Genomic DNA, 55727 nt, shown 5'->3' with positions numbered 1-55727 from the left:
TGGCCATCCAGTTCACCCAGTCGCCAACCCTGGTCGCCGGGCTGAGCGTCGCGGCAACGCTTCCCTGGCTGCTCTTCGCCCTCACTGCCGGGGCGCTGGCGGACCGCCTGGACCGGCGCAAGCTGATGTTCTGGGCCAACCTCGGCCGCGGCGTGCTCCCGGCGCTGCTGGTCGCCGCCGTCGTGCTGGACCTGGGCTCCATCTGGGTCCTGTACGTCGTCGCACTGGCCGTGGGCGTGGCCGAAACGCTCTACGACACCTCCGCGCAGTCGATCCTGCCGCAGGTGGTGCACCGGGACCAGCTGTCGCGCGCCAACGGCAGGCTCTACGCCGTCGAGCTCACCGCAAACCAGTTTGTCGGTCCGCCGCTGGGCGGGTTGCTGGTGGCCGCCGGGGTGATCGCGGGCTTCACCGTTCCGGCAGCGCTGTGGCTGGCGGCCGCCGGCGGCCTGCTGCTGGTGCGGGGGACGTTCCGCATAGAGCGGGAGCAAAAGACGACACTGCGGTTCGACGTCGCCGAGGGCCTGCGGTTCCTCTGGCTCCAGAAGATCCTGCGCACGCTGGCCGTGATGACCGGGGTGTTCAACTTCGCCTCCAGTGCGGCGTTCGCGGTCATGGTGCTGTTTGCCGTGGGCCCGACGTCGGCCATGCACCTTTCCGAGGTGGGATTCGGTCTGCTCCTGACCGCGTCGGCCCTCGGCGCCTTTGTCGGGTCGTTTATCGCAGAACGGGTCGAGGCCAAGCTGGGCCGGTCGAAGTCCCTTGCCCTCACGATCCTCGGCGGTGCGCTCCTGGTCGGCGCGCCGGCTCTGACCGACAACCCCTACGTGCTGGGGCCCATCCTCTTTGTGGGCGGCATGCTGATCGTGCTCTGGAATGTCATCACCGTGTCCCTGCGCCAGCGCATCACCCCGAACCGCCTGCTGGGCCGGGTCAACAGTGCCTACCGCCTGCTGGCGTGGGGCACCATGCCCCTGGGGGCTGCGGCCGGAGGGCTGTTGGCCCAGTGGCTGGGCCTGCAGGCCATGTTCGGCATCATGGGAGCGCTGACTTTGGCGCTGCTGGGCATGATGCCGATCCTCACGGATAAGGCCATCGCCGCGGCCGAGGCTGGTCCGTAGGCGGCTCCCCATGCGCGCCCTGGCCGCCAAGCGGTCCACACTTTCGTAGACTCGTGGGAGATTCGGCGCGCCTCCACCGGGGCGTGCCCGCCACAGGAAGAGCCATCAATGAAGATTGTCGTCCTAGTCAAGGAAGTCCCGGACACCTACGGGGACCGGAAACTCAACCTCGAAACCGGCCTCGCCGACCGCGAAGCCAGCGAGAAGGTCATCGATGAGATCGGTGAACGGGCCCTTGAGCTGGCCCTGAGCTACGCGGACGCGCACGAGGGGACCGACGTCGCCGTCCTTTCGCTGGCGCCCGAGGGTGCGACGGCGACCATCCGCAAGGCCCTGGCGATGGGGGCGGGGAGCGCCACGCACATCTGCGATGAGGCGCTCCGGGGCGCGGACCTGGGACTGACCGCGGAAACCCTCGCGGCCGCGATCCGCCGCGGCGGCTTCGATTTGGTCATTACCGGCAACCTCTCCACCGACGGCTCCGGCGGCATGATCCCGGCGATGCTCGCGGAACTGCTGGAGGTGCCGCACGCCACCGGCCTGACCACCGTCGAGATCAGCGACGGCGCGGTCTCCGGCACCCGCCCGGTCGACGCCGGTGTGCAGCAGGTCTCTGCGCCGCTGCCCGCGGTCATCTCCATCACCGAAGCCCTGCCCGGACCCCGTTTCCCGAACTTCAAGGGCATCATGGCGGCGAAGAAGAAGCCCCTGGAGGTCCTCACGCTCGCGGACCTTGGCGTCGCCGCCGAGGACCCCGACGCGGCCCGGTCCATCATGCTGTCCGTGGCGGAAAAGCCGCCGCGCGCGGCGGGCGTGAAGCTCGTCGACGACGGCGACGCCGGCGAGAAGCTCGCCGCTTTCCTCATCGAAAACCGACTGGCCTAGGGAATACCGCCGTGACTGACTATCCTCGTGACGCCATCCTGGTGGTTGTCGAAGCCGACGCATCCGGGCTGGAGAAGGCCGCCCCCGGGCTGTTTGGCGCAGCCGCTGCCGTCGGCACCCCGGTAGCCCTGCTGCTCGCCGCCCCGGGCGCAGGTGACGCCGCGGCCGCTGCGGCCGCGGAACTGGGGGCCGTGCGGGTGCTGATCGCCGAAACGCCGGACCCGTCCGCGCTCGGCGTGCCGGGCGTTGACGCGCTCGCCACCGCCGCCGGGCAGGTGCAGCCGGACGCGATCCTCGTCTCCCACTCGCTCAACGGCCGCGACCTCGCCGGCCGCTTCGCCGCCCGGACGCGGGCCGCGGTCTGCGTCGACGCGGTCGGAGTGTCCCGGGACGAGGAGGGCGTCGTGGCGCACCATTCCGTCTACGGCGGCGCCTACAACGTCACCGCCACGGCCACGTTCGGGCCGCCGATCATCACCATCCGGCAGGGTTCCATCGAGGCGCGGGCCGAGGCCCAGCCGCCGGCGTCGGAATCCCTGGCCGTCACGCCGTCCGGGAAGCCGGCGGCGCGGATCGATTCCTTCGAGGAATCGGTTACCGCCAGCTCGCGGCCCGAGCTGCGCGGAGCCGCGAAGGTCGTCGCCGGCGGCCGCGGCCTCGGTTCGAAGGAACAGTTCGCCCTGGTCGAGCAGCTGGCCGACACCCTCGGCGCCGCCATCGGCGCCTCGCGTGCCGCGGTGGATGCCGGCTACATCCCGTCGGCGCACCAGGTGGGCCAGACCGGGGTGTCCGTGTCCTCCCAGCTGTACGTCGCGCTCGGGATCTCCGGCGCGATCCAGCACCGGGCCGGCATGCAGACCGCCAAGACCATCGTCGCGATCAACAAGGACGCGGACGCGCCGATCTTCGAGATCGCCGACTTCGGCGTGGTGGGCGACGTCTTCAAGGTGGTCCCCCAGCTGATCAGCGCCCTCGAGGCCCGGAAGAAGTAGCCATGGCAACCCAGTCCCGGTCCCTCCGGCGGGGCCTGCCGCGCGTGCCAGGCGGCGAGCCTTGGCCGCCCTCCGGCGACGCGCCCGCCCGTCTGGATTCCGCTGCCGCCGTTGCCGCTGGCGATGCGACGACGACGGCGGCGGCGGAGCCCGCCGCGACGCCCGCGCCGGATGCGGTCACGTCGATTAAGCCCACGCCGGATGCGGCCAGTTCGACGATGGCGGCGCCGGCTACGACGCCCGATGTGCCGGTTCTGGCGGAAAACGTTCCGGCGGACACACCATCGGCCGGAACTCCGGCTCCGGTGGCGGGCGTGCGGCAGCTTCGCCGCGGCCTGCCGCGGGTGCCCGGCGGCGAGCCGTGGCCACCGGCCGGCGCGGTGCCGGCAACGGCTCCGGTAGAACCTCCGGCTCCGGGTGCCGCGCCTTCGCAGGCTGAGCAGTCCACTGAGGCTCCGGCGGCCGTTGCCGCGGAAACGGAAGTTGCGGCGTCGGCGCCTGTCGAACCGGCCGTTGCACCGGCTGCCCAAACCCCGCCACCGTCGACGGCTGCGGGCAGCACCCCGCTTCGCCGCGGCCTCCCCCGCGTGCCCGGCGGCGAACCGTGGCCGCCGGCGGGGCTCGCTCCCCTGCACGCGGCCGCGAGCGCCGCTGAACCCGCGCCTGCCGCGCCGGCGCCCTCGAAGCCCGCGGGTGTCGGACCCGCGCCCGAACCTGCCGCCGTCGTGCCCGCGCCGGTACTGGCCGCCGTCGAACCCGCCCCGGCAGCCAAAGTCATGGAGCCCACGGTCCCCGCGGCGCCGGCACCTGCGGCCGCAACCAAAAAGCCCGCGGCGAAGCTTTACGGATCGCGGACCCTCGGCCAATGGGTCGGGCGCGTCGCGCTCCTCGCCGTCGGCGCCGTCGTCGTTGCCGGAATCCTGGTGCTCGCGGCGCGCGGGGTGACCACGCTGCCGGGCGTGCCCGCGTTCCTCGAGCGCTACCCAGGCGAATACCACCTGCCCGAGGTCGCCGAACCGGGTTTCCCGTGGTGGGCGCAGTGGTCGCACTTCCTGAACTTCTTCCTGATGGCGCTGATCATCCGCTCCGGCTACCAGGTGCGCACGCAGCAGAAACCGCCGGCGTACTGGACCCCGAAGCGCGGCGGCAAGAAGATCAGCATCACCCTGTGGCTGCACCAGAGCCTCGACGTCATCTGGCTGGCCAATGGCCTGCTGTTCGCGGTGCTGCTGTTCGCCTCCGGGCACTGGATGCGGATCGTCCCGACCAGCTGGGAGGTGTTCCCGAACGCGGCGTCCGCGCTCCTGCAGTACATGACGCTCGACTGGTCGGTGGAAAACGGGTGGGTGAACTACAACAGCCTGCAGCAGCTTATGTACTTCATCGTGGTGTTCATCGCGGCGCCGGTGGCGGCGCTCACCGGGGCGCGGATGAGCGAGTTCTGGCCCAAGAACGCGACGGCGCTGAACCGCATCTACCCGGTGGAGGCGGCGCGCGCGCTGCACTTCCCGACGATGCTCTTCTTCGTGGTCTTCATCCTCATCCACGTCTTCCTGGTCTTCGCCACCGGTGCGCTGCGGAACCTGAACCACATGTTCGCTGGCTCCGACCAGGTCAACTGGGTGGGGTTCTGGCTGTTCGCCGCCGCCATCGCCGTCACCGCGGCCGCCTGGTTTGCCGCCCGGCCCATCGTGCTCGCGCCGCTGGCCAGGCTGTTCGGCAAGGTGAGCAGCCGCTAGGCCCGGGCCTCCGCCGCCGACGTCGAGGCGGCCTCCCGGAGGCCGGGACGCGGCGGGGCCGCCGGTTCTACACTGGCGGGATGGAAGCGACGGTCCGCGGGGTGCCGGTGCATTACGTCGAGTCCGGCGGCGGGACGCCGGTCCTCGCCCTGCACGGCGTCGGGGTGGACCACCGGGAGATCGAGGGCGCCCTGGAACCGGTCTTCGCCGCCGCACCCGGCTTCAGGCGCCTGTACCCGGACCTTCCCGGGATGGGCCTCACCCCGGCACATGGCAGCTTGGCCGGCAACGACGACGTGCTGGACCTCCTGCTCGACTTCATCGACACCGTGATCGGCCCCGGCCCGCTGCTGGTCATCGGCCACTCCTACGGCGGATACCTGGCCCGGGCCATTGCCGAGCACCGGCCGGAGCAGGTGGTCGGCCTGGCGCTGGTCTGCCCGGTGGGCGCCAGCACCGGGGACGTGCCCGAGCACGAGGTACTGGTGTCCTCGCCCGGCCTGTCCGTGGACCTCGGCCCGGAGCTTGAGGCGTCCTACCGGGGCTACTTCGTGGTCCAGACGGCGGACACCCTGGACCGGTTCCGGGAAACCGTGGCCCCGGCCGCCCCGCTCGTGGACGAGTCCGGACTGGCGCGGATCTTTTCGCGCTGGGCGCTGCGCCGCCGGCCGGGACCGGGAGCGCCCTACGCGCAGCCGGTCCTCGTGCTGGCCGGACGGCAGGATTCCACCTCGGGCTTCGCGGGTCCGGCGGAGCTGGCCGGGCAGTACCCGCACTGCACCCTTGCGGTCCTGGACCGCGCCGGCCACGCCCTGCTGCATGAGCAGCCCGCCCTCGTGCAGGCCTTGATCGTCGAATGGCTGGCGCGGGCCCGTGAGGACGCCGGCAGTCCAGAGAGCCGGGGAGCGGGCAGCGGCTAGTCCGCGGGCCCCGCTCCGCCGGGCACACCGACGTCGATGGCAAAGGTCATAAAGGCGGGCGTCTCATAAGGGTGCGCGGCAAGGGCGGCGTTGACGACGGCGCTCCGCCGGGACCGCGGGTAAATGGCCTCGATCCGGGTTTCCGGGACCTCCTCGGGGGAACCGACGGCGCCGATGGCCGGGGTCGCGCCCGGCAGCGGCGTGAAGCGCCCGGTCCCCTCGGCGCTGAACGAGCAGTGCGAATAGTTGCCCAGCCGCCCCGCCCCGGCATCGCCGATGGCCTGGCGGACAGCCTGCGCCGCCACGGTGGGGACATAAATGACCAGACAGTCCATCGGTTCCATGGCTGAAAGTCTGGCACGGCCGGCCCCGGGCTGGGGACCCGTGGGAGGCCACTTCAGCGCCCGGCGCGCCTACGATGGAGCTCCGATGACCCGCCAGTTGCCGGAACCGCCAACCCGAGGAGCACTAATGTCGCTGAGCAAGGGAACGTCCGTGGAGTGGAACACGCCGCAGGGGCCCACCCACGGCAAGATCGTGGAGGAGAAGGTCAGCGACTTCGAGTTGGACGGCAGTACCCACCGGGCCAGCCAGGACGAACCGCAGTACATCGTCGAATCGGACAAGACCGGCGCCAGGGCGGCGCACAAGGCCTCGGCCCTGACCGAGAAGAAGTAGTTCCCGCGGGCCCGGTCTACGGCGCGAGGCCGGTGCGCCCGGCCGGGGCCTCGACCCCGGATCCGGCGTGAGCGGGTCCCAGCAGCGACAGCTGCCGCTTGACCTGGTCAAGCTCCACCTGAAGCTGGTCCACCGTGGCCCGGTACTTGGCGAAGGCCGCCGCCCGGCGCTTCGCCGCGACGTAGTTGATGACGGCGGCGAGGACCGCCAGCGGGAAGGCCAGCAGCAGCGCCCAGCCGGAGGCTCCCAGGAAGTCCAGCGCGACGGGAAGTGCCTCCTTGAAGGCCAGGAAGTCGTTCACCCCGCCGACCACGCCGTTAAGGGCCGCGTCCAGGGGTTGCAGAAACTGCCCGACGACGGGCGTGCCCTCCAGGGACGGGGCGGTCAGGCGCTGCGTTCCCCCGGCGGACCAGCGCGGATCGCCGAAATGGTTCAGGACGTAGATCCCGGCGGCCGCGTTGAGGGCGGCGAAGAGCAGGACGGCACCCACCGCGGTGCTGTGCAGCTTGCGCGGACGCCAGAGCCCGGCCGCGAGCGCAAACACAGCGGCCACAACCCACGGAAAGAGTCGGAGGTTGTCGAGGCTCATGCCGCCCAGTAAATCCAAGAAAAATCCTGCCTAGCCGTTAAAGGGAGACCCGTCCCGGGCCAGAAGCGAGCCTACCCCGCCGCCCCGGGTTCCGCGCGTCGTCCTGCCAAGGACGCCCCAAAGAAAACCGTGTCCGCGCGGGCCGGTTCTCACTACACTGGAACGCATGACCGAGCAGGAACCGGTCCCGCCGCGGACGGCCGTGGCCGACGGCGGCGCCGGTCCCGGGGACACTGCCCCCGCCCCGTTCCAACGCAGCCCGGAGCAGCGGTCCCGCACCTTCACCGGAATCCTGGTGAACACGGGCCTGGCCAACATCACCACCAGCTACCTCTGGTTTGCCCTGACCTTCTGGGTGTACCTGGAGACGCGGAACGTAATCGCCACCGGCGTCGTCGGCGGGGCGTACATGCTGCTCATTGCGCTCTCCAGCATCAGTTTCGGCACCTACGTGGACCGATACCGCAAGCTGGCGGTGATGCGCTTCGCGGCCGCCTTCACCCTGGTGATGTTCGTTCTCGCCGGTGTCCTGTTCCTGCTGGTCCCGGGCGAACGGCTGCTGGACCTGACGCAGCCGTGGTTCTGGGTCTTTACCCTGATCATCCTGATCGGTGCCGTAGTGGAGAACATGCGCAACATCGCGCTCTCGACGACGGTCACCATCCTGATCGAGCCGGAACGCCGGGCCAACGCCAACGGGCTGGTGGGCATGGTGCAGGGGCTGATGTTCATCGTCACCTCAGTGCTCTCCGGGCTGTCCGTGGGGCTGATCGGCATGGGCGGGTCGATCGCCGTCGCCCTCATCCTCACCGCGCTGGCGTTCGCGCACCTGCTCACCCTGCGCATGCCCGAAGAGGCGCAGGCGGCCGGCACCGACGCGCAGGGCGGCTTCGACCTCCGCGGCTCGCTCGCGGCGGTCCGGGCCATCTCCGGGCTGTTCGCGCTGATCGTGTTCTCCACGTTCAACAACTTCATCGGCGGCGTCTACATGGCGCTGATGGACCCCTACGGGCTGGAGATGTTCCCGGTGGAGCTGTGGGGCGCGTACTTCGCGGTCGGCGCCACCGGCTTCATCATCGGCGGCGCGCTGATCAACAGGTTCGGGCTCGGCGCCAACCCGCTGCGGACCATGCTGTACGCCGTGATCCTGATGGGGATCCTTGGCGCCGTGTTCACGCTGCGGGAGTGGGCATGGTTGTACATCGCCGGGATCTGGCTCTACCTGGTGCTGGTGCCGTTCGTGGAAGCCGCCGAACAGACGGTGATCCAACGCGTGGTCCCGCTGGAGCGGCAGGGCCGGGTGTTCGGCTTCGCGATGGCGTTCGAGTCCGCGGCCGCCCCGGTCACCTCGTTCCTCATCGCCCCGATCGCCCAGGTGTGGATCATCCCGTTTGCGCGGTCCGCCGACGGCGCCGCCCTCCTGGCGCCGCTGCTCGGCGAGGGCACCTCCCGCGGCATCGCCCTGGTGTTCCTGGTCGCCGGGCTGATCATGGTCGCCGCCGCGGCGCTGGCGTTCCTAACCCCGGTCTACCGGCGGGTTTCGGCGTCGTACGCCCACCCGGACGCGCAGGCGGGCGCCGCACCGGCGTGACGGCGCCGGTGCCGGAACCGTACTGGGCCGGTACCCAAAAAAGCTCATCATGCTTACTATTGAGGCTCCGGCCGCCAGTCAGCCGTGCGCTGGAGAACCGCACTAGCCAAGGAGTGCCGATGTCGCTGAGCAAGGGAACACCCGCCGAGGGCAACTTCACGGGGAGGCGCCACCACGACGTCGTCATTATCGGCGGCGGCAACGCCGGCGTCTCGCTGGCGGGCCGCCTCCAGCGCTACGGGGTGGAGGATGTGGCCGTGGTCGAACCCGCGGCGGAGCACCGCTACCAGCCGCTGTTCTCCCACATCGCCGGCGGGCGGGCCAACGCCTCCTCCGCCGTCCGCGCCCAGGCCGCCGTCATGCCGAGGGGCGTGGACTGGATCCAGGACGGCGCAGTGGGAGTAGACCCCGCCGCCAAGACGGTGAACCTGGCCTCCGGCGGCCAGCTGGGATACGGCCAGCTGGTGGTCTGCCCGGGGATGCAGCTGGATTGGGACAAGATCCCGGGCCTCGCCGAGGCCGTTCGTTCGCCGTCCGGCGCCTCCCACTACGAGCTGGACCTGGCGACCAAGGCCTGGACGCTGCTGAAGGGCCTCAAGGCGGGGACCGCCGTTTTCACCATGCCCTCCGGCCCCATCAAATGCGGCGGCGCGGCGCAGAAGCCGATGTACCTAGCCTGCGATTACTGGCGCAAGCAGGGGGTCCTGCAGGACATCCGGGTGGTGATGGTGCAGCCCACCGCGACGGTGTTCGGCGTGCCGGGAGTGGATGAGGAGCTGAACCGCACGATCGCCGAGTACGGCATCGAGCTACGGCTGAACAGCGAAGTGGTCACCGTGGCGCCCGGGGCCCAAACCGTCCTGATCAAAAACAACGGCACCGGCCTCGCCGAGGAACTGCACTACGACGTGCTCAACGCCGTCCCGCCGCAGTCGGCGCCGGACTGGCTGAAGGCCACCGACCTGCCCGCCCCGGGCGACGCCGGCGGGTTTGTGGAGGTGGACCCGCAGTCGCTCCGGCACGTGCGTTTCCCGGACATCTGGTCGCTGGGCGATGCCGCAGCCACCACCAACTCCAAGTCCGGTGGCGCGTTGCGGAAGCAGGCCAAGGTCCTTGCCAAGAACCTGGTCGCGGCCCGGGAGGGACAGCCGCTCCCGGAAAAATACGACGGCTACTCTGTCTGCCCCTTCACGGTGTCCCGTTCAACGGTGGTCTTCGCTGAGTTCGGCGACCAGTACCAGCCCATGCCGTCGATTCCCAAGGTGCCGACGTGGAAAGAGAGCCGCGCCTCCTGGGTCGTGGACCGCAACATCTTCCCGCAGGTCTACTGGAACCTGATCCTGAAGGGCCGCGCGTAGCGGCGAAAATGGCCCCGGGCCAACCGCGACCCGAGCAACCCAGTTTTACTTAGGCAAGCCTTAGCTAATAAAGTCTTCCGGGTGACAACCCAAGCTGACCTCGCGCGAGTACCCTTCGCCTCCGAGCTGGCGGCCCATGGGGACCGGCCCGCCGTCCTTACCGCCGAGGGGACCCTGAGCTACCGGGAGCTCGCTGCCCGCGTCGATGACCTTGCCGACCGGCTGGGGACCGAACGGCGCCTCGTGGCGCTCGTCGCCTCGAACGACGTCGAATCGCTCGTCGCGTACCTGGCCGCGCTGGCGGCGGGCCACCCGCTCATCATCCTTCCCGACGACAAACCCGCAGCCCTGCAGTCCCTCGTCTCCGCGTACGACCCCGACGTCGTGGTGCACACCGGCGGCTCCGTCATTGAAGAACGCCGCCCGGGAACCGTGCACACCCTGCACCCGGATCTCGCCCTGATGCTCAGCACCTCGGGTTCCACCGGCTCGCCCAAGCTGGTCCGGCTCTCGCACGAGAACCTGCAGTCCAACGCCGAGTCGATCGCCGAGTACCTCGGCATCGGCGCCGAGGACCGGGCCATCACCACCCTCCCCATGTCCTACTGCTACGGGCTCTCCGTCATCAACAGCCACCTGCTGCAGGGCGCCGGGCTGGTTCTGACCGACCTCTCCGTGGTGGATCCGTGCTTCTGGGAGCTTTTCCGCCGCCACGAGGCAACCTCCTTCGCCGCCGTGCCGTACACCTTTGAACTGCTGGAACGGGTGGGGTTTGCCGACATGGACCTGCCCACCCTCCGGTACGTCACACAGGCCGGCGGCCGGCTCGCGCCGGAACACGTCCTCAACTACTGCGAGCTCGGCCGGCGGCGCGGCTGGGACCTGTTCGTCATGTACGGGCAAACCGAAGCCACGGCCCGGATGGCGTACCTGCCCCCGGAACTCACGGACACCGTCCCGGGCGCCATCGGCGTCCCGGTGCCCGGCGGCTCGTTCCGGATCGACCCGGTTGCCGGCCTGGACCACGGCGAACTGGTCTACACCGGCCCCAACGTCATGCTCGGCTATGCCGAAACACCGGCGGACCTTGCGGCCGGCCGGACCATCGATGAGCTCCGCACCGGGGACCTTGCCCGGCAGCACCCCGCCGGAGTGTACGAAATCGTGGGTCGGCGCAGCCGGTTCATCAAGGTTGTCGGTTTGCGGATTGACCTCGGGCAGGTGGAGCGGATGCTGGCCGACCTCGGTGTGGCCGCGGCCAGCGCGGGGACGGACCAAGGCCTCACCGTCGCCGTCGAGGGCGACCAGGACACCGGGTTGCTGCGGAAGGTCCTGGCGGAGAGCCTTGGGGTGCCCCGCGCCGCGGTAGCCGTGCACGCCGTCGAGCAGCTCCCGCGGCTGGCCAGCGGCAAGCTCGATTACCAGGCTGTTCTGGCCTTGTCCGCGCCCGCCACACCCCCGCCGCCGTCGACGTCGGCCGCTCGACAGGGCAGTGACAAGGTCAAAAGCATCTTCGAGGACACCCTTGAGGTCGCCGACGTCGGCGACGCTGACACGTTCGTGTCGCTCGGCGGCGACTCCCTGTCCTACGTCGCGGCATCGGTCCGGCTTGAGCAGATGCTCGGTCATTTGCCGGCCGATTGGCATGTGACCCCTGTCGGGGCCTTGGAACGGCGTGAGCGCAATGTCCCCGCCCCGTCGGCCCGCGCCCCGCGGCGGTGGTTCGCCCGACTGGAAACCAGCATTGCGCTCCGGGCCTTTGCGATCGTCTGCATCGTCAGCACACACGTCGGTCTCTTCCATTGGCAGGGCACGGCGCATGTGCTGATGGCGGTTGCCGGATTCAATTTCGCCCGCTTTCAGCTCTCCGGAGCGCGGGTCCCCCGGCTGCGGCGGCAGCTGACCAGCCTCGCCAGGGTAGTCGTGCCGAGCGTGCTGTTCATCGCCGCCGCGTACCTGCTGACCGATAACTACACTCCGGCGAACATTTTGCTCCTGAATGCAGTCATTGGGCCAGAGGAGGTGACCACCCAGTGGCACTTCTGGTTCATTGAGGTGCTGGTCTACATCCTTGTGGCCATGACGGCATTGCTCGCCATCCCCTGGGCGGACCGCGCCGAACGGACATTCCCGCTCCTGTTTCCGCTGGTGGTCACCGGCGCGGGCCTGCTCACCCGCTATGAGCTCGTCGACCCCGGTGTCCCCAATACGGCGCCGGCGCTGTGGCTCTTTGGCCTGGGCTGGGCCGTGGCCAAGTGCAGGAACCCGGCCCACCGGCTGGCCGTTTCCGCCATCGCGGCCCTCACCATCCCCGGGTTTTTCGAGGATCCGAACCGGGAGTGGACCCTGCTGGCGGGCATTCTGCTGCTGACCTGGCTGCCCAGCGTTCCGGCCCCGCGGGGGCTGCGGCGCCTGACGGTGCTGCTGGCCAGCGCGTCGCTGTATGCCTACCTGGTCCACTGGCTGGTTTACCCGCCCCTGCTGCAGCTCCACCCCGCCGCGGCGGTGGCCGGTTCACTGGCCGCAGGGGCGGCGTATTGGGCCCTCTCGATGCGGGTGATGACCGGACTGGGCCGGCTGCGGCCCAGGTGGTCGGGGCGAGCCGGGCAACGGCAGGCCGCACCCGACGTCGTCCGCTAGCCGGCGCTGAACGGCCTACGTGGCCCAGTCGCCGTCGCCGAAGGCCCGGCCGCGGAAGTGCGCGCGGAGGTACTCTCCGACGACGGCGGCGCCCAGGTCCCCGGTGTCCGGCGCCACCACCCGGCCGTCGACCCGCCGGGCCAGCTTCTGGATGAAGCGTTCCAGCCCGGGGTCGTGGCCCAGCCGGAAGAACGTCGCCTGCACCCCGGCGCGGCCCAGCCGGTCCAGCTCGGCGACCGTGACGCGGATGGTCTCGGGGTCCGGCGGATAGTTGAACCACGAGTCGCCGTCGGCCAGCAGGTGCGCGGTGGGCTCGCCGTCGGTCACCACCAGCAGCACCGGCTGCATGGACGGATGCTTGCGGAAGAACCTGCCCGCCAGCAGCAGCCCGTGGTGCAGGTTGGTGCCCTGTTCGCGCAGCGCCGGCAGGGCCGTGAGCTCACCGATGTCCATGGACTGCGCGTACCGGCCGAACGTGATCAGCTGCAGCCGGTCGCCGCGGAACTTAGTGGACACGAGGTGGTGCAGGGCCAGCGCGGTGCGTTTCATCGGCACCCAGCGCCCCTCCGCGGCCATCGAGAAGGAGACATCGACCAGCAGCGCGACGGCGGCCTGGGTGCGGGCCTCGGTCTCGGTCACCTCGATGTCGTCCACGGCCAGGCGTAGGCCGCGGCGCGGGTCGCCGCCGTCGGCGATGGTGCGGCGGATCGCGTTGGTGATGGTCCGGGTGACGTCCCAGGGCTCGGCGTCGCCGAACTCCCACGGCCTGCTGGAACCGGTCGGCTCCCCCGCGGCGCCGGCCATCCGGGTGTCCCGGCGGCCCTGCCGGCCGGAGAGCTGCTTGGCGGTGTCCCGCAGCAGCGACCGGCCCAGCCGGCGCATGGCCTGCGGCGAGAGCTTCAGGTCCCCGTCGGCGCCGCGCTGCAGGAACCCGCCGTCGTGCATGGCCTTCTCAATCTCCGCGAGCGTCCGCGCCGAGACGGCCGCGTCCTGCCCCAGTTGGCGGGCCAGGGCCTCCAGGTCCAGGTCATCCAGGCGGGAGCCGTTGTAGGACTGGGAGAGCTGCTCGGCGAGTTCGTCCAGTTCGGCGAGGTCCTGCAGTACGCCGGTGCCGTCGCCAAGGCCGAGCCCCTCCTCGCCGTTGAACTGCTCGGAGCCGGACCAGTCTTCGCCGGGGCGCAGGGCCTGCAGGTTCGCATCGATTTGGCCCAGCTGTGCCATAAGCTCCGGCGAGCCGAACGCCTGGGCGGAGAGCTGCGTCAGTTCCTCGCGCTGCTCGGCGGACATGGAGCGCAGCATCCGCTGGGCGGCGGCCGCGCGCTCGGCGAGCGCGTCGATCAGCTCCTCGACCGACTGCGGGTTCTCCGGGAAGAACTCGCCGTGCTTGGCCATGAAGGCCTGGAAGTCCGCGTCCGTGTACTCGCCGCGGCGGTGCTTGTCGAGCAGCTCGTTGAGGTCGCCCAGCATCTCGGCGACGGCGGCGCGGTCCTCCTCGGTGGCGCCCTCGAGCGCCTGCTTCATGCCGGCGAAGCGCTGGTCCAGGATCTCCCGGCCAAGCAGGTCCTTGATCTGTTCGTAGGCTTCCCGGGCGGTGCTGGACTGCCAGTCGTAGGAGGCGAGTTCGTTGACCGCCGCGGCCGTGGACGTTGGCAGGTTCTGCAGCTGCATCTCGCGGAAGGCGCGGTCCGTGTCGTCCATCCGGACGTCGCGGGCCAGCTGCTTGCGCTCCTCCAGCACCGCGGTCTCCAGCAGCTTCTGGACCTCGTTGAGCGTCCCGTCCAGCTTGTGCCGGCCCAGCAGGTCCTTGCGCCGCTGCTGCACCCGGCCGGCCAGCTCGTCGAGGCCTTCCCGGTTCCGGCCGCCGCGGCGCAGGTACTCCTGCAGGGCGTGCCGCGGCGAGTACCCGGCCATCACGTCCTCGGCGACGGCGTCGAGCGCCTCCGTCAGGTCCACCGGCGGCGCGAGCGGATCGGGCCCGCCCGCGTACCGGCTGTACCGGGACCGGTGGTGAACACTCATGGCGGCCTCCTTAGCCTTAGCGGCGCCTAGCCGTAGACGGTGGCTTCGTCGTCGGAGTCCTTGGAGATCCGACGGGCGAGGTAGAGGCCTTCGAGGGCCAGCTCGACGGCGGCGGCGCGCTGTCCGTCGTTGGTGGCGCCCAGGCGCTCACCGATCTCGTCGTAGAGGCTCGATCCGTTGAGCGACGGGAGACCCTCCAGGAACTCCCGCGCGGTGACCAGTTCCCCGGTGGTGACCGTGGTGTGGCCGTCCAGGGCGGCGACGAGGTCGCCCATGTCGAGGCCGTGGAAGTGCGCCCGCACGGCCTCCGCGGTGGCCATCCGCAGCAGGTGGTCCAGAATGTCCTGCTCCCGCCCTTCCTCACCGGATTCGAACTCGATCTTCCCGGCGAGGACCTCCACCGCGGCGTCGAGGTCGATGATCCGGGCCACGGCCTCGTCCTCGCCGCGCACGCTGGCCCGGCGCAGGGCAGCGGCGGCGACGGTCTCGGCGCCGGCAATGGCGAACCGGGCGGATACCCCGGACGTCTGGTTGATCGCCGGGGACTCCCGCAGCGCCCGTGTGTAGCGGGCCAGGATCTCCAGGATGACGGGCGGGACGCCGGCCACCAGGTGGCCCTCCTGCCGGATGACGGCCACCTCGTCGTCGAGCTCGATCGGGTAGTGGGTGCGGATTTCGGCGCCGAAGCGGTCCCGCAGCGGCGTGATGATCCGGCCCCGGTTGGTGTAGTCCTCCGGGTTGGCTGAGGCGACCACCAGGACGTCCAGCGGCAGCCGCAGCACGTAGCCGCGGATCTGGATGTCGCGCTCCTCCATCACGTTGAGCATGGAGACCTGGATCCGCTCGGCGAGGTCGGGGAGTTCGTTGATGGCGATGATGCCGCGGTTGGAGCGCGGGACCAGGCCGTAATGGATGGTTTCCGGGTCGCCCAGGCGGCGGCCCTCAGCTACCCGCATCGGGTCGACGTCGCCGATCAGGTCCGCGACGGAGGTGTCCGGCGTCGCGAGCTTCTCGACGTACCGTTCCGAACGGTGCCGCCACGCCACCCGGAGCCGGTCCCCCTCGGTGAGGGCCAGGGCGCGGGAGTGCTCGGTGATGGGTTCGTAGGGGTGTTCGTTCAGTTCCGAGTCCTCGATCACCGGCGACCACTCGTCCAGCAGCCCGGCCAGGGTGCGCAGGAGCCGGGTCTTGCCCTGGCCGCGTTCGCCGAGCAGGACGACGTCGTGCCCGGCGAGCAGGGCGCGTTCCAGCTGGGGCAGGACGGTCCGGCTGAAGCCATACATCCCGGGCCAGGGGTCTCGGCCGACGGCGAGCGCGGCCAGCAGGTTGTCGCGGATTTCGCGGCGCAGGTCCTTGTGGACGTGGCCGGCGGCACGCAGTTCACCAACAGTGAAGATTTCGGGGCGATCACTCACTCCTCCACCGTAGACCTGCACCCGGCGGGGAATCGAGGGATTTTCGGAAGATTCCTCCGCACTGGGCCTTGGTGCGGACGTAGGGTTGATAGCGATGGCTACAGCAACCGAATCAACTCCTCCCCCGGCCCCCGCGAGTCCGGCCACCCTCCTGCTCCTGGTGCGCCACGGCCAGACGCCGACGACGGGCTCGGTCCTGCCGGGCCGGGCGCCGGGGCTGCACCTGTCCGACCGCGGCCGGGAGCAGGCCGAACGCGTCGCGGACCGGCTCGCCGGGCTGCCGGTGGATGCCCTCTACTCCTCGCCGCTGGAGCGCGCCTGCGAGACGGCGGAGCCGACGGCGGCCCGCACCGGGTTGGCGGTAAAGCACGACGACGGGTTGCTGGAGTGCGATTTCGGAGGCTGGACCGGCTCCGCGATCGCGGAGCTGGCGGCGCTGCCGGAGTGGCAGACCGTGCAGCACAGTCCGTCCGAGTTCCGCTTCCCGGATGGCGAGAGCTTCCCGGAGATGCAGTCCCGGATTGTCGGCGCGATGGAGGCGCTGCGGGATGCCCACGCCGGCGGCGTGGTGGTGTGCTTCTCGCACGCCGACCCCATCAAGGCCGCGGTGGCGAACGCCCTCGGCACGCCGCTGAACCTGTTCCAGCGCATCTTCATCAGCCCGGGGTCCGTGTCCGCCATCTCCTATACGGACGGCCAGGACCCTGCGGTGCTGATGGTGAATTCGACGGCGGAACCGCTCAGTGCGCTGAGGCCGTCATGACCGTGTTTCTGGAGCGACCGTGCCCGGCCGCGAACTGACCCTCCTGACCGAGGGCAGCGTCGAACTGCTCGGTCTGATTCCGCGCAGCAGCAACCAGACGTTCCTGGTCCAGGTCACCTGTGGCGAGGAGGAGGGGTACGCGGTCTACAAGCCGGAGGCCGGCGAACGCCCGCTCTCCGACTTCGAGCCGGGGCTCTACAAGCGCGAACGCGCCGCCTACCTGCTGAGCGAGTCGCTGGGCTGGGGTTTCGTGCCGCCCACGGTGGTCCGCGAGGACGCTCCCCTGGGCGGCGGCTCGCTGCAGTGGTTCATCGAGAGCGACTTCCAGCAGCACTACTTCACCCTGTTCGAGGACTCCCCCGAGACCCACGCCGAGCTGGCCCGGATCGCCCTCTTCGACTTCGTCGCCAACAACACCGACCGCAAGAGCGGCCACGTGCTGCGCGGCGACGACGGCCGGATCTGGGGCATCGACCACGGGCTGTTCTTCTCCGCAGCGTTCAAGCTCCGCACCGTGATCTGGGACTTCGCCGGCGAGCCCATCCCCGAGGCCCTGCTGGCGGACATCGCCCCGCTTGCCGAGGCCGTGCCCGCCGAGCTGGCCGAGCTGCTCGACGCCGACGAGGTCACCGCCCTGCAGCGACGGGTGCAGCGGATGCTGGTGGCCGGGTCGCTGCCGGTGGACCGGACGGGCATGCGGTACCCCTGGCCGCTTGTGTAAGCGCCCGGTCGTGCGCGTCTCCAAGACGGCCGCACGCAGTGAGTTTAATTATCCTACTTATCTCGCGGTAGTCTCTGTAGGTCATAATCGCTAGGCAGGGGGGAACGTGGATCCACAGGCGTCCTTTGCCGATGCACAAGCGTTGTCAACATGCTTGGCGATAGAAGGTTTCCTGCTGGCCACCGTGAGCCTTGCCGGCACCTTGGGCTCCGCGGGACGGCGAAGAGTAGCCAAACTGCCGATTCCTGCCTCAGCCATAGCGCTGAGCGCTTCGGCGCTCTGCTGCCTTCTAGGGACCGCCGCCCTCGCTTCCTGGATCGGCCTGTACGGGACTGGGGACTTGCTGCCCTTCAGGCAGTTGTGGATAGCTCTCATGTTGCTGTTGGCAGTGGTCTTACAGCCAGTTATCGCGGTCCTACTGGCCCTGGGCACGAGATCCGAGGACTGACGTGGCCAGGTTCAAAATCCCCGCGGATCTGCGCGATACGGCCAAGGAAATTGCCGCAAAGAAGTGGTTCAAGACGAAGCAAAGTCAACGAAAAGCTTGGTTCTCTGCCATCGATGACTACATCGCCCACTTGGAAGGCTTCTCAGGTGGAGAGAAGGCTGAGAACAAGAGCGTGGCCGCTATGCTTGCCGTGGCGGTCCATACTGAATACTCGCTGGCGGATCACGTAGTAGACAAAATTGGCGCTTCAGTGTCAGACCCAGATGCTTGGATGAAGATGTGCACCGCAGCCGCTTGGGTGATCATGCAAGAGTACCGAAACGATGTGGAAAGGGGGGACTGGCCCGCATGAATTCTCAACCGCACGCGCTTCGAGCACTTTCGGACGACGATCTACAGGCCCGATCCGCCCAGCTCTATAAACTTGCCGCTGACTTAGGCGCCAGTTTGCGAGAAGAAGTGCCCGTGTCTAGTGGTTCCATACAGCCCCCGGACATTAGTGACAAGCTCGAAGAGGCAATACGCCGCAGCCTCGAAGATGAGATTGTCCCCATCTCCCAGATTCGGCATGGTGGAATCGACGACAGCGAAGTCGACCGCGAAGTTATTAAAAAGGCTCTAGTTAGTCTTAAGCTCGCGACTCTTCGGAAGATTGCTCGAGCTGAAGGTGCCGCGGCAAGCGGCAGCCAAGAGGATGTGGCTACGAGAATCGCCCAGCGCTATAGCTGGGACCGGGTGGCGGTAGCGCGCCTGATTCTGGCGAATGAGGACGAGCCGTCCATAGAACGCGGGCACGTGAGCCGAGTCTTTCCCTTGGAAGAGGATATCGATGTCCCCGCGGCACGCCAGCGACTTTCCTCCGTGATTGGGCGTTACATTCGGATCGGCGTGGCCCGATGGTTCCTTTTTGACAAGTGCCTAAATCTGGATGAAAGCCTAGAGATCCAAGGAACTTATAAGACGTACCAGGCGGCTGTCGAGGAACGCTTCGCAGCTGCAAGTCTGGCCGCTACGCCGCACGAATCGAGCGTTCGGATCCTGCTTGGCCGAAACGCTTCTTTGCGAATTGAAGGAGCCTCTGCCGTTCCGGCAAAGGCTGCTGTAAACGCGTTTGAAGTTATTACCGGGAATGAATCAAAGGGATATCTTCCTCTTGCAGACAAGAAGTCCACAGGAACTCCCGGAAAGCTTCACCCGACCTCAGAGTTCTTGCTGGATCTGCTCGAAAATCGACTTATCGGTTCGGAGCTCAATGACATTAATTTGACCGTTGCACGGTTCAACGTGCGCCCTGGGGGTGAAACTCGTAGCCTTCGGACCGTTGGCGAAAGGCGCCCTGAGCTCAAGGCAGTACGCTTTGAAGGACAGCATCTTCTGGACTCGGTTGCTGCCTGTCGCTTACTGACGCTGGAGAGCCGCCCCCTCGTGGAGGTAGCATTCCACGCTTCGATTCGGGGCGAGGGAAGCGGCATAGTCGGACGTTTTCCGGTCCGGATTACTATGGAAACAGACCACGTCGCAGTTCAAACTGGTCTCGGCGAAAGTGAACATGAGCTTTCGCTACGAGTGCATAAATTGGTTGTAGAGGCATGCTCAGACGCCCTCACTACGGGAAATCTGGATTCGGATCGCCTTGATTTGCTGATTAGTCGCATGCGAGCACGTGCTGAATCAAAAGAGGCACCAGAAGTCGCTGACATATTTTCTGTGGAGACAGAAAATCCCTTGGAGCACGACACAGCGGATTAGCGTCTGGACTTAACTTCGCAGAGGGAAATCGGCGGTTCAGGACGCTGTAGTCCCTGACTGTTTTGTTCACAGTCGCTGCAACCGATTTGTGATGCTGATGGCCGTGGACATGGCCCTTTGGTCGGCCTACAGCCGGCGATGTCTTTGCCGTTTTCTCAGCGCTTGGTGGCAGTGAGGGCATTCCTAGGTACCATCGGTAATGCCCAGCAAAATCACGGTTGATGAGCCGTCTTAACTCCTTACGCTGTATAGCAAAGTCAGGGTTGTGAGCGGAATTAGCGAACGGTAGACGTGCGACGTGAAGGTTAAATTTGAGCTTGGTTACGCCAAGATCTCGTGCGAGCGGTGTGGAGAGCCGTCTCGCATCTGCGGAGTCGCGTGCGGCACTTGCGGAGCGGCTCCAGGACCATCCGAGGTAAATCCTCAAGTTGCGGCACGTGCAAGACTTACAGCTGAATGCCTGCAGCTGTTGGATAAGCCGATCGATCAGCCACAGCTACGCGGCTTCCACGATATGTGCGAAATCGAGTTATCCAAGGTCAATTCAGCCTTTTTCGGCACGTTGGAAGCTCTTGGAATCGCTGCCAAACCTGGTCGCACGAAGGACGCCCTACCCACCCTGAAGTTGCAGTTAAGGAATCTATTAGCTACTCGTGATCGTCTCGCTAGCTACGATGCGCGGCGCCCCCACGTCGCGCAACTGTCCATGTTGCGTCGGACCATTCATCATGTGGAGCAGATGGCACGGTGCTATCTTCATGCCTTGGCTGCGCCCACGCCCTGGGAAGCCAAGAAGTATGGACAAGAAGCCCAGACGCACATTGACGCCGCCGGGGCAGTCTTAGAGGAAACAGCCCTCAGCAACCGAGCCGCTGCGCTTATCTCATCGACGCCAAAGCTCGGTCACACTTTTGCTTCTGTTCTTTCCGCCCTAGCAGAACTGCATCCTAAACAATCTCTCACCGAGCTGGAACTCAAAGGCCAAGAACAATATCGGCAGATCTCAGGCCGCGAAGGTGGGACGGGAACCGGAGTTTCTTACCTCGCCCTTCAGCTTGTCGCGGATGTGCACCTGTCGCCTCAACGCTTCAAGCAGGTCATTAGAGGAACCGCAGAGGTCCTGGCTAGCGGCCAACGGGAGCTAGTCGCCCAATTGACAAATGGCAAGGTGGTACGAGACTTACTCGCCGCCAAACAACGCGGCTTGGAAGGCCACGCACAACTGACCCTCATGCTGTCAGCAGACCTCGATGGCGAGGCAATGTTCCGACAAATGCTTCGACTTTACTGGGTTCTATATGAAGAAGTCGGCATCCCAATCATGGCCATCATGCTCAAGGTATGCGGCGTTGAGCGGGACTACGATAACCTCACAGCCGACGATGCTGGCACCCTTGCCAAGCGGGTTGGGGCGAACGCAGCTCTCAAACCGCTTTTTTACGGTCTGGACAAGAACTACCGCAATGCCGCTAGCCATGGCCACACCTTCCGCCTCGAGGAAGACATGGCTGTCTTCGAGCTCAGGTCTTATGCCGAGAGTGTTCTTGTAGAAGTAGTCATCGACGCCTGCTACTCCCTAATGGAGAGCATCTACGGCATTCAACTTGTTCTTGACGCGGAGATCAGCAATTTGGGTTTGGAGGGCCACCAACTCCAGCACTTGGGACCCTTTCAGCCAAGCGACCTCGACACTGCCAATGCGCTCATCCGAGCCATGGGTTACGACGCCCAACTGTCTAGATTCACAGGAACAGTCTGGACCTTGGACGTCGGCAGTGAAGTTGAATCCCTCACTGGTTTGGCAAAGTCAGTCTCTACACTGGCCCCCGGATATGTAGACACACTTGAAATCCGGCAAATAGCGAGGACCGATTACCGTCAGTTTCGCATGCCTCTCGCAGCGATCCGTGCCTTCGGCGCTATCGACGGAGCTGACCCAATCAAAGAATTCGTTGATCTTGTTTTCGACTGGCACCAAAACGACGAACCCTTCCTGGACCGACGCCGTCTGCGCTGCGCTATAGCATCCGTTGCCATCCGAGCCCTCGTTAACGATGACCTGAGTTCCATTCCGCTACTTCGACGACTCCATGACAGAGCCGGAGCAGCTAAGGACGCTGAGGCTACCGTCGCCACCAGCAAAACGATCCGTGCGTTACGCACCAAGACAATCCTAGGGAAGGAGCTGGTGGACTGTATGCAGCAATGGATCGACAGGGAGCTTTTCGCCCTTCCCTGAGGGGAACAGTGAAACCCCGGGAATGGCTTAGTCCACCTCCCTCCAAACTAGCGAACATGCCTACTTATGCCTATTCGTAGCCACATTCACAAAAGGAGGGGATAGCACAGAAAATGCCAGCGTTTCCGTTTTAATCAATTCTTCCGGCGGCCTCACAAATGGATCTGAGTACTGCGAACAATCAGGGTGGAAGTCGAACGCTGCCGGAGTCCGCAAGTCCGGCAACGCGGCCGAATAAGCAGAATTGGTACACTGATTCGCTTGAAGACTACATACCCGGCTCGGTCTCGAGACAGACAGAACAAGTGCCGGTGTTCCACCTAAACCTCCGCCTCAGGCGCAGCGAACTGGGCCTCATACAACCGCGCATGCGCCCCTCCGGCCTCCAGCAACGAAGCATGTTTTCCTGCTCCACGATCTGCCCTGCCTCCATCACCAGGATGAGGTCGGCGTCGCGGATGGTGGAGAACCGGTGGGCGATGACGAACGACGTCCTATCGGACCGCAGCGCGCTCACGGCCTTCTGCACCAGCACCTCAGTCCGGATGTCCACCGAGGAGGTCGCCTCGTCCAGGATCAGCACCGACGGCCGGACTAGGAACGCCCGGGCGATGGTCAGCAGCTGCTTCTCTCCCGCCGAGACGTTGCCGCCCTCGTCGTCGAGCACCGTGTCGTAGCCCCGCGGCAGGGACTTCACGAACCGGTCCACGTAAGTAGCCTTCGCCGCCTCCAGGATCTCCGCCTCCGAAGCAGTGGGCCGGCCGTAGGCGATGTTGTCCCGGATGGTCCCGCCGAACAGCCAGGTGTCCTGCAGCACCATACCCATCCGCGAGCGCAGCTCGTGCCGCGACATCAAGGCGCCGTCCACGCCGTCAGGGGTCCGCCCACGCAGGCGGAATAGGAAGGGACAACGGCGGATTCCGCCCCCGATGTCCCTAAGTCGTCGGTCGGTGGCTGACTAGAGGTACGGGTCCCAACCCTGCAGCTTGCTGTTGAGCAACAGGACCGCGGTGTCGAACATTCGAGAGTCGTCCATTTCTGATGTGGACGCGACTGTCTTCAAACGCTCGGTGGTTTGCTGTGTGAGGGACTCAATCTCGCTCGGCCATGGCTTCAGTGATTCCAGCGTGATGTTGAGTGCTTTGGCATAGGAGCCAAGGGCAATTTGGTTGCCTACGCACGTGGCAGCGTCTATCCCTGTCTGACCGCTGCTGAGCACGCCAGAGCATCGATTCGTCCTGAATTCGTCAAAGTTCTCCGTGATCTTCGGACGGAGTTCGGCCACGGCATTGGCCACTTCTGCGACAGTGCTGGAGGTCTCCGTCGCGGTAGGTGCTTCAGAGGAGCTAGGCGTTGTCGGCGCCGCTGCCTGCGTGCTTGAGCTGCAGCTGGTTAGGGCTAGTGCCAGCATGAGGATAGGTCCAAGCGATCTTTTCAACGGAGTCTTTTCTTGCAGGAAAGCGGAGGAGGGGCCGCTTCGAATATTGGGTTGCCCTTTGATTCAACGCCCGAGGTCCAAGCGTTGCAGGCTGCAAATGGGAGATTATCCGGGCCCGACGGCCGAAGGAGAACCGACACGCTGGCATCCGGAGTGTCGAGCATCACCTATGACGCATAGAAGAGGCTCGCAGTAGACGCTGTCATTGCACGGTGGAAACGTCGGAGTAGCTACCGCTCCTTGCAACATTGTGGATTGCCGGCTCGTGAGCTCCACCGAGCGGCCAAGGGGACCTCTAGACCTCCGCCACCGGAGCCGCGAACTGCGCTTCGTACAGCCGCGCGTACGCCCCGCCGGCCTCCAGCAGTGAAGTGTGCGTCCCTTGCTCCACGATCTGGCCGGCCTCCATCACCAGGATGAGGTCGGCGTCGCGGATGGTGGAGAGGCGGTGGGCGATGACAAACGACGTCCTATCGGACCGCAAAGCGCTCATCGCCTTCTGCACCAGCACCTCGGTGCGGGTGTCCACGGACGATGTTGCCTCGTCCAGGATCAGCACCGACGGCCGGGCCAGGAACGCCCGGGCAATGGTCAGCAGCTGCTTCTCCCCCGCTGACACATTAGAACCCTCGTCGTCGAGCACCGTGTCGTAGCCCTGCGGCAGCGACTTCACGAACCGGTCCACGTAGGTCGCCTTTGCGGCCTCCAGGATCTCCGCTTCCGAAGCGCCCGGCCGGCCGTAGGCGATGTTATCCCGGATGGTCCCGCCAAAGAGCCAGGTGTCCTGCAGCACCATGCCCATCCGCGAGCGCAGCTCGTGCCGCGACATCAGCGCCACGTCCACGCCGTCGAGCGTGATCTTCCCGGCGTCGAGCTCGTAGAAGCGCATCATCAGGTTCACCAGCGTGGTCTTGCCCGCCCCGGTGGGCCCCACGATCGCCACGGTCTGCCCCGGCTCCGCCACCAAAGAAAGTGAAGAGATCAGCGGCTTGTCCGGCGAGTACGCGAAGGACACGTCCTCGAATACCAGCCGCCCGCGCGTGGTCTCCGGCTTCAGCGGCACGTCCGGGTCGGAGAGCTGCTCCTCGGTGTCAAGCAGCTCGAACACCCGCTCGGCCGACGCCACCCCGGACTGCAGCAGGTTCGCCATCGAGCCCAGCTGGGCCAGCGGCTGGGTGAACTGCCGCGAGTACTGAATGAACGCCTGCACATCGCCCAGCTGCATCGCCCCGGACGCCACCTGCAGGCCGCCCACCACCGCAATCCCCACATAGACCAGGTTCCCGATGAACGTCATGGCCGGCATGATCAGCCCGGAAATGAACTGCGCGCCGAAGCTGGCCTGGTACAGCTCCGCGTTCTTCTGCCGGAACGTCTCCTCCACCTCGCGCTGCCGGCCGAACACCTTCACCAGCGCGTGCCCGGTGTACGTCTCCTCGATCTGGCCGTTCAGCTCGCCGGTGTTCTTCCACTGCGCCACGAACAGCTTCTGCGAGCGCTTGGCGATCAGCGCCGTCGTCACCAGGGTCAGCGGAATCGTCACCAGCGCGATGACCGCCAGCGTCGGCGAGAGGATCACCATCATCACCAGCACCCCGGCCACGGTCAGCAGCGAGGTCACCGCCTGGCTGATGGACTGCTGCAGGCTCTGGGAAATGTTGTCGACGTCGTTGGTCACGCGGCTGAGCAGCTCGCCGCGCTGCACGGTGTCGAAGTAGCGCAGCGGCAGGCGGTTGATCTTCGCCTCGATCCGCTCGCGCAGCCGGTACACGGTGCGCTGCACCACGCCGTTGAGAATATATGCCTGCATCCACATAAACGACGACGCCAGCACGTAGAGCACCAGCGCCCACAGCAGCACGGCGGACAACGCGACAAAGTCGATCCCGGTGCCCGGCGTCAGCGCCATGGCACTGAGCATGTCCGCCTTCTGGTTCTCCCCCGCGGCACGCAGCTGCGCGATCAGCTGCTCCTTGCTCACCCCGGCCGGAAGCTGCTTGGACACGACGCCGGCGAAGATCAGGTTGGTGCCCTCCCCCAGCAGCCGCGGCCCGATCACCGACAGGGTCACGCTGACGACGGCGAGCGCCAGGACCAGCGCCAGCCAGAGCCGCTCGGGCCGAAGTTCTCCCAGCAGCCGCCGGGCGGACGGACCGAAATTCATCGCCTTCTCCGCGGGGACGTTCATCCCGGCGAACGGGCCGCCGTGCCCGGGGCCGCCGCGCGGCCGCGGAATCCGCAGCGGGGCTTCCCGGCCGGCACCGGGGGAGGCGGCAGCGCCGGGCTTCCCGCCCATCCCGGAGCCCGCGGAACCGGAGGCACCGGCCCCGCCCGCTCCGCCGCCCGCCGTCGGGCGCTGGGATTCAACCTTGCTCATACCGCTTCCTCCGCCGCCAGCTGGGAGTTCACAATCTCGTTGTACGTCTCCGAGGTCTCCAGCAGCTCCTCGTGCGTGCCGTGCGCGACGATCCGGCCGTCGTCCAGCACCAGGATCTGGTCCGCGTCCGCGATGCTGGAGACCCGCTGGGCGATGATCACCATCGTCGCGCCGGCGGTGTGCTGCTTGAGCGCCTGCCGCAGCCGGGCGTCCGTGGCGGTGTCCAGCGAGGAGAACGAGTCGTCAAAGATGTAGAGCTCGGGCCGTTTCACCAGCGCCCGGGCGATTGCGATCCGCTGCCGCTGCCCGCCGGAGACGTTGGTGCCGCCCTGCGAGATCGGCGCGTCCAGCCCGCCCTCCATCGCGCGGACAAAGTCCTCGGCCTGCGCGATGGCCAGCGCCCGCCAGAGTTCGTCCTCGGTGGCGTCGGGTTTGCCGTAGAGCAGGTTGCTGCGGACCGTGCCCGAGAAGAGGTAGGGCTTCTGCGGGACCAGGCCGATGTGCCCCCAGAGCTGGTCCGGGTGCAACTCGCGGACGTCCACGCCGTCGATCCGCACCGAGCCGGAGGTGGCGTCGAAGAGCCGCGGCATCAGGTTGACCAGGGTGGTCTTGCCCGACCCCGTGGAACCGATGATCGCCGTCGTCTGCCCTGCACGGGCGGTGAAGTCCACGTCGGAGAGCACCGGCGCCTCGGCACCCGGGTAGGCGAATCCGACGTCGCGCATCTGAAGCTCGCCGCGAGCGGCGCCGGCGAGGCTGACCGGCTGCGCGGGCGGCCGAACGCTGGATTCGGTGCCCAGCACCTGCCCGATCCGGTCCGCGGAGACGGCGGCACGCGGGATCATGATCGCCATGAACGTGGCCATCATGACGGACATCAGGATCTGCATGAGGTAGCTCAGGAACGCGATCATGGTGCCCACCTGCATGGAGCCGTCCTCGATCCGGTACGCACCGAACCAGATCACGGCCACGGAGGAGACGTTCAGGACCAGCATCACGGTGGGGAACGCGAGCGCCATCAGCCGGCCGGCACGCAGCGCGGTGTCTGTGACGTCCTCGTTGGCGCGGCCGAAGCGGGCGGTCTCGATGTCCTCGCGGACGAAGGCGCGGACCACGCGGATGCCGGTGAGCTGTTCGCGCAGCACCCGGTTGACCGTGTCGATCCTGGTCTGCATCAGCCGGAACAGCGGCACCATCCGGGTCACGATCAAGCCCACCGCGATGAGCAGCACCGGGACGCTGACCGCGATCAGCCAGGACAGCTGCACGTCCAGGCGGATGGCCATGATGACGCCGCCGATGCTGAGCATGGGCGCGGTGACCATCAGCGTCGCGGACATCAGCACCAGCTGCTGGACCTGTTGGACGTCGTTGGTGGAGCGGGTGATCAGGCTGGGCGCGCCGAAGCGGGTCACCTCCTGCTCGGAGAATTCCGCCACCCGGCTGAAGATCGCCCCGCGCACGTCCCGGCCCAGCGCCATCGCGGCCTTCGCGCCGAAGTAGACGGCGGCGATGGTGCAGGCGATCTGCAGCAGGGTGACCATGAGCATGACGCCGCCGGTGCGCAGGATGTAGTCGGTGTCCCCGCGCGCCACGCCCTGGTCGATGATGTCCGCGTTCAGGGTGGGCAGGTACAGCGAGGCAATCGAGGCGGCCAGCTGGAAGACGACGACGGCGAGCAGCAGCCCGCGCTGCGGCCGCAGGTATTGAACGAGCAGTTTCCAGAGCATCCGGTCTCCAGTTCTTGCACGGTCCCCGGTTGGTGGTCCGGAGGTCAGTTTACGTCCGGAGGCTGGGTGCGGGCGGGGTTATTCTCTGGGCTGATCCAGTGCGGGTTGTGAGCCGCCGGTGGCGGCCACCGGCCGGTAATTGGCGTGGCGGGATCGGCTGCCGGCCTCCGAGCTGCCTGCCTAGGCCTGGCCGCCCGGTTTGCCCGTGGCGTCCAGTACGTCCTGGAGGGTCTGGAGCGCTGCCTCGAAGCGATCCCTGCCCGCATACGAGCCCCACAATTGTTCCAGCTCCCGGACTTTAGCCGATGCCTCGCGCAGCAACTGCAGCCCCCGGGGGGACGGGAAAATGAGTTTCGCCCGGGCGTCGGACGGGTCAGGCCTGCGCTCCAGGTATCCCAGGCCCTGGAGCTCGTTTACGAGTTCGGATGTGGCAGCGAGGCTGAGCTGGGCCCTCGCTGCCAAGGCTGTCAGCCGGATTCCCTTGGTGCCGAGGTTGCCCGTGATCTGCAGATGAGCCAGGCGGATGTCGGCGTACCCGTGGGACTCCGCTTCGGCCATAAGCTCGCGCCGGAACTCGGCCAGCAGGCGGGCCAGCAACTGGCCGACGGGGAGCCTGGGGGGCGTGGAATCTCTTGACGGTGGCACGGACACGGAGGAAACTTTATCCCATAAGCTTCGGAAACCGAAGTAACTCCATGGAGGCCGGAAATGCGCGCAGAAGCTTCGTCGACCATGATTGATACAACTCTGGGCCCCCTGATGGTCCACCGCACCGGCGCCGGTGCGCCGGCACTCCTGTGGCACAGCCTGTTCGTTGACTCCGGGACCTTCGACGGCGTGGTGGAGGATCTTGGCGAACACCGGGAACTTGTCCTGGTGGATGGACCCGGCCATGGCGGCAGTCCCGGACCTCACAGACGCTATTCCTTTGAGGATTGCGCCGCGGCCGCCGCCCAGGTCCTGGATGCGCTGGGCATTTCTGCCCCGGTGGACTGGGTCGGCAACGCCTGGGGCGGGCACGTAGGCATCGTTTTTGCGCAGTCATTCCCCTCGCGTTGCCGGACGCTGGTCACCATCGGCACGCCGCCTTATCCGTTGACGCATCCTGAACGCCTGCAGATTGCCCTGCTGGTCTACCTTTACCGCGTCCTGGGCCCGGCGCCCTTCAGCGGGATGCTGGTGGACGCGCTGGCCGGGAGGGGTGCGGCGAAATCAGCACCGAGGGCCGCTGCGGCGGTGAGCGATGCATTCCGCCGGGGCAATAAACGCGGAAAATACTGGGCAATGCAGTCAGTGATGCTCCACCGTCCTGACCTCCGCCCGCTCCTGCCCGCCCTGCAGGTCCCCACCCTGATGCTGGTGGGCAGGGACGATCCCATGAACGATCCCGAGGAGGCGGAACGCGCCGCACGCAGCATTCCGGGCGGACGTTGTGAACGTGTGGCGGGCGCGGGCCATGTGGCGCCTCTGTTGGTAGCGCCGGGCGACATCGCCCGGGACCTCCTTGCCTTCTGGTCCGAAGACCGGAACCGGCAGGGAGTCGGATGAGCGTCCCCGGCGACGTCGCCGTCCCGCGAGGGCTGGCCGGCGAGCCAATTACCTCGGAGGGTACGGGCTAGGAGGCGGGGTCGGCGTCGTGCTTTGCCGGCTGCTGGCCGTCGACGGCAGCCGGGGTGCCGTGTTCTTCGTGCCCGTCCTTCTTCTTCCCGAACGGCAGCACCTTGAGCAGCGGGGTCAGGACGGCCATGACGACCAGGCCCCAGGCCAGTCCCAGGACGGCCGAGCACAGGGTGTTCACGAGCCAGGCCAGGGCGCTGCCCACCACGGCGATCCTGGCGACGGGGTGCTCGAGGGCGTGGACCAGGTCGTAGGGGCCGTGCCAGCCAAGGTCGTGGGCGCCCTGCAGCATGATGTGCCCGCCCACCCAGAGCATGGCGATCGTCCCGATGACGGTGATGGTGGTCAGCACCTTCGGCATGCCCCGGACCAGCAGCTCGCCGAAGTGCTTGGAGCCGGCGGAGTCCTTGGTGGTTAGGTGCAGGCCGATGTCGTCCATCTTGACGATGAGCGCGACGGCGCCGTACACGCCTACCGTGATAGCGATCGCCACGGCGACCAGGATGGCGGCGCGCACCCAGAGGGAGTCGGCCGCGACCTCATTCATCGCGATAACCATGATCTCGCAGGAGAGGATGAAGTCCGTGGTGATGGCGCCCTTGGTGACCTTGGCTTCGGCCTCCGGGCCCCGGTCCACCGCCGGGGTGTCCTCGTCGGGCTCGTGCTGGCCGCGGAGCTTGTGCCAGATCTTCTCGGCGCCCTCGTAGCAGAGGTAGGTGCCGCCGGCCATGAGGATGAACGGGATGATGCCGGGGATGAAGGCGCTGATGAGCAGCAGGGCCGGCAGGATGATCAGGAGCTTGTTCCGCAGCGAGCCCCAGAAGATCTTCTTGATCATCGGCAGTTCGCGGGACGGGTCAGCACCGGACACGTACTGCGGGGTGACGGCGGCGTCGTCAATCACGACGCCGGCGGCTTTGGCCCCCGCCTTGGCCGCGCCGGCCGCGACGTCGTCCACCGAGGCGGCGGCGATCTTGGCCAGGGCGGCGATGTCGTCCAGCAGGGCGACGAGACCGCCGCTCACAGCGCGCTTCCCTGCTGCTTGGGGGCGGACGGCTGGACGGAGTGGCCTCGGTCAAGGCGCGTGTTCGGCATCTTCGAATTATATGGGGGCCGGGACCGTCGACCCGAGCGGGCCGGCTCGGTAGCCTGTGGCGCATGGGTATCAAACTGGAGAACGTCGGGATCGCCGTGCGTGACCTGGAGGCCGCCGTCGCCTTCTTCACCGACCTAGGCCTCACGGTGATCGGCCGGGACACCGTCAGCGGCGAATGGACCGACACCGCCGTCGGGCTGGACGGCAACCACGCCAAAATCGCGATGCTGCAGACCCCGGACGGCCACGGCCGGCTGGAACTCTTCGAATACCTCCACCCCGCGGCGATCGAGAGAGAGCCCATCCAGCCGAACGAGATCGGCATGCACCGGGTCGCGTTCTCCGTCGAAGACATTGACCAGGCGCTGGAAATTGCCGCGCGGCACGGCTGCCATCCCCTGCGAGGCGTTGCGACCTACAAGGACCTCTACCGGCTCTGCTACCTCCGCGGCCCCAGCGGCATCATCGTGATGCTCGCCCAGGAGCTGCAGAGCTGATGCTCGGGCGCCGGGAACCGGAGACGGAACACGACGTGATGAGGCCAGTCGACCTGGCTGTACAGATGACTGGCCTCATCGGGTTAGGCCAAGCTCGCCTCTTTCTCACGGAGCGCTGAGTTTACGGGTGCTTCCCCCTTGGGGACGAAGCGCTGGCGGATCTCGCCGAGTCCTTCGATCGAGCTAACCAGTTCATCCCCCGGCACGAGGTATTGCTGGGGGGACCGGCCAAAACCGACGCCGTCCGGGGTTCCCGTAAAGATCAGGTCCCCGGGATAGAGCTCCACCACAGAGGACAGATGGTGGATGAGGTAGGGAAGGTCGAACACCAAGTTACTTGTGTTCCCTTCCTGGAGGACCTCGTCACCTCGTGAGCATGTCATGGAGAGATTGCCAGGATCGGCGACCTCGTCACTGGAAGTGATCCAGGGACCGGTGGGGGCGAACCCCTTGTAGGATTTGGCGACGGAGAACTGGGGTGCACCGCCTCCGGCAAATTGCAGGGCCCGATCGGAAAGGTCCTGTCCCACCATGTAGCCCGCTACGTGGTCCAACGCCGTGTCTTTGGGAATGTCACGTCCCCCGATACCGACGACCGCTACCAGCTCAACTTCCCAATCGACTGCTTCGCTTGGGAGCTCAACCGTTTCGAGGGCCCCGGTAAGAGAAGAGACGTACTTAGTGAAAACCGCGGGTGTCGATGGCAGGTCGAGGTTGACCTCCGCGGCATGGTCCTTGTAATTCATGCCGATGGCGAATACTTGGCGGGGTGTCGCGACCGGAGCCTGCAGTTCGTCGAAGTCGAGGGTCCGCGCGGAGGTCGCGTCGAAATTCGCTGACGTGGCCCATTCGCGCAACGCTTCCCAGTCGGGGAACAGCTCCGCGGTCTGTGAGCTGAAGCGCCCACCACTACTTTCCTCGATATCGAGGCCCCGGAGCTGCCCCCCTTCGGTGCTGAGCAGGAACGCTCGGTCATTGACTGTACCTATAAGCATTATTTGCCTCCTTTAGACGGCATTTGAAAAACGGTGAATGGTAGACATGGGCGCGCTTCGGCCTAGGACTTTGCGACGGCGGCAAGAATGGCTGCTGCTCCCTGGGCAAGGATCAGAACATCCGAACCTAGGAGGAAGAGGTCAACGCCCAGCGATGAGAACTGGACGACCTGTTCGGGCTGCGTTACGAAGAGGCAGGTGGCCAGACCCCGGAGAGTGGCAGCCGCGAAAATCTCCTTCACTGCCGCCAGGTGAGGTTCAGACCACAATTCCACACCCATCGACGCTGCCAGGTCATAGGGTCCGACCATGATCATGTCCACGCCATCTACCGAGCAGATCTCCTCAGCTGAGGCGAGCCCTCGCTTGGTTTCGATCTGGACGATGAGGTAACTCCTGCGCTCCGGGTCAGTCCGATAGTCCTCGCTTTCGCCGTACCAACCCGCACGTGCCAGGCCGACGCCGCGTTCACCCAAGGGCGGAAAGTGCACGAAGGACGCAGCTGACCTGGCTTCTTCGGCGGACGAGACCCTGGGCACTACAACGCCGGCGGCTCCGGCATCCAGGACCTGGCTGATGAGGGGCCCGCTCCCGGGCACCCGGACCAAGGGCTGTGCCCCCGCCCCTTCAGCGGCCCGGATACCCTCGAATATGTCTTTGAGATCAAATCCGGAGTGCTCAGAGTCCAGGCATAGCACGCTGAATCCTGCGCGCCCGAGGATCTCTACCGAGGATGGATGGGCAATGTTCACGAATGTCCCAACCACGGGTTGCCCTGGTCGCAGTTCCCTACGCATCAGGCGACTGGGATCGGCACGGAGCGCGTGAGCGCGCGGACGTGGTCTCGGTTTAGCTCTGCGACAGAGGTGACGCCGAGGAGCTTCATGGTGCGTTCGATTTCGGACGACAGAATCTCTATGCAGCGCGTGACACCAGCTTCACCACCAGCCATCAAGCCGTACAGGTAGGCTCGCCCGATCAACGTGAAGTCAGCTCCGAGCGCTATGGCGGCGACGATGTCTGCGCCGCTGGTGATCCCGGTGTCCAACATAACTGCTCCGCGGTCTCCGACTTGGTCGACGATCCGAGGGAGAAGATGGAAAGGGACCGGCGCGCGGTCAAGCTGGCGGCCGCCGTGGTTCGAGACGACGATTCCGTCAGCACCGTAATCGAACGCCCGCTCCGCGTCGCCGACCGTCTGGATGCCCTTCACAACCAGGTGGCCCTTCCACACTTCGCGCATCCATCGGAGGTCCTCAAAGGTGACCGTAGAGTCGTAAAGAGCGGTAACCAAGTCGCCAAGCGAGCCGGATCCGCTGCGGTCGAAGGCAAATGAGTACGGTTCGGTTGTCAGGAAGTTGATCCACCACTCGGGCCGGTACGAGGCGTCCAGGAGTGTCTTGACCGTCAGCTGCGGTGGGATGCTCATGCCGTTTTTGAGGTCGCGGACCCTGTTGCCGCTGGTGGGGACGTCGACCGTGATGATCAGGGTGTCATAGCCGGCCTTCTCGGCGTTGGAGATGAGTTCGAGCGACAGTTCCCGGTTCTTCCAGAGGTAGAGCTGGAACCATTTCCGGCCCTCCGGCGCGGCGGCGGCCACGTCCTCAATCGACGTTGTGCCCACGGTGGAGAGCGAGTACGGAATTCCGGCCTTCGCAGCCGCTGTGACTACAGCCCGTTCGCCGGCTGAATGCATCATCCGGGTGAACCCGGTTGGCGCCATGCCGAAGGGCAGTGCAGAGTCCTTGCCCAGGATCGACGTCGTCATGTCGACGCTGGCAACATTCCGAAGGATGCCGGGCTGGAACTCGACATCCAGGAAGGCCTGCCGCGACCGCTCGATGCTGACTTCGTGGTCGGCCGCACCATCCGTGTAATCAAACGGCCCAGCCGGGGTCCGCCTCTTGGCGATCCTACGAAGGTCTGCAATCGTGTGCGCGTTGGACAGTCGCCGAGCAGTGGCGTCCGCCTCCGGCATTTTGAACTTCAGTAACGGAGCAAAGTCCTTGATCTTAGGAATTTGTCGCTTCATGTGTACCATTTCGTAGTCCTTCGGTGTGGTCCTAGACGCGGACTTCGGCTGGATGCCCGGTTGCCTCGTGCTCATGGACTGGAGCGTCGCCGACCGACTTTCCGACGGCGAAGACGGCAACGACTGTGATGAGGCTGCAGGCGATGCTGAACAGGGACACCAGCCAAATCTGTCCGCCATTGGCGGCGATAAGCGCGGTGGCGATGAATGGCGTGGGGCCGGCGATAAGGGCGGCGTTAATTTCCTTGCCCACTGCGATGCCTGTGTACCGGTACTTGGCCGGGAACATATTGGCGTTTAGGGCGCCACCCACGCCGTTGGTTGCTCCTGTAACTCCGCCGTAGCCGATAACCAGGGCAAGGATGGTGATGGCGAGGTTGCCGGAGGAGAGCATCATGAAGAACGGGACGGCCCAGAAGACGCAGAAAATCATGGAGCCCAGATAAACCTTGCGGTATCCGATCCGGTCTCCGAGCATCCCCATCAGGGGCGTCATGATGACAGTGCTCAGGGCCGCGATAATGACTGCAGTCAGTGCTGAGGGGCGGTCCATGCCCACGGTGCCGGTGAGGTAGGCGAGAGCAAAAGCGTTGGCCAGATAGTTGTTGCAGTTGTGCCCGGTCCAGAGCAGGATCGCGCCGATGGTATTGCGCGGGTACAGCCGGAATACCTCCAGGAACGGAACCCGCTTCTTACCTTCGCCGCTTCGTTCCATCGCTTCTCTGTACTCGGGGGTTTCATCAAGGCTCTTGCGGATGTACAAGGCCAAGAAGAACAGGACAGCTGAGAGCAGGAACGGGATCCGCCAGCCCCAGCTCATGAGGTCATCCTTCGGAAGTCCGATGACGATGGTGAAGGCGATCGTGGCCAGGAGCACGCCGCCGCCGGCAGTTCCATTGACAAGACCGGTGACCAGTCCGCGGCGCCGAGGCGACACGAATTCGGATACGACCGTCAGGGCGCCGGAAAGTTCTGCGCCGGCACCGAAGCCCTGGAGCGCGCGGAACAACACCAACAGGATGGGCGCCCAGATGCCGATGGCCGAGGCAGGAGGCAGTAGCCCGACCGCAACGGTGGCAAACCCCATGAGCATGATGGTGAGGATCATGGCCGGCTTGCGTCCGATTGTGTCGCCGAGGTGTGCGATGAAGATGCCGCCAAGCGGTCGCACCACAAAGCCAACTGCAAAGGTTGCGAACGCTGCGAGCGTTGCGGCGGTCGAGTTACCGCCAGGGAAGAACAGCGGGCCGATGACCAATCCGGCGGCGGCGCCGTACAGGGCGTAGTCGTACCACTCGATGAGGGTACCGACGGACGACGCGATGATCGCCTTCTTGGCGCCGGGTGCCAAGGCGCCGGCGCGGGGAGTCGTTTGGTTGGAAACGAGGGAGGACATCATTGACCTTTCCGGGTGGGCCGACAGGGCAGGTTTCGCGCCTCGCCCCGTGGTGACACGTGTCACGTAGTGGCACGTGTCACCACCGTACAATCGTCTTATTAGCTTGGCAAGGTCTCGACCCACACTTCTTTCGTGCCGGGACGGCCTCAAATACGATGGAGGAGTTCCTCTTATGGCACCCCCAGTAAGACCCGCTACGAGTACGGATGTCGCCCGGCTCTCCAACGTCTCTCGGACGACGGTCAGCTACATCCTCAACGACGTGCCCGGCAAGCACATCAGTGCAGCCACTCGGGAACGGGTGCTCGCAGCCGCTGAGGAGCTGGGCTATACCCCCCATGCCGCGGCGAGGGCGCTTCGTGCTGGCCGAAATCAACTGGTCCTGGCGCTGGTGCCGGACTGGGACATGGGCCCTACATTCGCGGCGGGGATGGAAGCGCTGAACAGACTCCTCGCCGACCGCGGATACATTTTGGTCATCCACAGCCACTCGGACGCAGTGAGGTCCCTGACTGCTCTTTGGGCTGAAGTTCGCCCTGCGGTGGTCATGGTTTTCGGCACGCTCAAGGAAGACCACCTGAAGGCCCTTCGGGCGGCCGGCATAACCTATACGGATGCCCGGATGTATGAGTACTTGAGTGGAATCAGCCGCCTGCAGGCTGAGCATCTTTGGAAGAACGGCCACCGGACGCTGGGCTACCTTCAGCCAGCCCATTTCGTGCCACGGGAGATCACAAGCTTCCGGCGGGCGGGCGCCCAGCAGTTCTGCGAAGATTACGGGCTGAAGCCGCTCCGAGAGTCGAAACTCGAATACGCCGTGGACGCTGTCCGTGAACTCGAGAAAAGTTGGTTCTCCGGGCCGGAACCCGTTACTGGTGTGATGGCCCATACGGATGAACTCGCGGCATTCGTCCGCAACGCTTCATCCATAGACTTCTCTTCCACAGGCTTCTCACTCATCGGTACAGGGGACCGCCCCATTGCCATGCTCGGGATAACCAGCGTCGGCTTCGACTTCGACAAGGTCGCGCAGTTCTGGGCAGAGAATGCTCTGGCCACACTGGAAGGGCGGGATCCGGAAACCAGCCAGGAGTTCCCAGGGTGGGTCGTACAGCGGGAGACGGCCTGACGGCAGGACGCCTTCGTACGACCGGGTAGAGCCGGAGCGCGGGTCGGTAGGAGACCAGCCGGTCCCGCCGTCGTCGTCCCTAGCTGATGGGGTCGTAGTGGAACGCGCGCACCTCTTGGGCACAACGGCACGCGGCCGCGAACTTGGCGGCCCACTCCACCGCCGCCTCATAGGAGGGCAGCTCCAGGATCGAGTAGCCGCCCTCGAGCTGCGCGGTCTGCGGGTAGGTGCCCTCCCGCACGGTCCCGTCGCCGTCGACCATGGCGGGCGGGACGCTCTCGTCGATCCCGCCGCCGAACACCCAGGCGCCGGCGTCCTTCGCCTCCTGGACGACGGCGCGCGCCGCCTCGCCAACCGCTTCCAGTTCCCCCACGGGAACGTCCATCGCGGCGCCGGGGAATGAGATCAGGTACTTGGTCATCGCGGGGCTCCTTCATTGCAGCACGGGATGGCGTTCATCCTTGCCCAAGCGCCCGCGCGGTGCAAGACCCGGCGGTCGGTTTTCAGCCGAACGGCTGGTCAGCCGTTCAGCCGTTCAGCACGACGTTCGCCGGCGGCTCACCGGCGAGCATCAGCTCGATCTGCCGCTGCAGCAGCCTGCCCATCCGCGGCCGCATGGCCGAGCTCGCGCCGCCGATGTGCGGGCTGATGATCACCCCGGGGGCGCTCCATAGCGGGTGACCGTCCGGCAACGGCTCGGGATCGGTGACGTCCAGCGCGGCGCGGATCCGGCCGGACGCGGTGTGCTTGACCAGGGCATCAGTGTCGGCGACCGGTCCGCGGGCGACGTTGACCAGCAGGGCGCCGTCGGGCATCGCGGCGAGGAACGCGTCGTCGATCAGGTGCCGGGTGGAGTCGCTGAGCGGGACCACGACGACGACGATGTCTTGTTCCGAGAGCAGGCCGTGGAGTTCGTCGATGCCGTGGATCTGGCCGCGTGCGTCCGAGCGGGCCTTGCTGGCCACCCGGGTTACGGTGGTTTCGAACGGCAGCAGCCGGTCCTCGATCGCCTTGCCGACGCCGCCGTAGCCGACGATCAGCACCCGCCGGTCGGCGAGGCTGGCGGTGGGGCGGGTCTCCCACCGGCCCTGCTGCTGGTTCTGGAGGATCCGCGGGAACTCGCGCTGGCTGGCCAGGATCAGGGCGACGGTCAGTTCGGCCGTCGACGCCTCATGGACGCCGGCCGCGTTGGCGAACACCCGACCGGCAGGCAGCACGTCCTCCACGCCGTCGTAGCCGATCGACTGGCTCTGCACCAGGCCGGTTTTCACCGCCTCGAGCGCCCCGAGGGCCGCTCCGCCGCCCATGTACGGCGGGACGACAATGTCGATCTCCTGCTGCGGCGGCTCCCCGGTCAGGTCCCACTCGATGATGCTGACATCCGGGTTGGGCTTGAGGTATTCGCGCAGGGACGCGTCCGGCAGGCTGACGGTAATCTTCTTCGGCATGATTGCCAGCCTAGTAGGACGACGACGGCGGCACGCGCCGTGCGGCGCCGGCGGCCTCCCGCGCAACGGGCCGGACGCACGTCCGCAGCGCACGCAAAGGGGCGGCGGGATCGATCCCGCCGCCACTTTGGACGGATATCCGTGGTGCCGGTCGTGCCTAGCGGCCGAAGAGCTTGGCGAAGAAGCCGGTCTTGGGCTCGTCGGCGTGGCCCTTGCAGCGGTCGGCGGCCTTGACGCCGCGCATGACCTGGTCCACGTGCTGGCCGCAGCCGGCCCAGGTGGTCTTACCGCACTTCTTGCATGCAACCTGACGGCACATCTGGTGTCTCCCTCGGTGTAGGTCCGTGACCTTGGTGGTCTGCAACTAAAGATATACCCCCAGGGGTATTGGCCGCAACTTGGTGGAACACCTTGACGCCTGCGGGCGTTACTCCCCACAGTGGGGCCCGCCGCAGGGACGCACGTACCGACTTCAGACCGAGAGGATCGCTTCATGGCTTACATCAAGGTAGGAACCGAGAACAGCACCGACGTCGAGCTCTACTACGAGGACCACGGCAGCGGCCAGCCGGTCGTCCTGATCCACGGCTACCCGCTGGACGGCTCGTCCTGGGAGAAGCAGACCACGGCCCTGCTGGGCGCCGGCTACCGAGTCATCACCTACGACCGGCGCGGCTTCGGCAAGTCCAGCAAGCCCACCGACGGCTACGACTATGACACCTTCGCCGCCGACCTCAACACCGTCATGACCACCCTGGACCTGAACGACGCCGTCCTGGTGGGCTTCTCGATGGGCACCGGCGAAGTCGGCCGCTATCTGGGCACCTACGGCTCGGCGCGGGTAGCGAAGGCCGCGTTCCTCGGTTCGCTGGAGCCTTACGTGCTGCAGACCGAGGACAACCCCGACGGCGTCCCGCAGTCCGTGTTCGACGGCCTGATGGAGGCGGTCACGGCCGACCGCTACGCCTTCTTCACCGAATTCTTCAAGAACTTCTACAACAGCGAGACCTTCCTGGGCACCCCGCGGCTCAGCGAGGAAGTCATGCGGGCCGGCTGGAACCTCGCCACCGCCGGCGGCCCGACGGCGTCGGTCGCCGCACAGCCCACCTGGCTCACCGACTTCCGCGGAGACATCCCGAAGATCGACGTCCCGGCCCTGATTGTCCACGGCACCGCGGACCAGATCCTGCCGATCGACGTCACCGGCCGGCGCTTCGCGAAGGCCCTGCCGAGCGCGGAGTACGTGGAGATCGACGGCGCCCCGCACGGCATGCTCTGGACCCACGCGGCCGAGGTCAACGAGGCACTGCTGGGCTTCCTGGCGAAGTAACCTTCCGGATTTTCGCACCCCTTGCGGATAGGCGCACCCCGGGCCCGGGGTGCGCCTGTCCGTTACCGCCGCGGATTTCCGAAAGCGCCGCCCGGGCTGGCGCGGCGGCCGCGGCAGGCGGACGATTAAGGGACCGGCCCGCCAATGAACCAGTCCCGGTTTGGGCCGGCACCCGTTGTAGCACGGGTGAGCTAACCGCAACTGGGCGCGAGTGCCTCCGCGGCGCCGTCGTGGCCGGCACCCGCCGCCTGACCCTTTTGAACCGCATCCTCTTTGCAGGAGCACCAACATGTCCATCCCAACCACAACACCAAGCAAGGCCCGCCGCCGTTCGGGGAAGTTTGCCCTCGTCTCAGCCGTCACCCTTGGGCTGATCGGCGGTCCCGTCGCCCTCGCTGCCCCGGCCGATGCCTCAACGCACCTGCGCGGCTGCACCGTCGACCCGCTCAAGCCCACCGACCGCAGCCACCTGGTCGATTTCCGAATCAAGGTCAGCTGCCGGGACAACCAGACCGTGCAGATCAGGCAGCTGCGCTATGAGGACGAGCGCGGCCGCCGGCACGACGACTACCTGGGCGGTTCCACGTTCCGGGAGTCCTTCAACCGGCGCCACGACGACGTCACCATCCACAGCCGGGACTGGGTTCCCGATCGCCGCGGTGACGAGAAGGTCTACCAGGTCGTGTCGTTCCGGGTCCGCGTTGGTAACCACTGGACCAACTGGACCCGCTGGGAAAAGAGTGACGTGGCAACCCTCCGTCACTGACAGGCCAGCCGACGCCGGACACGGACCTTGTCTCGCGGCTCCGGCGCCAAGACAAAAAGCCAGGGCAAACCCCCTGGCTTTTCTGCGTCTGCCCGGCGCTAGATCTCGTCGTCCCAGCCGCCGCCGTCGACGGCGTCCTCCGGCTTGGCTCCCGAACCGTCTCCGGCGGCATCGCCGGAACCCACATACGCCGCGGGCACCGTCCCGGCGGCCTGGGTCAGCTGTTCCTCACGGATGTTGGCCGCCTGCGCCGGTTCCGGCTGCGGAGTCCTGGCCTCATCGGTACCGCCCACTTCGCTGCTGTACAAGGCGGCGTCGCGCTCTGCCTGCTGCTGGCGGTCCTTCGCCGCCTCGGGGTCGCCGGGTCCGCGCAGTCCGGCGGGATCGGCGCTGGGATCGTTCGGCTCACTCATGGCACTGCCTTCCGTCCGGGGTCAGATTCCTCCACCCTAGCGCTCAGCACACCTCGCGCGCTGGCGGGCACCCGCGGCTCCCCCGCCGCAGGTACTCCCGGTGCTTGCGGGCATCCGGGCCGGCGGCGACCAGCTACCCCGCGGCGCCGGCCGCGACCAGCTCCTCCAGTCCGCGCTTGAACCCCGCCCTGCCGCCGTGGGCCGGATGCCGGATCTTCACCGCGGACACGCCGTTGCGCCGCAGGCTTCGGTCGGCGACGTTCCCGACCGCCACAACCGTCTCAATCCCGAACTCCGCGGCGAGCGCCTGCCAGAACGGGGTGCCCAGCGCCGCCTCGGCCGCGCTGGGGGTGCGGTTGGACAGCGGCTTGCCGGGGACATGGGTGTGCCAGGGGCAGGCGCTCCAGAGCAGCGGCAGCACCCCGACTTCGGCCAGCACCTCCCACATCACCGTGGCCGTCGGCTCGGCCGCGATACCGGCGGCTTCCGGCGGGAGCACGTAACCCTTGCCCGGCCCGAACAGGCCAAAGACGTTGGGCGGCCCTTCGAGGATGGTCCGGTTGGTGAAGGGAACGCCGGTGATCCGCATGCCGCGGAAGCCCGGAGCTTCGCCCAGCAGCAGGATCTTCGGGGACCGTTCGCGCACTTCCTGCAGGTAGAGGGCCAGATTCTGCCGGCGCAGCTCGTTCGCCGGGACAGAGTGGTCGAAGAAGTTGGCGCACCCTGGCCCGGTCTGCACGGACGCCAGCCGGTCCACAAAGTCCACGATGGAGGATGAAATCATGCAGCGCCCGTCCGGTTGGCAACTCGTAGATTTCCCAGCGTAGCCGGGCGGGTCCGCCGTCTGACCTCACCAGCCCTGGCCGCCGCCCCGGAGGCAGGCCCGGAGCCAGGCCCAGCGCACGCAAGGCTCAAGCCGCCCTAGCATGGAGGGCATGACGGCGACGACGATCTTCACGGTGGGCCACTCGACGCATCCCATCGAGGAGTTCATCGGCATCCTCCAGGCCCACGGCATCAAGAAGCTGATTGACGTGCGCACCGTCCCGAAGTCCCGGCACAATCCGCAGTTCAACACGGACGACCTCGCGGCGAGCGTGCGCGCCAGCGGGATCACCTACCGGCGGATGGCCGCCCTGGGCGGGCTGCGGCACACCACCAAGGACAGCCCCAACGGCGCCTGGCGCAACGCGTCCTTCCGGGGATACGCGGATTACATGCAGACCGAGGAGTTCGCCGCCGCCGTCGAGCAGCTGGCGGACCGCGGACGGCACAGCGACGCCGCCATCATGTGCGCCGAGGCAGTCCCCTGGCGCTGCCACCGCTCCCTGATCGGCGACGCCCTCCTGGTGCGGGACGTCAAGGTGCTGGACATCATGTCGGCGACGTCGGCCAAGGAACACACCCTGACCTCCTTTGCCCGCGTCGACGGCCGGCGGGTCTGGTACCCGCCGGAGTGAGGCCGGGCTACCAGCGCGGGTGGATCGTCGCGCGGAAGTAGCGGTCGTAGATTTCGTGCACGCCGACGTCGAACGTGGAATCGATGCCGCGGACCGACGCTGCCTCCGCGTTGGCGCGGGCCTGCTCGACACTCCGGGCGCCAGGGATCACGGTGCTGACCCCGTCCTGCGCCGCGATCCACGCGATCGCCGCCTGGGCGGTGCTGACGCCGTCGGGCACCAGTTCCTGGAACTCCGCCACCGCTTTCAGTCCCTGCTCGAAGTCGACGCCGGAGAAGGTCTCCCCGACGTCGAACGCCGCTCCGGTGCGGTTGTAGTTGCGATGGTCGTGCTCGGCGAAGGTCGTCTCCGCGGTGTACTTGCCCGAGAGCAGGCCGGAGGCGAGCGGCACGCGGGCGATGATGCCGACGCCGGCCGCCTGCGCGGCGGGCAGCACCTCGTCCAGGGGCTTGAGGCGGAAGGCGTTGAAGATGACCTGCACCGTGGCGGTGCCGTCATGGCGGATGGCCTCCAGCGCCTCATCGGTGCGTTCGACGCTGACGCCGTAGTTACGGATGGCCCCTTCGGCCACCAGCGTGTCCAGCGCGTCGTAGACCTCGGCGTTGCTGTAGACGGCGGTGGGCGGGCAGTGCAGCTGGACCAGGTCGAGCCGCTCCACGCCGAGGTTCCGCCGGGACCGGTCCGTCCAGGCCCGGAAGTTGGCAAGGTTGTAGTTCTCCGGCCGCTGCTCCATCCGCCGGCCCATCTTGGTGGCCACCGTGATGTCCAGGCCAGGGTTGTCCGCCAGGAAGGCGCCGATGGCCTGCTCGCTGCGGCCGTCGCCGTAGACGTCCGCCGTGTCGAAGAAGGTGACGCCGGCTTCCGCGGAGGCGTCCAGCACCGCCCGCGCCTGCGCCGGGTCCACGTTGCCCCAGTCCGCGCCAAGCTGCCAAGTCCCCAGGCCCACGATGGAAACGCGCCGGCCGGTCTTGCCCAAGATTCGTTGTTCCATCATCCGACTATAGGCCGGGGGACGGACTTGCTAGCCTGAGCCTGTGAAGTACGAGTCGCTGTGGATCGGAATGCTGGTGGGCGCCGCCCTCGGCTTTGCCGTGGGCGTGGCCACCGCCGACAAGCCGTTCACCGGGCTGCTGATCGGCCTCGGCGTCGGCGCGCTGGTGGGACTCGCGGCCCGCAAGGACCCGCGCAAAAGGTAGGCCTTGCCCGACCGCCCCGCTCCGCCCGCCCCGGAAGGAAATCCACCGTGACCTACACCGTCAACTGCTCGATCATGCTGGAGGATCTGCCGCTGCTGGCCCGGCCAGCGGCGGTCAAGGCCGCCGGGTTCGACGCCGTCGAGTTCTGGTGGCCCTTCGCCGACTCCGTCCCCGGCGACGCCGACGTGGACCGCTTTGAGCGCGCCATCACGGACGCGGGCGTCCGGCTCACCGGACTGAACTTCAACGCCGGAGACATGCCCGCCGGCGAGCGCGGCCTGGTGTCCTGGCCCGGCCGGGAGGCGGAGTTCCGGGACAACATCGACGTCGTGGCCGGCATCGGCGAACGGCTGGGCTGCACCATGTTCAACGCCCTCTACGGCAACCGTCAGGACGGGCCCAGCCCGGAGGCCCAGGACGAACTGGCCGTCGGCAACCTCGCCGCCGCAGCCCAGGCCGTGGGCCGGATCGGCGGGACCGTCCTCCTCGAACCGGTCAGCGGCGCACCCCGCTACCCGCTGCGCACGGCCGGGGATGCCCTCCGCGTCCTTGCCCGGGTCAAGGACGAGACCGGCGCGGACAACCTCCGGCTGCTGGCCGATTTCTACCACCTCTCGGTCAACGGGGACGACGTCGACGCCGTCATCGAGGCCCACGCCGCGGACTTCGGCCACGTCCAGATCGCCGACAGCCCCGGCCGCGGAGCCCCCGGAACCGGGACCCTGCCGCTGCAGCGCTGGATTTCCCGGAGCAGGGAACTCGGCTACGCGGGCCGCATCGGGCTGGAGTACAAGGCGACGACGGCGACGGCGTTCGCCTGGATGCGGGACGAAGGGGCCGAAGGCCGCCAGGTGCCCGACCCGGCGGCCCCGGCCGCGCAGGCGACGCCCGGGTCGACGGAGGCGCCATGACGCCCACCGCCACCCGGGCCGCAGCCGACCGCACCACCAGGTTCGGCATCGCCTTCATCGGTGTGCTGCTCATCGCCGTGAACCTCCGGGTTTCCTTTGTCAGCGTCGGCCCCGTGCTCGGGAACATCAGCAGCGATCTGGGGCTTTCCAGCGCCGCGGCCGGGTTCCTCACCGGTCTTCCGCTCATCGCTTTCGCCGTCTTCTCCCCGTTGGCGCCCGGTTTCGCGGCCAGGGTGGGCCTGGACCGGGCACTCTGGACCTCCCTGCTGATCCTGGCCGCCGGCATCGTGCTGCGCTCCCTCGCGCTGCCCGGGGTTATCTGGGCCGGCACCGCCCTGATCGGTCTGGCCATCGCCTTCCTCAACGTCCTGATCCCCTCGCTCGTGAAGCGGGACTTCCCGTTGCGGGTCAGCCAGGTCACCGGGGGCTACACCGCCGCCCAGGCCGCGTTCGCCGCGGTGGGGGCCGCCGTCGTCGTTCCCGTGGCGCAAACTTCGCCCGCGGGCTGGCGGCTGGCCCTCGGGATCTGGGCGGGGCTGGCGCTCATCGCCATGGCGGTCCTCCTGCCCTGGCTCCGCCGCCACCGGTCCGGCACCGCCCACGCAGCGGCGCCGAAGGCCGCCTACCGCTCACCCTGGACCTCGGCGCTGGGCTGGCAGGTGACGATCTTCATGGGACTGCAGTCTGTCGCTTTCTACGTCCTGATGGCATGGCTGCCCACCATCGAGCAAAGCCGCGGCGTCCCGGCCACCACCGCCGGGGTGCACCTCTCCGTTTTTCTGCTGATCAGCGTGTTCGCCAGCCTTGCCGCCGGCGGAATCCTGCACCGCGGGCGCGACCAGCGGCTGGTGGCGTTCACCAGCGGCGCGCTTACGGTTGCGACGTTCCTGGGCCTGACCCTGGCGCCGGAACTTGTGCTGCTGTGGATCGTCCTGGGGGCCATGGGCTGCGGAAGCCTGATCGTCGTCGCGCTGTCCTTGTTCAGCCTGCGGACCGTGAGCCATCCGCAGGCGGCGTCGCTGTCCGGCATGGCGCAGTCGGTCGGCTACGGGCTCAGCGCGGCGGGGCCGGTCCTGTTCGGCGCCCTGCGCGACCTCACCGGCGGCTGGACCGTGCCGCTCCTGGTGACCGCGGGCATCATGTTCGTCCTGTCGCTGGTGGGGCTGCTGGCCGGACGCGACCGGGTCATCAGCGGCCCAGCCTGAGACGGGCCTGCCCCGGGCTTCCGGGCCGGGCGGAATAGTGGCTCAGCGACCAGTGTTGTGCACCACAGATTCCATTCCATCCCTCCCGAAGGACTTCCCATGAGCCAGAACCCGGTAAAGCTCCAGCCCGGCACCCCCGCGCCCGATTTCACGCTGCCCGACGCCGAGGGCAAGCCGGTGGCACTGGCCGACTACCGCGGCAAGAACGTCATCGTGTACTTCTATCCCAAGGCGGCCACCCCGGGCTGCACCACCGAGGCCTGCGACTTCCGCGACAGCCTCGCATCCCTCCAGGGCTCCGGCTACGAGGTGCTGGGCATCTCCCCCGACGGCCCCGAAGCCTTGGCGCACTTCACCGGCGACTACGCCCTGACCTTTCCCCTGCTCGCCGACCAGGACCACGCCGTCGCGCTGGCCTACGGCGCCTGGGGCGAGAAGCTGGTCCGCGGCGAGATCACCGAGGGCATTGTCCGCTCCACCGTGGTCCTCGACCCGGAGGGCAAGGTCAAGCTCGCGCAGTACCAGGTCAAGGCCGAGGGCCACGTCGCCGCACTGAAGGACGAGCTGGGCATCTAAGCCCGCACTCCGCTCCGCGTCCGGATTCCCGCGCCGGTCCCGGACCACGGCACCGGCAGCGGACCTCCGCTCCGGTTTCGGTTTTTCGCGCCGGTTGCGGACCACGGCACCGGCAGCGGACCTCCGCTCCGGTTTCGGTTTTTCGCGCCGGTTGCGGACCACGGCACCTGCAGCGGATTTTCGCGCCGGTTACGGACAGGCGCCGCCAGGGCCCGGGGTGCGCTCGTCCACAACGCCAGCGGAAATCCGAAACAGGGGCGCATCCCCACCCTGTGCCGGCCTCAGAGCCTCGGCTCCGGTTCAAAGTCCATACGCCGGGGCCGGATTCCCGCGCCGGTTTCGGACGCCCGCGCCCGTTCCGGACCACCGCGCCGGTTTCGGACAAACGCGGACCGGGCCCCGGGTGCGCTGGTCCGAAACGCCAGCGGAAATCCATACCGGCCGCTTTTCCACATCCGACGCCGTCCCCGTTGCAGCGTTCCCTCCGACGGATGAGCATCGGGAGATGGACATCCCCGCGTTCATCCTCAGCAGCGATTCGGCACGGCTCGGCCGGGACACCCGCGCGTTGTCGAGGCGGGCCGCGGCAGGGGAACTGCGGCGCATCCGCCGGGGCGTCTACGTCCAGTCGTCGGACTGGGACCGGCTACCGAGCTGGGCCAAGTATCCGGTCCTGGTTCAGGCTGCCGCCTCGACGCTGCACAGCAGGACCGTCTTCTGCAGGAAGTCCTCCGCCGCCCTGTGGGACCTGCCGGTGTTGGGCCGCCCGCAGCTGGTCCATGCCTGCACCACCGACGAGGGCGGAGGCCGGTCCGGGGCAGGCGTCGTGAGGCATTACGTTGATCCGCGGTCGCTGGAAATCGAGGAGCGACGGGGACTGCTAGTCACCTCCCGGCTGCGCACAGTCCTGGATCTGGCGGCCTTCGAGGCCTTTGAACAGGCAACTGCGGCACTTGACCACGTGCTCCGTCCACAGCAGGGGCTGCCTGCCTTCAGCAGAACAGAGCTCCACGCCGGTATCAGGGACAATTACAGCGCAGCCGCGGCGCGCAGGATTCGGACAGCGATCGATTTCGCGGACCCAGCATCGGAGTCGCCGGGCGAGTCGGTGAGCCGTGCTTTGATGCACCGGCTGGGCTTCAAACCTGCCACCCTGCAGGCAGAAGTGCGCGACGCCCACGGACGTGTCGGCTTCACCGATTTCGAGTGGCGGGACGAACGGCTTTGCGGTGAATTCGACGGCCTGGTCAAGTACCAAAAGCCCGAATACCTTCAGGGGCGAACCCCGTCCCAGGTTGTCATTGACGAGAAGCTGCGCGAGGACCGGATCCGGGCCACCGGAAGACGGGTCATCCGCTGGACCTGTACGGAGATCTCCGGACCGGCGAGATTCGAAGCCTTCCTCACCGCCGAGCGCGTGCCCCGGCTGATTCGCCCTGCGTGCCGCCCCTAACGAGGCGCGGCTTCTGGATTTCCGCACCGGTTCCGGACCACCGCAGGCCGGGCCCGGGGTGCGCCGGTCCGCAACCGCCGCGAAAACCTCCGCGAAAACCTCCGCGGAAAGCAGCCGAAAACAGGCTACGGTCGGATGCCGGTCACGATCGTGGCCGTCGACCGGAGCCGCAGCGCGCCCTGATGCTCGTAGCGGCCGAGCATCTGGAACACATCCGACCGGATCAGCGACTGCGCTTCCGGGCCCGCCTTTGCCAACCCCATGGCCACGGTGGTGGCGATATCCGTCATGAACTGCCAGTAGCTCTCCGGCGATTCGTGGATCAGGTCGGTGCTGATCTTGCGCTCTGCCACCTGCACCAGACCGGCATCCCGGTACAGCCGGGCCATGAAGCCGGACGCGGAGCATCGGAACAGCCCGGGCATCTCCGCGGGCGGACGGGACAGCTCCGTGTGGTGCGCGAGCGTGCCCAGGATGAGGGTGGCCCACGGATTCTCGGCCGCCCGCCCCCAGACGGCGGCCGTGATCCGCGCTCCGGGCCTGGCTGTCCGGACCATCTCCTTCAAGGCGGCCCGCATCTGCGGGAAGAACATGAAACCGAAGCGGCAGAGCACGGCGTCGAACGTCCCGTCCCTGAACGGCAGTTCGGCGGCGTCGCAGACGGTGAAGCTGACGTTGGCCAGTCCGCGGACGTCGGCTTTCTCCTCGGCCACGTGCAGCATCCCGGCCGAGATATCGGCGAGCACCACCTGACCGCGGGGTACCAGGTGGGCGGCGGTCAGTCCCGGCTCTCCGGTGCCGGCGGCGACGTCGAGTACGGCCGAATCCGGCCGCAACCGGGCGTCCTGAAGGAGTGCGTCGCCGAAGGGCCCGTGCCAGCCGAGCAGCTCCGCGTCCCACTTCTTCCAGCCGGCTGCGAACTGGTCCCAGATGATGCGCTGCCGGTCACGGATGCTGTCCGCTGCAACTGCCATGGTGCGTCCTTCACAAGTCCGGACCGCACCCTCCCCCACGCACTAGTGTGCTCCGCCGTCGGCCGTTCCCGCTAGGCTTCCGGATCTCCGCGCCCGTTCCGGACGGCCGCACCCCGGGCCCGGGCCGCGGCGGTCCATAACCGGCGCCCAAAGCCGGAACCGGCGCGAAAACGGCGCCGCGCACGGGCAGTAGGCTTAATGCCATGGCTCCTGAAGACACCCCCGCCGCCCCCGAGCGCCGCGCCGTCACCGTCCGCCGCGCCCCGAAGTACGTGCCGTTCCTGATCGCGGGCGGCCTGCTGGGCGTCGTCGTGGCCGCCATCCTCGCCTACGGGCTCCCGGCCCGCGAGGGCTTCGACGCCAACTCCGTCTTCGGCTTCTTCCTGACTTTCTGCATCGGCGGCGGCGCGGTCCTGGGCGCCATCGTGGCCTTGGTGCTGGACCGGCTGAGCGTCCGCCGGGCCGAGCGCGCCGTCGTCGAGTCCGTCCCGGACTCCGTGCCCGACACCGACGACGAGGACCGCGCCTAGCCCTGCCACCCCGGCAAGACTCGGGCGGGCGAAGGGCAACGGAACCGGCCCAGGTCATAAACCAGCGGCCGGGGAAGGGCCCGGCGCCCGACGTGAGATAATCGACCAGTGGCACGCGGCGATGGAAAACTTTCTCATGACCTTCTCTCTGGCGAAAAAGGCCCGCAGGACGCATGTGGCGTCTTCGGCGTCTGGGCTCCCGGCGAAGAGGTAGCAAAACTCACCTATTACGGGCTGTACGCGCTGCAGCACCGCGGCCAGGAGTCGGCCGGCATCGCGACCAGCGACGGCAAGCGGATCAACGTCTATAAGGACATGGGCCTCGTCTCCCAGGTCTTCGACGAGACCACGCTGAACACCCTGACCGGACACCTCGCCGTCGGGCATTGCCGCTACTCCACCACCGGCGCCAGCCACTGGGCCAACGCCCAGCCCACCCTCGGCGCCACGGCCACCGGCACCGTCGCCCTGGCACACAACGGCAACCTGACCAACACCGCCGAGCTCAAGGCCATGATCGTGGAGCGCAACGGCGGCCAGCTCACCGGCGAGATGAAGCAGGGCAACACCTCCGACACTGCCCTGGTCACGGCCCTGCTCGAAGGCGAAGAGGGCAAGTCCCTCGAAGAAACCGCCCTGGAGCTGCTGCCCATGATCAAGGGCGGCTTCTGCTTCGTCTTCATGGATGAAGGCACCCTCTACGCCGCCCGCGACACCTACGGCATCCGCCCGCTGGTCCTGGGCCGGCTGGAGCGCGGCTGGGTGGTGGCGTCCGAGCAGTCGGCGCTCGCCACCGTCGGCGCGAGCTTCATCCGCGAGATCGAGCCCGGCGAGTTCATCGCCATCGACGAACAGGGCGTCCGTTCCCAGCGTTTCGCCGAGCCGACGCCGGCGGGCTGCGTCTTCGAGTACGTCTACCTCGCCCGCCCGGACGCCGCGATCGCCGGCCGCTCCGTCTACGAATCCCGGGTGGAGATGGGCCGCCAGCTGGCCCGCGAAAACACCCAGGAAGCGGACATTGTCATCCCGGTACCGGAGTCCGGCACCCCCGCGGCCGTCGGCTACGCCGAGGAATCCGGCATCCCGTTCGCGCACGGCTTCGTCAAGAACGCCTACGTGGGCCGCACCTTCATCCAGCCCTCGCAGACGCTGCGCCAGCTCGGCATCCGGCTCAAGCTCAACGCCCTGGAGTCCGTGATCCGCGGCAAACGCGTGGTGGTGGTCGATGACTCGATCGTCCGCGGCAACACCCAGCGCGCGATCGTGCGGATGCTCCGCGAGGCCGGCGCCGCCGCCGTGCACGTGAAGATCTCCTCCCCGCCGGTCAAGTGGCCGTGCTTCTACGGCATCGACTTCGCCTCCCGCGCGGAACTGATCGCCAACGGCGCCACCATCGAGGAAATCTCCCAGGCCATCGGCGCGGACTCCCTGGCCTACATCTCCGAGGACGGCATGATCGGCGCCACCAGGCAGCCGCGCGAACGCCTCTGCACCGCGTGCTTCACCGGCAAGTACCCGATCGAACTCCCGGGCGCGGACAAGCTCGGCAAGAACCTGCTCGAGCGCACGGACCTGGGCGGCAAGCCGGCCGGCCTCCCCGCCATGACCGCCACCCCGGGGTCCCCGGGCGCCACCTCCGGGGCCACGGCCGACGCCGACCGCGCCGACGGCGCCACCGCCGTCCCGGCCGACGCCGATCCCGCGGAGAAGGCCGGCGCCACCGGGTGCGACCCGGGGCCCGATGCCGAATTCGAAGAGCTGCTCACCGACGCCGACCGCGTACCCGCCGACAAGCTTGATGCCGACAAGAAAGAGCCAGTATGACTTCCGCCTCCACGGCCGCTGACACGAACGACGCCGGAAACACCGGCATCACCTACGCCTCCGCCGGCGTCGACGTCGAAGCGGGCGACCGCGCCGTCGAACTCATGAAGGACGCCGTCAAGGCGACCCACAACGACTCGGTGATCGGCGGCGTCGGCGGGTTCGCCGGGCTGTACGACGTCTCGAAACTGCTGACCTACAAGCGGCCGCTGCTGGCCACCTCCACCGACGGCGTGGGCACCAAGGTCGCCATCGCCCAGGCCATGGACATCCACGACACCATCGGGTTCGACCTGGTGGGCATGGTGGTCGATGACATCGTCGTCGTAGGGGCCGAGCCGCTCTACATGACCGACTACATCGCCTGCGGCAAGGTCGTTCCGGAGCGCATCGCGGACATCGTGCGCGGCATCGCGGCGGCCTGCTCGGTCGCCGGAACCGCCCTGGTGGGCGGCGAAACCGCCGAACACCCCGGCCTGCTGGGCGAGCACGAGTACGACGTCGCCGGTGCCGCCACCGGCGTGGTCGAAGCCGACGCGCTGCTGGGCCCGGACCGGGTCCGTGCCGGCGACGTGGTGATCGGCATGGCCTCCTCCGGCCTGCACTCCAACGGCTACTCGCTGGTCCGCCGCGTCGTCAACCACGCCGGCTGGGCCCTGGACCGCCACGTCTCCGAGTTCGAGCGCACCCTGGGCGAGGAACTCCTGGAACCGACCCGCGTGTACGCCGCGGACTGCCTGGACCTGGCCCGCACCTTCCCGGTGGACGGCTCCTCCAGCGGCCGCGCCGTGCATGGGTTCAGCCACGTCACCGGCGGCGGCCTGGCCGCGAACCTGGCCCGCGTCCTGCCGCAGGGCCTGCTGGCCACCGTGGACCGCGCCACTTGGGAACTGCCGGCCATCTTCAAGCTGGTCTCCGAGCTGGGCAATGTGCCGCTGGCCGACCTCGAGCGCACCCTGAACGTCGGTGTCGGCATGGTCGCGATCGTCTCCCCCGAGGCCGCCGATGCCGCGGTGGCGCACCTGAACGCCCGCGGCCTGCCCTCCTGGATCATGGGCACGGTCGGGCAGGATTCCGACGCGGCCCTGCGGACCGGCCCGGACTACGTCCAGGGCGCCAAGGGCGTCGACGGCGGCGCCGTCCGAATGGTCAACGCCTACGCCTAAGAGCCCCGCACCCTCGAGTACCCAAAACCGCCGTTTAGAACCTCTCTAAGCGGCGGTTTTTCGCACTCGCTCCGGTTTAGACCTCCAGCAGGCTGATGACGCCGCCCTGCGGATCACGGATCGTTGCGATGGTGCCGGCCTCCTCGACATCCTCCGGCTCGACCAGCACGACGCCGCCCGCTTCCATGGCCGCCACCACGGCTGCGGCGGCGCTGGGCACACCGAAATACACCTGCCAGCCCGGCTGGAGGTTGCGCTCCCCCGCGGGAACCGTCGCGATCCCGGCCACCTCGGCGCCGCCCGCCATCAGTGTCGTGTAGGTGCCGCCGTCGTCCTGCGGGTACTCGGTGACCTCATGCCCGAACAACTGCTGGAAGAGGCCTACGGCGGCCTGCGGCTCGGGCGTGAGCAGTTCCGCCCACGCCAGGGCGCCGGGTTCCTCCATCCGTGCGGTGCCGACGTGGCTGCCGGCCTGCCAGACGCCGGTCGTCCCTCCGCCGGGCGGTGCGAAGAAGACCATGACGCCGGTGTCGGCCACGGCCTCGGGGCCGAATTCCAGCGCCCCGCCGGCGTGCGGCACCTCGGCGGCGAGTTCCGCGGCGTCGTCAGCCGCGAAATACACGTTCCACTGGGCCGGCGTTCCCGCCTCCTGCTGCTGCGGATTTTGCGGGGCGATCACACCGACCAGGTCGTGATCCAGGAACGCCATGGCGTAGCTGCGGCCGTCAGGGGTGGGCTGGTCTTCGTAGCGCCAGCCGAAGAGCGCGGCGTAGAACGCTTTCGCCGCATCCACGTCCGGGGTCTGCAGGTCCGCCCAGCAAATCTCGCCGTGGCCGAATCCGGTGCGCTTGGTCATGGTGTTCCTTCCGCAGGCGTACGCCGCGCGGGCGTGGGCGGCGTCATCAACCTAGCCCGGCACGGCCGGGGCGACAAGCCCGGGGTGCAGGGCGCAAGAAAAAGGCCCGCCGGGCGCGCCCAGCACAGGGCGCGGCCGACGGGCCTGGAAAAACTAGGATGGCTTCCTTGCGGCAGGAAACCGGGAAGGAGCGACTAACCGATGCGGCGGGTGTCTACCTCGTCGTCGTCATCGTCCAAATCGTCCGCGTACTTATCCACATAGGCTGAGTAGTCCGGTTCAACCGGCTCATCCTTGAAGTGGTTCGAGGCACGACTTCCCGGGCCCGTGAGCTCGCGCTGAAGGGCCGAATAGTCAGTGTTCGGGGAGTAGTACTTGATGTCCCGAGCCTGCTTGGTAGCTTTTGCCTTTTGACGGCCGCGCCCCATGGCGTGACCCCCTTTTGTACTTGGACCGGAGGTGGTCACCTTGGCTGTCGGTGAGGCCCCGGAATGATTGGTCAATTTGTCGTACACCTAGATTACATGCTTTCGGCTGGTACTGCTTGCCGCCGGAGCCACGGTGGACAGTGTCGTCCGTCCCATTGAGTGACCGGCCGACGCCGGCGTGCATGCAGGCCCGGCAGCAATTTCGATAGAGTCTCTTGACGGGTTCCCGCAAACAGGCCCCGCAACCGGCCGCCCGGCCCCTTACGCAAACGCACGGAAGAGGTGAATTCCCGAGTGACCGACAAGCCTGCGAGCGAGGAAAACGCCAGGCACGGCGACGCCGGAATGCCTAACGGTTCCCGTCCGGAGCCCTCCGCGGGGCAACCGAACGGCCCCTCAGCCGCGGTCCCGCCGGGCCGCCCTGCCGTGCGCATCCCGCCGCGCCCGTCGGCGCCGCCGACGTCGGCGATTCCGTCCGTGCCCCGCGCAGACTCCGGGGCTGGCGCTCGTGGCGCTGCCGCAACCGGCGCCGCAACGGACGCCGCCGTAGGTGCCGCCGCAGGTTCACCGACCCGCACCTCCCCCGCATCAACCGCGCCTTCCGCCACTCCGGCTGCATCGCAGACTGCGGAGCGGCGCGCGGCCGATCCCGCACCGTCCGCCGCTCCGGCCGCGCCGCGGCAGACCAATCCGGCTGCACCGCGGCAGACCGCTGAGCGCCGCATGGCCGGAAGACCGACGGCCAGTAAGCCCCCGGCCCGCAAAACCACCTCCGGAGCCTCCCAGTTGGGAAAGGTGCTCTCCACTCAGGGGACCCGGCTCCGCGGCGCAGCAGGCCCCGCCGTCCGTCGCCTCCGCGCCGAGGCCGGACCGCGCGCCCGACGCCTCGGCCAGACCGTGCGGACCACCGTCCTGCGGCTGGGCCCGGCACGGGTCGCCGCCGCCGTGGCCGCCGTCGTGGTGCTGGGCCTGGTGGCCTGGTGGCTCACCTCGCTGGCCGCGTCGAAACATGAACCGACCGCCGGGGCCGCGTCCGCCGCGGCACCGTCGGCACCCGCCTCCGCGGAGGCGTCGACGCCGCCGTCGCCCGCAGCCCGCGGCGCCCTGCCCCTGGAGGGCGTGAACCCGATGGACTTCCAGCTGGGCGACTGCTTCAAGGACTTCGACGCGAGCGCCCCGACGGCGACCGTCGTCGCCTGCTCCAGCGGCCACTCGGCGCAGCTCATCGCTGTCGACCGCTACGGCGCCGACGACGCCTACCCCGGCCGGGATCCGCTGAAGCAGAAAGCGCTGGATACCTGCAAGTCGGCACCGCTGACCGACAAGTCGGCCAGCTACGACTTCAGCTACAAACTGGCCTACCCCAGCGCGTCCAGCTGGAACTCCGGCGACCGGCGTGTGGACTGCTACTTCGTGGCCGACGGCGGCAATGTCATCAAGGAGTCCCTGATCCCCCGCCTCTAGGTTCAGGCCACCCGATGGGCCGCCGCGCCGCGAGCCAGGTAGTCCCGCCGGATCCCCGCCTGCGCCGATTGACCTGAGGGCCGTTTGACCTGCGGGCCGCCGGCGTCGGTGGTATCGTCGCAGGCTCGCGCCCGGCAGACGGCCGGGCGCACCTGTTGGGGAGGCGTGCACGTGGTTGGCTATGGTTTCGGGATTCTTTACGTCGTGGTGATGGCAGTGCTGGTGGGGCTGGCCATCTACGCCCTCGTGCTGCTCATCATCTTCCTGCGGCTCCGCATCCGCGAGCTCAAGGCCGCGCAGGGGCCGGGCTCCGGTGCCGGGCCGGTGGCCTGATGCGGATGACGAAAGCCAAATTCCTTCGGATCCTGGCGGTCTTTGGCGCCGGGTACCTGCCGTACGCTTTCCTCTGGCGCTCGACCGGGACCCTCACCGCCCTTTTGGTCGGCGCGGCGGTCGCCTTGGCGGCGGCGCTGGTTATCCGCTGGCGGGAAGCCGGAGCCGGCGACCCGCACTAGGCGGACCGGGCACGCGAAGGGCTGCAACCGTCGTTGGACGGCTGCAGCCCTTCGCGTTTGCCCCTAAAGGTCGGGGCCCTAACGGCCCGGGCCCGGGGGCTACTCCTTGCGCCGGACCGAGAGGCCGGAGCCGCTGGAGGCGCCGCCGGTCGGGCGGTCGGACACATCCGGACCGCCCATCGTGAGCTCCATCAGATCCGGCGCGGTGTCCACGACCACTGTGTCGCCGTCGGAGATCTCGCCGGCCAGGATGGCCTTGGCCAGGCGGTCGCCGATCTCGCGCTGCACCAGGCGGCGCAGCGGGCGGGCGCCGTACGCCGGGTCGAAGCCGGTGACGGCCAGCCAGGCGCGCGCCCCCTCGGACACTTCCAGGGTCAGGCGGCGGCCCTTGAGCCGGTCGCCCAGCTCCTTGACCTGCAGTTCCACGATTTCGGCGAGCTCTTCGACGCTCAGCGGATCGAACAGCACCACCTCGTCGAGCCGGTTCAGGAACTCCGGCTTGAAGGACGCGTGCACGGTCGCCATGACGGCGTCGCGCTTGGCGGCGGCGTCGAGGTTCGGGTCCACCAGGAACTGGCTGCCCAGGTTGGACGTCAGCACCAGGATGACATTGCGGAAGTCCACGGTGCGGCCCTGCCCGTCGGTGAGGCGGCCGTCGTCGAGCACCTGCAGCAGGATGTCAAAGACTTCCGGGTGCGCCTTCTCCACCTCATCCAGCAGCAGCACGGAGTACGGCCGACGGCGGACGGCCTCGGTCAGCTGGCCGCCCTCCTCGTAGCCCACGTAGCCCGGAGGCGCCCCGACCAGCCGGGCCACGGAGTGCTTCTCCGAGTACTCGGACATGTCGATCCGCACCATGGCGCGTTCGTCGTCGAACAGGAAGTCGGCCAGCGACTTGGCCAGCTCGGTCTTGCCGACGCCGGTCGGGCCCAGAAAGAGGAACGAGCCGGTCGGCCGGTTGGGGTCGCTGATGCCCGCGCGCGCCCGGCGCACGGCGTCGGACACGGCGGTGACGGCCTTGGTCTGGCCGAT

The 55727-nt window shown here is 67.6% G+C and carries 54 protein-coding genes and 1 pseudogene (2 of these 55 cut by a window edge); 31 read left to right on the top strand and 24 right to left on the bottom strand.

What is annotated here, in order from left to right:
• From ASG71_RS04320 to ASG71_RS04300, 5 genes are all read left to right on the top strand, one after another.
• Positions 1 to 1121 carry the 3' portion of an MFS transporter gene (locus ASG71_RS04320; protein ID WP_056737484.1) on the top strand. It extends 130 nt beyond the left edge of the window, so the window shows 1121 of its 1251 coding nt (coding positions 131-1251); the start codon falls outside the window, past its left edge; it ends in the stop codon at positions 1119 to 1121.
• A gap of 108 nt (positions 1122 to 1229) precedes the next feature.
• Positions 1230 to 2006 carry an electron transfer flavoprotein subunit beta/FixA family protein gene (locus ASG71_RS04315; RefSeq protein WP_056737483.1) on the top strand — a complete coding sequence of 259 codons (777 nt, stop codon included), beginning with the start codon at positions 1230 to 1232 and terminating at the stop codon, positions 2004 to 2006.
• A gap of 11 nt (positions 2007 to 2017) precedes the next feature.
• The gene (locus ASG71_RS04310; protein WP_056737482.1) at positions 2018 to 2998 is read left to right on the top strand and encodes an electron transfer flavoprotein subunit alpha/FixB family protein; all 981 of its coding nucleotides are present in this window, start codon (positions 2018 to 2020) and stop codon (positions 2996 to 2998) included.
• A gap of 2 nt (positions 2999 to 3000) precedes the next feature.
• Entirely contained in the window at positions 3001 to 4737 is a 1737-nt protein-coding gene (locus ASG71_RS04305) for a cytochrome b/b6 domain-containing protein (protein ID WP_056737481.1), read from the top strand.
• An 80-nt stretch (positions 4738 to 4817) separates the two neighbouring features.
• A complete protein-coding gene (locus tag ASG71_RS04300) occupies positions 4818 to 5657 on the top strand; it encodes an alpha/beta fold hydrolase (protein WP_056737480.1) in 840 nt (279 codons plus the stop codon).
• On the opposite strand, the gene ASG71_RS04295 is transcribed toward ASG71_RS04300, so the two are convergent.
• On the bottom strand, positions 5654 to 6001 hold the full coding sequence (locus ASG71_RS04295) for a hypothetical protein (RefSeq protein ID WP_056737479.1): 348 nt from the start codon (positions 5999 to 6001) through the stop codon (positions 5654 to 5656). The two genes, ASG71_RS04300 and ASG71_RS04295, sit on opposite strands and share 4 nt — an antisense overlap.
• Positions 6002 to 6128: 127 nt before the next feature.
• Between ASG71_RS04295 and ASG71_RS04290 the strand changes: the two genes are divergently transcribed.
• A complete protein-coding gene (locus ASG71_RS04290; protein WP_056737478.1) occupies positions 6129 to 6335 on the top strand; it encodes a DUF2945 domain-containing protein in 207 nt (68 codons plus the stop codon).
• A gap of 16 nt (positions 6336 to 6351) precedes the next feature.
• Here the strand turns inward: ASG71_RS04290 and ASG71_RS04285 are convergent, their stop codons facing one another.
• Positions 6352 to 6924, bottom strand: a complete 573-nt coding sequence (locus tag ASG71_RS04285; RefSeq protein WP_056737477.1) for a hypothetical protein — start codon at positions 6922 to 6924, stop codon at positions 6352 to 6354.
• Between the two features lie 166 nt (positions 6925 to 7090).
• On the opposite strand from ASG71_RS04285, the gene ASG71_RS04280 reads away from it, so the two are divergent.
• The 3 genes from ASG71_RS04280 (at position 7091) to ASG71_RS04270 (ending at position 12513) form a co-directional block, all read left to right on the top strand.
• Positions 7091 to 8515 (top strand): MFS transporter, encoded by a 1425-nt coding sequence (locus ASG71_RS04280; protein WP_056737476.1) that lies wholly within the window; start codon positions 7091 to 7093, stop codon positions 8513 to 8515.
• A gap of 119 nt (positions 8516 to 8634) precedes the next feature.
• Positions 8635 to 9873 (top strand): NAD(P)/FAD-dependent oxidoreductase, encoded by a 1239-nt coding sequence (locus ASG71_RS04275; RefSeq protein ID WP_056737475.1) that lies wholly within the window; start codon positions 8635 to 8637, stop codon positions 9871 to 9873.
• 81 nt (positions 9874 to 9954) lie between these two features.
• Positions 9955 to 12513: an AMP-binding protein gene (locus ASG71_RS04270; protein ID WP_056737474.1), complete on the top strand. Its 2559-nt coding sequence runs from the start codon at positions 9955 to 9957 to the stop codon at positions 12511 to 12513.
• Positions 12514 to 12528: 15 nt separating this feature from the next.
• Here ASG71_RS04270 and ASG71_RS04265 read toward each other — a convergent pair whose 3' ends face one another.
• Both ASG71_RS04265 and ASG71_RS04260 read right to left on the bottom strand, forming a co-directional pair.
• Positions 12529 to 14532 carry a vWA domain-containing protein gene (locus tag ASG71_RS04265; protein ID WP_056737473.1) on the bottom strand — a complete coding sequence of 668 codons (2004 nt, stop codon included), beginning with the start codon at positions 14530 to 14532 and terminating at the stop codon, positions 12529 to 12531.
• Positions 14533 to 14558: 26 nt separating this feature from the next.
• Positions 14559 to 15947, bottom strand: a complete 1389-nt coding sequence (locus tag ASG71_RS04260) for a sigma 54-interacting transcriptional regulator (RefSeq protein ID WP_056737472.1) — start codon at positions 15945 to 15947, stop codon at positions 14559 to 14561.
• Positions 15948 to 16041: 94 nt separating this feature from the next.
• Between ASG71_RS04260 and ASG71_RS04255 the strand changes: the two genes are divergently transcribed.
• The 5 genes from ASG71_RS04255 (at position 16042) to ASG71_RS16555 (ending at position 21867) form a co-directional block, all read left to right on the top strand.
• Positions 16042 to 16710: an MSMEG_4193 family putative phosphomutase gene (locus ASG71_RS04255; RefSeq protein ID WP_056737471.1), complete on the top strand. Its 669-nt coding sequence runs from the start codon at positions 16042 to 16044 to the stop codon at positions 16708 to 16710.
• 19 nt (positions 16711 to 16729) lie between these two features.
• Complete coding sequence (locus ASG71_RS04250; protein ID WP_056737470.1) at positions 16730 to 17431, top strand: SCO1664 family protein; 702 nt, start codon at positions 16730 to 16732, stop codon at positions 17429 to 17431.
• A 449-nt stretch (positions 17432 to 17880) separates the two neighbouring features.
• Positions 17881 to 18231 carry a hypothetical protein gene (locus tag ASG71_RS04240; protein WP_056737468.1) on the top strand — a complete coding sequence of 117 codons (351 nt, stop codon included), beginning with the start codon at positions 17881 to 17883 and terminating at the stop codon, positions 18229 to 18231.
• Complete coding sequence (locus ASG71_RS16560; protein ID WP_157366217.1) at positions 18228 to 19628, top strand: hypothetical protein; 1401 nt, start codon at positions 18228 to 18230, stop codon at positions 19626 to 19628. The genes ASG71_RS04240 and ASG71_RS16560 overlap by 4 nt, the downstream gene beginning before the upstream one ends.
• A 469-nt stretch (positions 19629 to 20097) precedes the next feature.
• A complete protein-coding gene (locus ASG71_RS16555) occupies positions 20098 to 21867 on the top strand; it encodes a hypothetical protein (protein WP_157366216.1) in 1770 nt (589 codons plus the stop codon).
• 320 nt (positions 21868 to 22187) lie between these two features.
• Here the strand turns inward: ASG71_RS16555 and ASG71_RS04230 are convergent.
• From ASG71_RS04230 to ASG71_RS04210, 5 genes and pseudogenes are all read right to left on the bottom strand, one after another.
• Positions 22188 to 22747: pseudogene (locus tag ASG71_RS04230) on the bottom strand (ATP-binding cassette domain-containing protein); the annotation flags it as partial.
• 78 nt (positions 22748 to 22825) lie between these two features.
• The gene (locus ASG71_RS04225) at positions 22826 to 23164 is read right to left on the bottom strand and encodes a hypothetical protein (protein WP_157366214.1); all 339 of its coding nucleotides are present in this window, start codon (positions 23162 to 23164) and stop codon (positions 22826 to 22828) included.
• 436 nt (positions 23165 to 23600) lie between these two features.
• Entirely contained in the window at positions 23601 to 25601 is a 2001-nt protein-coding gene (locus ASG71_RS04220) for an ABC transporter ATP-binding protein (protein ID WP_056738499.1), read from the bottom strand.
• A gap of 77 nt (positions 25602 to 25678) precedes the next feature.
• A complete protein-coding gene (locus tag ASG71_RS04215; protein ID WP_056737464.1) occupies positions 25679 to 27415 on the bottom strand; it encodes an ABC transporter ATP-binding protein in 1737 nt (578 codons plus the stop codon).
• Positions 27416 to 27595: 180 nt separating this feature from the next.
• Entirely contained in the window at positions 27596 to 28066 is a 471-nt protein-coding gene (locus ASG71_RS04210) for a MarR family winged helix-turn-helix transcriptional regulator (protein WP_235563924.1), read from the bottom strand.
• Between the two features lie 81 nt (positions 28067 to 28147).
• Between ASG71_RS04210 and ASG71_RS04205 the strand changes: the two genes are divergently transcribed.
• Complete coding sequence (locus ASG71_RS04205; RefSeq protein WP_235563923.1) at positions 28148 to 28963, top strand: alpha/beta fold hydrolase; 816 nt, start codon at positions 28148 to 28150, stop codon at positions 28961 to 28963.
• Between the two features lie 67 nt (positions 28964 to 29030).
• Here the strand turns inward: ASG71_RS04205 and ASG71_RS04200 are convergent, their stop codons facing one another.
• Positions 29031 to 30056 (bottom strand): DUF808 domain-containing protein, encoded by a 1026-nt coding sequence (locus tag ASG71_RS04200; protein ID WP_056737462.1) that lies wholly within the window; start codon positions 30054 to 30056, stop codon positions 29031 to 29033.
• A gap of 134 nt (positions 30057 to 30190) precedes the next feature.
• Here ASG71_RS04200 and ASG71_RS04195 point away from each other — a divergent pair, with 134 nt between their 5' ends.
• Entirely contained in the window at positions 30191 to 30625 is a 435-nt protein-coding gene (locus ASG71_RS04195) for a VOC family protein (RefSeq protein WP_056737461.1), read from the top strand.
• An 83-nt stretch (positions 30626 to 30708) separates the two neighbouring features.
• Here the strand turns inward: ASG71_RS04195 and ASG71_RS04190 are convergent, their stop codons facing one another.
• From ASG71_RS04190 to ASG71_RS04175, 4 genes are all read right to left on the bottom strand, one after another.
• Complete coding sequence (locus tag ASG71_RS04190; RefSeq protein WP_082574866.1) at positions 30709 to 31620, bottom strand: fumarylacetoacetate hydrolase family protein; 912 nt, start codon at positions 31618 to 31620, stop codon at positions 30709 to 30711.
• Positions 31621 to 31682: 62 nt separating this feature from the next.
• Positions 31683 to 32372, bottom strand: coding sequence for an HpcH/HpaI aldolase family protein (locus ASG71_RS04185; RefSeq protein WP_162254041.1), 690 nt, complete (start codon positions 32370 to 32372; stop codon positions 31683 to 31685).
• Positions 32373 to 32416: 44 nt separating this feature from the next.
• Positions 32417 to 33661 (bottom strand): alpha-hydroxy acid oxidase, encoded by a 1245-nt coding sequence (locus ASG71_RS04180; RefSeq protein ID WP_235563922.1) that lies wholly within the window; start codon positions 33659 to 33661, stop codon positions 32417 to 32419.
• A 22-nt stretch (positions 33662 to 33683) separates the two neighbouring features.
• Complete coding sequence (locus ASG71_RS04175) at positions 33684 to 35051, bottom strand: MFS transporter (protein WP_235563921.1); 1368 nt, start codon at positions 35049 to 35051, stop codon at positions 33684 to 33686.
• A 172-nt stretch (positions 35052 to 35223) separates the two neighbouring features.
• Here ASG71_RS04175 and ASG71_RS04170 point away from each other — a divergent pair, with 172 nt between their 5' ends.
• The gene (locus tag ASG71_RS04170; protein ID WP_056737459.1) at positions 35224 to 36180 is read left to right on the top strand and encodes a LacI family DNA-binding transcriptional regulator; all 957 of its coding nucleotides are present in this window, start codon (positions 35224 to 35226) and stop codon (positions 36178 to 36180) included.
• Positions 36181 to 36259: 79 nt separating this feature from the next.
• Here ASG71_RS04170 and ASG71_RS04165 read toward each other — a convergent pair whose 3' ends face one another.
• The 3 genes from ASG71_RS04165 to ASG71_RS16800 all read right to left on the bottom strand — a co-directional run bounded on the left by ASG71_RS04165 (position 36260) and on the right by ASG71_RS16800 (position 37947).
• Complete coding sequence (locus ASG71_RS04165) at positions 36260 to 36601, bottom strand: YciI family protein (protein ID WP_056737458.1); 342 nt, start codon at positions 36599 to 36601, stop codon at positions 36260 to 36262.
• A 106-nt stretch (positions 36602 to 36707) separates the two neighbouring features.
• Positions 36708 to 37628 (bottom strand): 2-hydroxyacid dehydrogenase, encoded by a 921-nt coding sequence (locus tag ASG71_RS04160; protein WP_056737457.1) that lies wholly within the window; start codon positions 37626 to 37628, stop codon positions 36708 to 36710.
• A gap of 157 nt (positions 37629 to 37785) precedes the next feature.
• Entirely contained in the window at positions 37786 to 37947 is a 162-nt protein-coding gene (locus tag ASG71_RS16800; RefSeq protein WP_200947937.1) for a hypothetical protein, read from the bottom strand.
• Positions 37948 to 38121: 174 nt separating this feature from the next.
• Between ASG71_RS16800 and ASG71_RS04155 the strand changes: the two genes are divergently transcribed.
• Together ASG71_RS04155 and ASG71_RS04150 are read left to right on the top strand one after the other, a co-directional pair.
• Entirely contained in the window at positions 38122 to 38958 is an 837-nt protein-coding gene (locus tag ASG71_RS04155) for an alpha/beta fold hydrolase (protein ID WP_056737456.1), read from the top strand.
• Positions 38959 to 39247: 289 nt separating this feature from the next.
• Entirely contained in the window at positions 39248 to 39724 is a 477-nt protein-coding gene (locus ASG71_RS04150) for a hypothetical protein (RefSeq protein ID WP_056737455.1), read from the top strand.
• Between the two features lie 98 nt (positions 39725 to 39822).
• On the opposite strand, the gene ASG71_RS04145 is transcribed toward ASG71_RS04150, so the two are convergent.
• Together ASG71_RS04145 and ASG71_RS04140 are read right to left on the bottom strand one after the other, a co-directional pair.
• A complete protein-coding gene (locus ASG71_RS04145) occupies positions 39823 to 40137 on the bottom strand; it encodes a hypothetical protein (protein WP_056737454.1) in 315 nt (104 codons plus the stop codon).
• A gap of 133 nt (positions 40138 to 40270) precedes the next feature.
• A complete protein-coding gene (locus tag ASG71_RS04140) occupies positions 40271 to 40921 on the bottom strand; it encodes a uracil-DNA glycosylase (protein WP_056737453.1) in 651 nt (216 codons plus the stop codon).
• 151 nt (positions 40922 to 41072) lie between these two features.
• On the opposite strand from ASG71_RS04140, the gene ASG71_RS04135 reads away from it, so the two are divergent.
• A complete protein-coding gene (locus ASG71_RS04135) occupies positions 41073 to 41597 on the top strand; it encodes a DUF488 family protein (protein WP_056738488.1) in 525 nt (174 codons plus the stop codon).
• Between the two features lie 7 nt (positions 41598 to 41604).
• Here the strand turns inward: ASG71_RS04135 and ASG71_RS04130 are convergent, their stop codons facing one another.
• Positions 41605 to 42588 carry an aldo/keto reductase gene (locus tag ASG71_RS04130; protein ID WP_056738486.1) on the bottom strand — a complete coding sequence of 328 codons (984 nt, stop codon included), beginning with the start codon at positions 42586 to 42588 and terminating at the stop codon, positions 41605 to 41607.
• 43 nt (positions 42589 to 42631) lie between these two features.
• Here ASG71_RS04130 and ASG71_RS16550 point away from each other — a divergent pair, with 43 nt between their 5' ends.
• From ASG71_RS16550 to ASG71_RS04110, 5 genes are all read left to right on the top strand, one after another.
• Positions 42632 to 42793, top strand: coding sequence for a hypothetical protein (locus ASG71_RS16550; RefSeq protein ID WP_157366212.1), 162 nt, complete (start codon positions 42632 to 42634; stop codon positions 42791 to 42793).
• 47 nt (positions 42794 to 42840) lie between these two features.
• Positions 42841 to 43704 carry a hydroxypyruvate isomerase family protein gene (locus tag ASG71_RS04125; RefSeq protein ID WP_082574862.1) on the top strand — a complete coding sequence of 288 codons (864 nt, stop codon included), beginning with the start codon at positions 42841 to 42843 and terminating at the stop codon, positions 43702 to 43704.
• The gene (locus ASG71_RS04120) at positions 43701 to 44909 is read left to right on the top strand and encodes an MFS transporter (RefSeq protein WP_056737452.1); all 1209 of its coding nucleotides are present in this window, start codon (positions 43701 to 43703) and stop codon (positions 44907 to 44909) included. Before ASG71_RS04125 ends, ASG71_RS04120 begins: the two co-directional genes overlap by 4 nt.
• A 99-nt stretch (positions 44910 to 45008) precedes the next feature.
• On the top strand, positions 45009 to 45485 hold the full coding sequence (bcp, locus tag ASG71_RS04115) for a thioredoxin-dependent thiol peroxidase (protein WP_056737451.1): 477 nt from the start codon (positions 45009 to 45011) through the stop codon (positions 45483 to 45485).
• 505 nt (positions 45486 to 45990) lie between these two features.
• A complete protein-coding gene (locus ASG71_RS04110; protein ID WP_056737450.1) occupies positions 45991 to 46938 on the top strand; it encodes a type IV toxin-antitoxin system AbiEi family antitoxin domain-containing protein in 948 nt (315 codons plus the stop codon).
• Positions 46939 to 47063: 125 nt separating this feature from the next.
• Here ASG71_RS04110 and ASG71_RS04105 read toward each other — a convergent pair whose 3' ends face one another.
• Entirely contained in the window at positions 47064 to 47912 is an 849-nt protein-coding gene (locus ASG71_RS04105; protein WP_056737449.1) for a class I SAM-dependent methyltransferase, read from the bottom strand.
• A gap of 203 nt (positions 47913 to 48115) precedes the next feature.
• Here ASG71_RS04105 and ASG71_RS04100 point away from each other — a divergent pair, with 203 nt between their 5' ends.
• The 3 genes from ASG71_RS04100 (at position 48116) to purM (ending at position 51432) form a co-directional block, all read left to right on the top strand.
• The gene (locus ASG71_RS04100) at positions 48116 to 48442 is read left to right on the top strand and encodes a hypothetical protein (protein WP_056737448.1); all 327 of its coding nucleotides are present in this window, start codon (positions 48116 to 48118) and stop codon (positions 48440 to 48442) included.
• Between the two features lie 108 nt (positions 48443 to 48550).
• Entirely contained in the window at positions 48551 to 50266 is a 1716-nt protein-coding gene (purF, locus tag ASG71_RS04095) for an amidophosphoribosyltransferase (RefSeq protein WP_056737447.1), read from the top strand.
• On the top strand, positions 50263 to 51432 hold the full coding sequence (purM, locus tag ASG71_RS04090; RefSeq protein WP_056737446.1) for a phosphoribosylformylglycinamidine cyclo-ligase: 1170 nt from the start codon (positions 50263 to 50265) through the stop codon (positions 51430 to 51432). The genes purF and purM overlap by 4 nt, the downstream gene beginning before the upstream one ends.
• A gap of 76 nt (positions 51433 to 51508) precedes the next feature.
• Here the strand turns inward: purM and ASG71_RS04085 are convergent, their stop codons facing one another.
• Both ASG71_RS04085 and ASG71_RS16260 read right to left on the bottom strand, forming a co-directional pair.
• Positions 51509 to 52288, bottom strand: a complete 780-nt coding sequence (locus tag ASG71_RS04085; protein WP_056737445.1) for a VOC family protein — start codon at positions 52286 to 52288, stop codon at positions 51509 to 51511.
• 194 nt (positions 52289 to 52482) lie between these two features.
• Positions 52483 to 52716, bottom strand: a complete 234-nt coding sequence (locus ASG71_RS16260) for a DUF3073 domain-containing protein (protein ID WP_082574860.1) — start codon at positions 52714 to 52716, stop codon at positions 52483 to 52485.
• 795 nt (positions 52717 to 53511) lie between these two features.
• Here ASG71_RS16260 and ASG71_RS16780 point away from each other — a divergent pair.
• The 3 genes from ASG71_RS16780 to ASG71_RS04075 all read left to right on the top strand — a co-directional run bounded on the left by ASG71_RS16780 (position 53512) and on the right by ASG71_RS04075 (position 54695).
• The gene (locus tag ASG71_RS16780) at positions 53512 to 54180 is read left to right on the top strand and encodes a septum formation family protein (protein WP_162254040.1); all 669 of its coding nucleotides are present in this window, start codon (positions 53512 to 53514) and stop codon (positions 54178 to 54180) included.
• Positions 54181 to 54351: 171 nt separating this feature from the next.
• Positions 54352 to 54513 (top strand): hypothetical protein, encoded by a 162-nt coding sequence (locus ASG71_RS16540; RefSeq protein ID WP_157366208.1) that lies wholly within the window; start codon positions 54352 to 54354, stop codon positions 54511 to 54513.
• Positions 54514 to 54518: 5 nt separating this feature from the next.
• Positions 54519 to 54695, top strand: a complete 177-nt coding sequence (locus tag ASG71_RS04075) for a hypothetical protein (protein WP_157366206.1) — start codon at positions 54519 to 54521, stop codon at positions 54693 to 54695.
• A gap of 99 nt (positions 54696 to 54794) precedes the next feature.
• Here the strand turns inward: ASG71_RS04075 and clpB are convergent, their stop codons facing one another.
• Positions 54795 to 55727: the 3' portion of an ATP-dependent chaperone ClpB gene (clpB, locus tag ASG71_RS04070; protein WP_056737442.1), read on the bottom strand. Its footprint extends 1725 nt past the window's final position; the window shows 933 of its 2658 coding nt (coding positions 1726-2658); its start codon lies beyond the right edge, outside the window — the gene reads right to left on this strand; the stop codon is at positions 54795 to 54797.

The organism is Arthrobacter sp. Soil763, from assembly GCF_001428365.1.
GTDB lineage: Bacteria > Actinomycetota > Actinomycetes > Actinomycetales > Micrococcaceae > Arthrobacter.
The sequence above is the reverse complement of the archived record's forward strand: the minus strand, read 5'-3'. Positions and strand labels throughout refer to the sequence as shown.

Coding starts and splice junctions, on each gene's coding strand:
- ASG71_RS04315 (WP_056737483.1), top strand. CDS start 1,230: ATGAAGATTGTCGTCCTAGTCAAGGAAGTCCCGGACACCTACGGGGAC.
- ASG71_RS04305 (WP_056737481.1), top strand. CDS start 3,001: ATGGCAACCCAGTCCCGGTCCCTCCGGCGGGGCCTGCCGCGCGTGCCA.
- ASG71_RS04300 (WP_056737480.1), top strand. CDS start 4,818: ATGGAAGCGACGGTCCGCGGGGTGCCGGTGCATTACGTCGAGTCCGGC.
- ASG71_RS04295 (WP_056737479.1), bottom strand. CDS start 6,001: ATGGAACCGATGGACTGTCTGGTCATTTATGTCCCCACCGTGGCGGCG.
- ASG71_RS04290 (WP_056737478.1), top strand. CDS start 6,129: ATGTCGCTGAGCAAGGGAACGTCCGTGGAGTGGAACACGCCGCAGGGG.
- ASG71_RS04285 (WP_056737477.1), bottom strand. CDS start 6,924: ATGAGCCTCGACAACCTCCGACTCTTTCCGTGGGTTGTGGCCGCTGTG.
- ASG71_RS04280 (WP_056737476.1), top strand. CDS start 7,091: ATGACCGAGCAGGAACCGGTCCCGCCGCGGACGGCCGTGGCCGACGGC.
- ASG71_RS04275 (WP_056737475.1), top strand. CDS start 8,635: ATGTCGCTGAGCAAGGGAACACCCGCCGAGGGCAACTTCACGGGGAGG.
- ASG71_RS04265 (WP_056737473.1), bottom strand. CDS start 14,532: ATGAGTGTTCACCACCGGTCCCGGTACAGCCGGTACGCGGGCGGGCCC.
- ASG71_RS04255 (WP_056737471.1), top strand. CDS start 16,042: ATGGCTACAGCAACCGAATCAACTCCTCCCCCGGCCCCCGCGAGTCCG.
- ASG71_RS16560 (WP_157366217.1), top strand. CDS start 18,228: ATGAATTCTCAACCGCACGCGCTTCGAGCACTTTCGGACGACGATCTA.
- ASG71_RS04220 (WP_056738499.1), bottom strand. CDS start 25,601: ATGGGCGGGAAGCCCGGCGCTGCCGCCTCCCCCGGTGCCGGCCGGGAA.
- ASG71_RS04215 (WP_056737464.1), bottom strand. CDS start 27,415: ATGCTCTGGAAACTGCTCGTTCAATACCTGCGGCCGCAGCGCGGGCTG.
- ASG71_RS04205 (WP_235563923.1), top strand. CDS start 28,148: ATGATTGATACAACTCTGGGCCCCCTGATGGTCCACCGCACCGGCGCC.
- ASG71_RS04195 (WP_056737461.1), top strand. CDS start 30,191: ATGGGTATCAAACTGGAGAACGTCGGGATCGCCGTGCGTGACCTGGAG.
- ASG71_RS04190 (WP_082574866.1), bottom strand. CDS start 31,620: ATGCTTATAGGTACAGTCAATGACCGAGCGTTCCTGCTCAGCACCGAA.
- ASG71_RS04180 (WP_235563922.1), bottom strand. CDS start 33,661: ATGGTACACATGAAGCGACAAATTCCTAAGATCAAGGACTTTGCTCCG.
- ASG71_RS04175 (WP_235563921.1), bottom strand. CDS start 35,051: ATGATGTCCTCCCTCGTTTCCAACCAAACGACTCCCCGCGCCGGCGCC.
- ASG71_RS04170 (WP_056737459.1), top strand. CDS start 35,224: ATGGCACCCCCAGTAAGACCCGCTACGAGTACGGATGTCGCCCGGCTC.
- ASG71_RS04165 (WP_056737458.1), bottom strand. CDS start 36,601: ATGACCAAGTACCTGATCTCATTCCCCGGCGCCGCGATGGACGTTCCC.
- ASG71_RS04160 (WP_056737457.1), bottom strand. CDS start 37,628: ATGCCGAAGAAGATTACCGTCAGCCTGCCGGACGCGTCCCTGCGCGAA.
- ASG71_RS16800 (WP_200947937.1), bottom strand. CDS start 37,947: ATGTGCCGTCAGGTTGCATGCAAGAAGTGCGGTAAGACCACCTGGGCC.
- ASG71_RS04155 (WP_056737456.1), top strand. CDS start 38,122: ATGGCTTACATCAAGGTAGGAACCGAGAACAGCACCGACGTCGAGCTC.
- ASG71_RS04150 (WP_056737455.1), top strand. CDS start 39,248: ATGTCCATCCCAACCACAACACCAAGCAAGGCCCGCCGCCGTTCGGGG.
- ASG71_RS04145 (WP_056737454.1), bottom strand. CDS start 40,137: ATGAGTGAGCCGAACGATCCCAGCGCCGATCCCGCCGGACTGCGCGGA.
- ASG71_RS04140 (WP_056737453.1), bottom strand. CDS start 40,921: ATGATTTCATCCTCCATCGTGGACTTTGTGGACCGGCTGGCGTCCGTG.
- ASG71_RS04135 (WP_056738488.1), top strand. CDS start 41,073: ATGACGGCGACGACGATCTTCACGGTGGGCCACTCGACGCATCCCATC.
- ASG71_RS04130 (WP_056738486.1), bottom strand. CDS start 42,588: ATGGAACAACGAATCTTGGGCAAGACCGGCCGGCGCGTTTCCATCGTG.
- ASG71_RS04120 (WP_056737452.1), top strand. CDS start 43,701: ATGACGCCCACCGCCACCCGGGCCGCAGCCGACCGCACCACCAGGTTC.
- bcp (WP_056737451.1), top strand. CDS start 45,009: ATGAGCCAGAACCCGGTAAAGCTCCAGCCCGGCACCCCCGCGCCCGAT.
- ASG71_RS04110 (WP_056737450.1), top strand. CDS start 45,991: ATGGACATCCCCGCGTTCATCCTCAGCAGCGATTCGGCACGGCTCGGC.
- ASG71_RS04105 (WP_056737449.1), bottom strand. CDS start 47,912: ATGGCAGTTGCAGCGGACAGCATCCGTGACCGGCAGCGCATCATCTGG.
- ASG71_RS04100 (WP_056737448.1), top strand. CDS start 48,116: ATGGCTCCTGAAGACACCCCCGCCGCCCCCGAGCGCCGCGCCGTCACC.
- purM (WP_056737446.1), top strand. CDS start 50,263: ATGACTTCCGCCTCCACGGCCGCTGACACGAACGACGCCGGAAACACC.
- ASG71_RS04085 (WP_056737445.1), bottom strand. CDS start 52,288: ATGACCAAGCGCACCGGATTCGGCCACGGCGAGATTTGCTGGGCGGAC.
- ASG71_RS16260 (WP_082574860.1), bottom strand. CDS start 52,716: ATGGGGCGCGGCCGTCAAAAGGCAAAAGCTACCAAGCAGGCTCGGGAC.
- ASG71_RS04075 (WP_157366206.1), top strand. CDS start 54,519: ATGACGAAAGCCAAATTCCTTCGGATCCTGGCGGTCTTTGGCGCCGGG.